Source organism: Thioclava atlantica (assembly GCF_000737065.1).
GTDB lineage: Bacteria > Pseudomonadota > Alphaproteobacteria > Rhodobacterales > Rhodobacteraceae > Thioclava > Thioclava atlantica.
On sequence record NZ_AQRC01000003.1, the window covers coordinates 1 to 54,967 of the forward strand.

Below are 54,967 nucleotides of genomic sequence, written 5' to 3' on the forward strand. Positions count from 1 at the left end.
CTTGTAGAACTCGGCGATGCGGCGCAGCCCCTCGGCGGCGATCTCGGAGCCGTCGCGGTCGAAGACCTCCTTCAGCTTGCGCCGCGCGTGGGCCCAGCAATGCGCCACGCGGACCGGGTCGCCATCCTTGCGGTTGGGACGCGTCAAACGGTTGCAACCCTGGTAGCCATCGATCTGCAGGATGCCGTCGAAGCCGTGCAAAATCTTCTCCGCGTTCTCCCCGGCGCGGCCGGGCGCGTAGAAGAAGACCACGCCCGGTGGATCATCTCCGCCCCATGACCGGTCGTCACGGGCGAGCGCCCAGAGATATCCCGTCTTGGTCCGGCCGCGCCCCGGATACAGCACCGGGGCGGTGGTCTCGTCCATGAACAGCTTCGTCGATGTCTTCAGGTGCTCGGCCAGCCGGTCGACCACCGGGCCGAGATGGAAGGCGGCGGTGCCGACCCAGTCGGCCAGCGTGCTGCGGTGGATCTCGATGCCCGATCGGGCAAGGATCCGGCTCTGCCGATACAAGGGCAAGTGGTCCGCGTATTTGCTGACCAGGACATGCGCGATGGCGCCCTCGGTCGGCAGGCCGCCGTCGATGAGATGCGCCGGGGCGCTCGCCTGGGTCACGCCATCAGTGCAGGCGCGGCAGGCGTATTTGGGGCGAACCGTGACGAGCACGCGCAGCTGGGCGGGCACGATGTCCAGCCGCTCTGTGCGGTCCTCGCCGATCTTGTGCATCTCCCCGCAGCCACAAGGACATTGTAGGCTGTCCGGCTCGATCACGCGCTCGATGCGCGGCAGGTCCTTGGGCAGGTTGCCTCGATTGCGCCGGGCTGCACGCCGGGGGCGGCTCTCGGACGGCGCTTGCGTCTCCTGCTTCTCCTCGGCTTCGGCGACCGCAATCTCGAGATCCTCGAACGCCAGCTGCCGGTCATCTTCGCTGAGCTTCTCGGATCGTTTGCCGTGGACTGCCTGGTTGAGTTCGGCGACCAGATGCTCGAGGCGCTTGATGATCTCCTTGAGGCTGACCCTCTCACCTTTGAGCTCCTCATGCTCGCGCAGCAGCGCGGCGACAGCTTCGCGCTGCGCCTCGGGGATTGCGGAGAGGTCAATGATCGCGGTGGATGGCATGGCCGGAGGCTACCGCGAAGCCGTCTCGAAGGCCCGCCTTTTCTCGTGCCTGATTCACTCTGCCGCAGCCGGGCGGCGGATCTCCAGCGCCTTCACCTTGCGCCAGTCGAGACCGGCGAACAGGGCTTCGAACTGCGCCCGGTTCAAAGTCATCACGCCGTCCCGAACCGCCGGCCAGGTGAAGGAACTCTCCTCGAGCCGCTTGTAGGCCATCACCAGCCCGGTGCCGTCCCAGAAGAGGATCTTCAGCCTGTCTGCACGCTTCGCCCGGAACAAAAACACGGTGCCAGTGAACGGATCCTCCTTTAGGACCGATGCGACCTGCGCGGCGAGACCGTCGTGGCCTTTCCTGAAGTCGACCGGCTGGGTCGCCACGAGGATACGGACGGTGTGGGACGGCATCATCACGAGGACGCCCCGAGCGCATGGACGATCTCGGCAATCCGCACCGCCGGGGTGTCGGCGGCAAGCGCGATCGTCACGTCACCGAAGACGAGGCGCAGGCTGTCGTCCGACTGCCTCGAGGGCTGCGGCGCCTGCGGGGGCTTCGGCTCGCACAGGACAACCGGCGCGAAGGCAGTCGGCTCATCCGACATCTCGGCGGCGGGCAGGACCAGCTTGCCCTCTTTGGCCAGGCATCGCCACGCCGACAACTGGTTCGGCTTCATCCCGTAACGCGCCGCCACGGCGTTGACCGTCGCGCCCGGCTCAAGTGTCTCCGCGACAGCCTGTGCCTTCACCTTCTCCGGCCACCGGCGGTGCCCGCTCTCGAAGATCTCAACTCCCAGCGATCTGAGAAACGCAGTCTGAGCATCCATTGCGAAACGCACTCCCATCTTGAGATGGGTATCACCTCGCAGTCCGCGCCGACGCAGACAACGTGCCGCTCAGACACCGCTTACGCAAAGATGGTGGTCGTAGATGAATTGTTTCTTTCCATCTGCACGCGTTGCGCCAGTTGGGTCGACGAGGTTAAGTGGGAGGTCTGCTCCCATTTTTTGGTAAGCGGGAGTTTGCGCTTGTAGCGGAAGTCCGGAATCCGCCCGTCTCTACCGCGGCAACAACCGAGCTAGTCAACTTTTGCCCTTCATATTGAAGATTATCGGGCTCCCGAGTCACTCGCTCCAATGTGTTGAAAGGAACCGTGAGTCGGTTCCGCTTTATCCGATCGTCGACGAGCGTTAGCTTTCGGACATCTTGATCCTTTGCAGAGTGCCAGATGAGCAACGACAGCAAATTCCTCGCTCGCGTGTTGCGGCACGCGCCAGATGAGATTGGTCTGTCGCTCGGAGAGCAGGGGTGGGTGCGCGTCGACGAGTTGCTGCGCGCTATTAAGAAAGCTGGCAGGCCGCTGACGAGGAGCCAGCTCGAAGAAATCGTCGCGACGAACGATAAGTCTCGCTTTACTTTGAGAGGCGACATGATCCGCGCCGCTCAGGGCCATTCCATCGATGTAGACCTTGGCTTGCCGGCTCTTGAGCCCCCGGAAACTCTTTATCACGGCACCGCGTCTCGAAATCTCGATGCCATAATTTGCGACTGGGCTCGTGTCAGGCCGCCGTCGTCAGGTGCACCTTTCGCCAGATCCCGCAACGGCGTCGCGCGTTGGCGAGCGGCACGGAAAGCCGACAGTTCTAAGAGTGGACGCTGGGCGTATGCACGCAGACGGATATGCTTTTTATCGGGCGGATAACGGGGTCTGGCTGACAGAGGAAGTGCCTGCGAGCTACCTCGGGTTTGGTATGATGTGAGCACTGGATTGATCGTGGGGGTGCCTTGTGCCCCGCAATCAGAACATCAGACGAAAATCAGGTCGGCAGCTCTGACGAGGCAACAGCGCCTCGTGTTCCGGACGCTCTTTGCGCCGACAACCTCGATGCCTCGATCGCTCAGGCCGACAACTCTGGCCAAGTGCTTGGTGGCCGCCAGCCCACCCGCCGGCTGCAAAAGCTGTTAGCTACGCCGCCACTCCTGCCAGAGGAGAAAAGTCTGGCAGGCTACGTGCTTCCAGCTGACGAGATTTCTTACTTCATACGAAGCCCGAATGACGCCTTCAGCTCATGCCGAGCGCTTCCTTGTAGAGTTGCAGCACGGCTTCTTGCTCAGCAATCTCATCACTGTCCTTCTTCCTGAGGCTAATAATCGCACGAAGGGCCTTTTGATCGTATCCGCGCGACTTACTTTCCGCGAACACTTCCTTGATCTGTTCCGCGATGTCTTTCTTATCAGCCTCCAGCCGTTCGATGCGCTCTACGAACTGTCGCAGTTCGCCCGCGGTTACCTTGTAGTTCGACGTCTCGATTTCATCTTCCATGTCTGTCTCCGCCTGCTATTGCCGTCGCCGATTACAATTTCGCGCGACATGTATTACATCTAAGATATTGATATAATGCTTACATCACATTTTTCTGAGGGTAAAAGTAGCCGCGCGCTTTCGCTTCGGACATGATGTCCTTCTGCTGCTCGGTGATGTCCTTCTTCTCGGCCTCGAGGCTTTCGAACTGCTCGATGAACTGACGCAGCTCGTCGGCGGCGACATTGTAGGCGGCATCGTTGGGCATCGGCCTCTCCTGCTCTGGGAATTCGGGTCGGCGCTCTGACTAGCCCGCGGGCGCGCGCGCATCAAGGGCCGCCGTTGCGGATCGGCTGATACGGTGAGTCCCACTCCCTTTTTCTTGCCTTGGCGGTCCCGCTCGGCTAGGGCAGGCGCGCAGTTACGGAGAGAGCGATGGAATTTCTCATCTGGGCAGGCGCGGCGGTATCGGTCGCGGGGCTTGCGGGCATCTTCTGGTGCATCTTCACGGTGGCCAAGGCGAAACGCGCCGGGCTCGAGGATGCAGAGCTGCGCGCGCGGCTGCAACGCATCGTCGCGATCAACCTGGGCGCGCTCTTCGTTTCGGTGATCGGGCTGATGATGGTCGTGGTCGGGATCTTCCTGAGCTGAGCCTCGCCCCGGGACGTCAGCCCAGATCGGCGAAGCGATTGCCGTTTCGGATCAGGACATCCCACAGGGTCGCCGGTTCGCGCGCCCCTTCCTCGCGCAGGGTCCGCAGCAGCTTGCGGGTCGTCAAAAGCCCCTCCCGATCGGCCGCGAACATCAGCCCTCCCAGCGTCTCGGGCAGGCCGAGCGCATGGCGTGCCGCGAAATCGACATCGCAGGCGCGGTGGATCCGCGAATGCTGCAGAAGCCACGCGCCCTCATTGGCGAGCTCGGCCATGACGCGGGCACGGATCTGCGAATTGGACAGCCGCCGCGGGACGATGCCCGCCTCGCGCCGCAGCGCGGTCAGCACCTCGCCCTGTTCGAGCACGGGCCGCGCCTCGCCACCCGACCAGTGGTAGAAGCCCCGACCGTGCCTGCGTCCGAAATTCCCCTCGAGCGCGAGCAGGCTCAGAAGAGGCCCCGGCGCCCGCTTGAGTCGCGCGAACTGCTCCATGACCCTGTCGATCCCGATCTCGTCGGCAAGCCGCAGCGGCGCCTTGATGAACCCCTCGCGGCGCAGCGCCATATCGACCTGCGCGACCGAGGCCCCCGCGAGCACCGAACGCTCGGCCGCCGCGATATAGGCGAGACGCAGATGCTCGACGATGCCGCCTGCGCCCGGGCCTCCGAGGACGACCCGCTCATCGCCCTGCCGCAGGAGAGCGGCCAGACGGCGCAATGCCTCGCGGTCCTGATCCGCGGCCGGGACGATCTCGCAGATCCCTCCCGCGCGGATGAGGATCGGGACCGAGGCCGGGGCGGGCGCGTTGGCGCGCGTCTCGGCCAGCAAGGCCGCCTCGGGCCATTCCTCATTCGCGTCGCCGGGCACGATGAGCGCGTCGCATCCCGAAAACCCTGCCGCCCCGACCGCAACACCGAGCCGGGCCCAGTCGATTTCCTGCCGGTCCGCCTCGAGCGCGCCCTGCCGTACCCGTTCCTCCTGAATCTCCGCGATGCTCGCGAAGATCGGCTCGACCGAATCCAGATCGCTGGCCCCGAGCGCAACCTGGTGTCCGGCCTCTAGGAATGCCGCGGCAAGCGATGCTGGTTGTTCCCAGAGCCCGATGCGCATCGGTGCGGGCGGGTCGAGCGGGCGCAACTCGCCGGGCAGATGCTGCGCGAGGACCTCGCAGGCCGCAGCGTGGCGCAGGGCGTGCGAGAGCGGTTCCGCGGACAGCTCCTCGAAAGCGACCTGCTCGAAGGAAAGCGCCTCGTCGAGCGGCAGCAGAAGCGCGCTTTCGACAACCTCGAGCAAGCGATGCCCGACCTCGGCGAAGGGGGTCTCGGCGAAGGTTTCCCGCAAGGGCGCGAGCGCGGAGAGATAGCCCCCCGGATCGTCGAGCGCCGCGTCGGCGCGGGGCACGCCCTCGCTGATCAGCAGCTTGAGCGCAGCGCTGATCTGCGCCGGGTCGGGATGGGTGAGCGTCAGATCGCACAGCCCGCGCGAAATCCCCGCCGTGGCCTCGATGGGGCCGCCCCCCGTCACGAAGGAAATCGCCCGCGCCCCTCCCACGCGACGTGCCAGCCGCACGAGCGTCCCGGCGCTCGGAAAGGCTCCGAGCGCGAAGGCGTGGGTCACGAACACCGTTCCGGCCTCGGCGATACGCAGATCGGCCACCTGCGACAGGGCCAGCGCGCCACCCGAGATCACGCCGGACAGGCGCGCGAGGACGGGACGGCCAAGCCCTGCGAGCCGGGAGCACAGCGCGCCCAGATCGGGCGCGTCGAAATCGGTGGAGAAATCGTCGATCGGGTCGGAAGCCACGGGCCAGCCATCCGCGTCCCCCTGCACGATCACGCCGCGCAGATGCCGGTCGCCTTCCACGAGGTCGAGCACCTCGGCGATCGCGCTGCGAAGATCGGGTGTGAAACCGAGCGGGACGCCATTTTCGTCATGAGCGCATAACGTGATCCAGGCCAGCCCGTCCTGGGTCCGCAATCTCACCCGTCTCGCCATGTCTTCCTGCCCCCGGCCGCTGCCCCGTGCCGCCATTTTTCAAGCAGTGTAAGGGTTACGCGCCGGGAGACAAAGGAAAATCCGCCCGCCGATGCGGACGGATTGCGTGGCTCAGTGCCGCAGGAGCAGACTATTGCTGACGGACCTTGGCCCCGGGGGCGTGGGTGCTGCAGAACGGCGTCGCCGGCAGCAGGTCGAGCCGCGCCTCGTCGATCCGCTCGCCACAGGTGACGCAGAAACCGTATTCACCCTCCTCGATCCGCGCGAAGGCCGCCTCGATGCTGCGCAACTCGGCCTGAGCGGCTTCGCCGAGATCCTCGAGAACCTCGTCCTGCTCCTGCTCGACCGCGGCGTCGTCCCAGTCCTTTTCGTCGTGGCTGTCGAGCTCGGTATCGACCTGTTTCATCCGTGCGACCAGTTGCGCCCGACGGGTCTCAAGCTCAGATTTGCGCGTTTCGACTGATTTCATCTGCATCTCCCTTTCTCCGCTCCCTTTAAGCGGTTTAAGGGCTTTCCCCGCCTTGATACAAGTCAATCGGCAGGGCGTCGCTCCGGGTCGGTCAAAATCCTTGCGCCACAACCGGAACGGGCACTAGCATCGAGAATGCGCGGGCGAGGGAGACGCTCACGCATCTTGCAATGCGAGCAGAGGGAGAGCTCATGCATCAGGATTGGATCTGGGGGCTCGTCGGCGGTCTGATGATCGGCGCGGCGGCCGGAGTGTACCTGCTGATCAACGGCCGCGTTCTCGGCGCGAGCGGCATCATCGGCGGACTGATCGACGGGACCGGGCGCGACACCGTGTCCGAGCGCGTCGCCTTCATCGGCGGGCTCATCGCGGTACCGCCCCTGCTGGTGCCGCTCTACAAGGTGGTGGACACGCATGTGAGCAATTCGGCGCTGGTGCTGATCGCGGCGGGGCTCATGGTCGGTCTGGGCACCCGTCTCGCCAATGGCTGCACGTCGGGTCATGGCGTGTGCGGCATGTCGCGCCTGTCGCTGCGCGGGATCGTGGCCACGGCGTTCTACCTTCTCGGGGGCGGGCTCTCGCTCGTGGTCTTCCGCCACCTGCTGGGAGTGATCTGAGATGCGAAATCTCATCGCCTTTTTCTCAGGTGGACTCTTCGGCGCGGGATTGCTCGTGGCGGGGATGGTGGACACGACGAAGGTGCAGGGCTGGCTCGACGTCTTCGGCGCGTGGGACCCGACGCTTGCCTTCGTGATGGGCGGCGCGGTCAGCGTGATGTTCTTCGTCTGGATCGTCGCGAAACGGCGCGAGAAGGCGGTTCTGGGCTCGCCGATGCCGGGGCCGTTCCCGCGCCTGGTGGATCGCAACCTCGTGCTCGGCTCGCTGCTCTTCGGCGCGGGCTGGGGGCTTGCGGGGCTGTGCCCGGGGCCGGCCATGGCGTCGCTCAGCTTCAACGGCTGGCAGGGCTGGCTGTTCGCGATCGCGATGGGCGTCGGAATGGCGATCACGCCGCGGATGCGCGCCTGGCTGTCGGTGCTCGATCGCTCGACGCTCGAAGTGCCGCCCTGCGAGACGATCCCGGGCGAGCCCCGCCGCCCCGCCCCACCGCCAGCAGCACGCTGAGCCCGCCGATCAAAGACCCGAGCCGATCTTGAGCGGTGGAAAATCCGGCGCATCGCCCGGCTCGGTTTCGGCGAACCCGCCCATCGGCATCGCGCCGAAGCCCTCGGCATCGTCCCCCATCTCCGGCAGGCCGGGAAGCGGTGGTGCCTCTCCCTCTTCGGTGCCCCCGAACGCCGCATCCCCGTCGGGTAGCCCGTAGGCCGGATTCATCGGGTCCCCGAGCCCGCCCAGAGCAGGCTCCATCGGCTCCACCTCCGGAAAAGGCGAGGCGCCGGCCGAAAACCCGCCGCCACCGAAGCGGTCGTCGGACGCATCGAGATCCGGTGCCTCCTCCTCCCCGGTCAGGCGCAAGGCCCGCATGCCGCGCCTCTGGCCGAGCCGCGCCCCCGAAAGCCGGCGCCGTCCCTGCGCCTCGAGCGTGAGCCGGTCGAGTGCGTCGGCGGGCAGCGGCAGATCGAGACCCGGGTAAAATTCCATCACCGCCGAGAGCGGCAAGGTCACCCGGTGAAGCACCGCCTCGAGTTGCGCGGGAGCACCCATCACCGCGCGTTCGAGCGAGGCCTGCCAGCCCGGCGCATCGGCGTCCGACCCCGCGCCCCCGACCGCTTGCGCCGAGGCCCCGTCTGGCATGCGCCGGAGCCCGGCCCCGCGACCGGTCTGCGGGACGGCCCAGAAAAACGTGCCCTCCCGCTCGCCCGCGCCGAAGCTGAGCGTGGCCTGCCAGACGCGATAGGTGACATCCTCGAGCAGGAGCCCGAGGGGACGCGGATCGTCGAGATGCGAGGCGAAACGGAAGCCTCCGGCCCAGGCGATCGCCTCTTGTTCGATCAGCGCCTCCTCCACCGCTTCGAGCAGCCCGTCGACAAACTCCACCGCCATGGCGGCGTCGATACGGGTCGGCTTGCGCGGTGCGGGCGGCGCGCGCCCGAGGCGGCCAGTCGTCTGCATCTCGATCAGGACGGAAAGAACCTCGGGGGAGAGCGCGACGAGACCGAGCGCCTCCTGCGGCCCCTCGATCACGGCAAGAAGCGACAGATCGGGAAGCATCTCGGGGAGTTCCGCGAGGGAGCGACGCAGGTCGGAGAGCTCGGCCACCCTGAGATCGAGATCCAATTGCTCTTGCGCCACGCGCGCGAGCGCCTGCCCGATCGCGCGTTCAGGCGTCATGGCACGCGTCTCCGGGACGGCCCTGCCCGCCTCGGCCTTCCGGCGCAGCACCGAATTCTCGCGCTCCTGAGTCATTGCCTCCATCCGCCCCGGATCGGGACCTTGCTGGCCCAGACTTGGCAGATCGGGGTTTACAAATGATTGAAAAGGCTTGCCCGGCCGCTCAGGCCCGCGCCTCTTCGAGCGGGGGTGCGGCCGGGTCCTTGCGCCGCAGCGGCAGGCTGACGCGGAAGGCGGCGCCCCCCTGGCCCGGCAGGTAATCGATCGTGCCGCCGAGATTGGCCATGATCTCGCGGCAGATCGCGAGACCAAGCCCCGCGCTGCCCGCGCGGCTCTCATCGGTGAGGCGGGCGAATTTCTCGAAGATCAGCTTCTGCGACTGTTTCGGGATGCCCGATCCGTTGTCGATGAAATCGACCTGAACGCGCTTGCCGCGCTTCTTCACCTCGATCCGCAGCACGGGTTTCTCGGCATCGCAATATTTGCGCGCATTCGAGACGAGGTTGATGAAGACCTGCACAAGCCGGTCGGTATCGGTGAAGATCGGCATGTGCTCGGTCGGGAAATCGCGCTCGATGCGGAACTTGCGCTCGGGCCGCGTCGAGGAGGCGGCCTGCACAGCCCGGCCGATCAGGTCATGCAGGTTCGCGACCGAGATATTGAGTTGCGCCTGTCGGTTCTCGAGCACCGAGAGATCCAGCAAATCGTCCAGCAGGCGGGTGAGGCGGCGCGCCTCCTCATGGATGATCTCGGCATATTGCGCGCGCATGGCGTCGGGCAGGTCCGGCTCCATCAGGATCTCGGAAAAGGCGCGGATCGAGGTCATCGGCGTGCGCAGTTCGTGACTGATCTGGCTGAGGAAGGCATCCTTCTGGACCGAGAGCTCGCGCAGCTTGTCATTGGCCTCGCGCAAGGCGCGGGCGGTCCGGGCGAGCTCCTCGGATTTCGCCTCGAGCCGGGCCGAATATTCCTTCGCCTCCGCGGTTTCCCCCGCCACGGCGATCAGGTCCTGCATCGAGACCGAGCTGCCGCCGGTGAGCTGCGAGATCATCGCATGCGCCGTCGCCGCCCCGACCGATCCCGCCAGCTTGCGCTCGAGCCGGGCGAGGAAATCGGGCGTGGTGTCGGGCAGGAACCCCGCCTTGCCCTGCGCCGCCGCCTGCGCCTGGAAGAAATGCTGGGCCGGTTCGGCACCGAGGATGCGCTGCGCCATCGAGAGCAGATCCTCGGCCTCGGCGCCCCCGCGCACCCAGGAGCGCGCCGCCGGGCTCTGGTCATAGACATTGACGAAGGCGACCCCCTGAAGCCGTTCCATCGGGCCGGGGAAGGACAGCATCGAGAAGACGAGGAAGCCCAGCGTATTGAACAGCAGCGACCAGAACAGCGCATGCAGCAGCGGGTCGATCCCCTCGATCCCGAACAGCGCGTTCGGCCGCAGCCAGGACAGGCCGAGCGGGCCGAAATCGAGCACCGATTGCGGCAGCACCCCGACCTCGCCCACCGAGGGCAGGAAAAGCGTGTAGGCCCAGAGCGCGAAGCCCGTCACCAGCCCGACCGTCGCCCCGACATGGGTCGCCCCGCGCCAGTAGATCCCGCCAAGCAGCGCCGGCAGGACCTGGGCCGCGCCGACAAAGGCGATCAGGCCGATCGCGGCGAGCGCCTCCGACCCGCCCGAGAGCCGGTAATAGAGATAGCCCATCGCGAGGACCGCGATGATCGACACCCGCCGCGAGGCGAGCACCAGCCCGCGCACATCCCCCGAGCCGCGCGCATCCGACCGGCGCAGCGCGAGCCAGAGCGGGGTGACGATATGGTTCGACACCATCGTGGCCAGCGCGATCGCCGCCACGATCACCATCGAGGTGGCCGAGGAGAACCCGCCCAGAAACGCCAGCAGCGCAAGGTTCCCCTGACCCGCCTGAAGCGGCAGGGTGAGGACGAAGAGATCGGGATTGGAGCCCGCGGGCAGCTGTTCGAGCCCCATCACCGCGATCGGCACCACGAAGAGGCTCATCAGCATCAGATAGGCCGGGAAGGCCCAGCTTGCCGTCGCAAGGTGACGTTCCTCGACATTCTCCACGACGAGCACCTGGAACATTCGCGGCAAGGTCAGGATCGCGGCGGCGGAGACGAAGGTGAGCCCGGCGAAACGGCCCGGTACGAGATGCCATTCCGCGATCTTCGAGGCGTCGATCCGGGCGAGCATGTCGATCGGCCCGCCTCCCAGCCCCCAGACCACGAAGATGCCCACCGCGACGAGGGCCACGAGCTTGACCACCGCCTCGAGCGCGATCGCGGTGACGACGCCGTGGTGGCGCTCGTTCGCATCGAGATTGCGGGTGCCGAAGAGGATCGTGAAGATCGCGAGCCCGCCCGCGATCCACAGCGCGGTCGCCCCCTGATCGGGGAGCGCCCAGCCCTCGGGCGTGCCGGCGGCGAAGACCCCGAAGGAGAGCGTCACCGATTGCAGTTGCAGCGCGATATAGGGGGTCGCGGCGGCCACCGACATCAGCGTCACGATCACGCCCAGCGTGTTCGACTTGCCGAAGCGGCTCGAGATCAGGTCGGCGATCGAGGTCACCCGATGGGTCCGGCCGATCCGCACCAGCTTGCGCAGGATCCACCACCAGCCCACGAAGACGAGGGTGGGCCCGAGATAGATCGTCAGGAATTCGAGCCCCGAACGCGCCGCATATCCAACCGCGCCGTAGAAGGTCCAGGCGGTGCAATAGATCGAGAGCGACAGGGTGTAGACCACGGGCGAGCGCAGGAAATGCATCCGTCGGCGCTCGGCGCGGCGTTCGGCCAGGAAAGCGACGGTGAAGAGGATGATGACGTAGCCGAGGCAAACCGCGACGAGAATGTCGAAGGGCATCTCAGCCCTCCACGTCGGGCGCGTGCGATGCGTCCGCCGGGTGGCCGCCCTCGGGCATCTCCTCGGCGTCGAGCACCGGGGCAAGGCCGCGCGAGATCAGGAACGCCGCACCGATCAGCGCGATCCAGACGGCAAAGAGATAAAGCCCGCCGCGCCCGGTATCCGGCGCGGGCGTATCGGCCGGGTGCCAGAGTCCCGGCAACAGGATCAGGATCAGGCCCAGCACCGGCAGCAGCCGCGCCGCGTCCATCAGGCGGCGACGGCGATAGGATCTGCGGGCGAGAAAGAGCGGCTGGCCCGTTTGCGGCATCAGGCGGTCTCCGTATAGGCGGCCCCGCCGCCCGTGATCGCCTCGAGCCGCGCCAGCACATCGGCATTGGCGAAAGGTTTGGCGAGGAAGTCCGTCGCGCCCGCCCGTGCCGCGGCCTCGCGGTCGCGCCCCTGCCCGCGCGCGCTGAGCATCAGAACCGGCAATTCCGACAGAGCGGCATCGGCGCGCAGATCGGCGAGGATCTCGAGGCCCGAGCGTCCCGGCAGCATCAGATCGAGGATCACGGCATCGGGCCCTTCCTCGGCGATCCGCTGCAAGGCCTGCGCGCCATCGCCGAGCACCGAGACGCCCCAGCCCGCGCGCGAGAGGATGAACCGGATCGCCTCGGCGATATGCGGCTCGTCCTCGATCAGCAAAACCTGTTTGTTTGCCATCGCCTCTCTCCCCCTCGCTCAACTATTGCGGGCAGGCCGCGCGCTGTCAAATGCTAGCCGCCGCGAGACCGCCCCGCCTCAGGCCACGCTCACGATCGCGGGTTCGCGTCTGCCCGGGCATTCGGCGCGCGGACAGATCCGGCACGAGGCACCGACCGCCCGGGCCGGCGCCGCCGATGTGCCCCCCGGCGCGGGCAGGATCAGCATCGTCGAGCGCATCAGGACGGGCCCGTCAAAGCCGGTCGGGCGGGGTTCGCAGATCGCGTAGGTCAGGAAGCGCTGCGGCAGGCGGCCCGCCATGTCGACCAGCGCCCGGATCGGCTGCATCGGCCGCGCAAGCGCCTCGTAGAGCGGCCAGAGCGGACAGGCCGCCGCAAAACGCGGCAAGGCGAATCCGGGCGCGGCGCGGCGAAAGGTGAGCGTGCCCGAACCGTCGCAGATCACCAGCCCCGGCTGTCCGAGCCCCGCCGTTCCGGGCGGCAGCGCCGCGAGCCGCCGCATCACCGTCCCGAGCCCGACTCCGAAGCGCGCGGCAAGGGCACCGGGCTCCGGCCCGAGCTCCGCAAGCGCCGCAGAAAAGGGCTCGAGCGGGAGCAGCTGCGCCTCCTCGGCAAGCTCGATCAGGTGCTGCCGGGCCAGCTCGCGCGCGGCGGAAGAGGCAAGTTCGGGCGCCGCCGCGATCAGCGCCGCGGGATCGGCGCCCTCCTCCTCGATTTCGGGAATATGCCAGGCCCGCGCCTCGAGCCAGCTCTCGAGCTGCTCTTGCGGCGAGGAGAGGCCCGTTTCCGCGGTCTCCATCTCATCGAGATAGCCGACCAAGGCCTCGGCGGTGGAGGACAGGCGCAGGCTCTCCTCCTGGATCGTGTTGAGGAAGCGGGTGCGCCATTCCGGCTCGATATCCTCGGTCTCGACGAGGATCGCAGCGGTCGAGCGCAGGCTCGTCACCGCCGAGAGCACTTCATGCAGCGAGGTCAGCAGAAACGGGTCCTGCGCCATCCGCTCGGCATAGGTCTCGACCACGCGTTCAAGCGCCGCGAGCCGGGCCTGCCTACTCGCGAGAAGCGCGGCCCAGGCCGGGAAGCGTCCGACGAATTCCTCGATCCGGTCGAGATCGGGCGCCTGGAACTGTGCGGCGCCTTCGACCTCCGCCGCGGCGGCCGCCTCGCGCAGCCCGTCGAACAGCGCCCCTTCCGCCCCCTCGGACAGCGCGACTGGGTCGACCCCCATGGCCTGCGCGATCCGTTCGATCAGCGCATCGCTCACCCGGCGCCGGTTATGTTCGATGAGATTGAGATAGGCGGCGGAAATCCCCGCCGCCCGGGCCAGATCGGCCTGCTTGACGCCTAGCGCAGTGCGCCGTTCGCGAATGCGGGTGCCGGTAAGCGCGGGACGGGCCATCGAGTTCCTCCTGCGCGGAGTTTACCGCCAAGTACAGGAGGACAAAAGCCTTTTACAGCGCTTTACAAGGCAGCCTCAGCAGGTCCCGGTGCCATGCGGCGCAACGGTCGCCATTCCCGAGATACCTTCGACGCCCGGCTCGCATTCGCCCACATCCTGTTCGAGCTGGGTGCAGGCCGAAAGCCCGAGCAGCGCGAGCGCCGCAATCAACTTGAGCACGCGCGATCCCTGATGGTGTTTCATGATGTTCCCTCCATTCCATCAATGCGGGAGTGATTTCCCTGTAGGGTGACTTTAGGGCAGGCTTCGGCCCGGTTCCGTGATTTCGATCAATGCCCCCCGTGATTTGACAGAGGCGCCGCCCGTGCCATCATCCTTTGCGGCACCGCGGCGAAACCGGGAGGCGGAATGGATCCCAGCCAGATCGAAAGCGATCTCGAGGGCGCGATCGGCGCAGCGACACAGGTCCTGCCCGCCTGGGCAGTGGCGCTCGGCGCTTATCTGACCGCCGCGCTCATGGCGCTCGTCCTCTTCAGGCTCGTATTCACCGCCCTGACCCGGGCGGTGGCCGAGCGTGATCTGTTCTGGCGCTCGCTCGTGGGGCGGGGGGCGCGGCCTGCCCGGCTCATCCTCCTGATCGCCGCTATCGCCTTCGCGAACGGGCTCGCGCCGACAAGCGCGCAGACCGCCGAGACAATCGGGCATATGCTGCTCGTCGCGCTCATCCTCTGCCTCGCCTGGATCGCCTATACCGCGCTTTACATCTGGACGACGATCCACCTGCGCCGCTTCAAGCTCGATGCCGAGGACAATCTGCTTGCGCGCAAACATGTGACGCAGGCGCGGATCCTGATGCGGGTGGCGAAGGTGCTGATCGTCATCCTCGCCGTGGCGACGGCGCTGATGACCTTTCCTCAGGTCCGGCAATACGGGCTATCGCTTCTGGCCGCGGGCGGGGCGGCCGGGATCGTGGTGGGTCTCGCATTCCAGCCGGTTCTCAAGAACCTCATCGCGGGGATCCAGCTCGCGATCACCCAGCCGATCCGGATCGATGACGCGCTGATCGTCGAGGGGGAATGGGGCAATGTCGAGGAGATCACCTCGACCTATGTGGTGATCCGGATCTGGGACTGGCGGCGTCTTGTCGTGCCGCTCTCCTATTTCATCGAGCGCCCGTTCCAGAACTGGACCCGTGAGAGCGCAGACCTGATCGGCACAGTCATGCTCTATCTCGACCATTCCGCCGATATCGAGGCGATCCGCGCCAGGGCCCGCGAGATTGCCGAGGCCTCGAGCCTGTGGGATGGCAAGGTCTTCGCCGTCCAGGTGACCGATTTCCGCGAGCGGGTGATGGAGGTGCGGGTGCTCGTCTCCGCCCGCAATGGCGGGCGCACCTTCGATCTGCGTTGCGAGATGCGCGAAAAGCTGATCGCCTGGATTCAGGCAGAGATGCCCCACGCCCTGCCGCGCACCCGCGCCGAGATCAGCCCCGACGAAGCTGCGCTGCTCGCCGCGCCCGATCCGTCCGGCCCGACAGCGCCGCCCCCACGCGACGGCTAGTCGAATGCCGCGAAATGCGCGCCGTAATTGAGCGCCCGATTCGAGCAGGCATCCATCGCCTCGATCAGCCAAAGCCGCACCGCGCCGCGTTGCGTGCCCAGATGATCGCCCAGAAGCTTCTCTCCGAGCGTCAACGTACCCGCGAGGTCGCCGCCGAAATCGCGCACGCGCTGGAGCCAGAAATCATGCGCCTCGCCCAGATAGCCGCCTCCCGTCGCGCCCGGCGCGACACCGCGCGCCACCGCGAGGCAATAGGCCGCTTCGACCGGCTGACTGGGCGTATCGAAGAGATAGCCGGGCGGAGCCGCGAACTGGCTGCGCCAGGTGAGCCAGAACAGTCCGACGAGCATCACGGCGCCGACCGCAAACGCGAGATAGGCCCGCATCGGCAAGGATGGATCCTCCCCCGCGCCGCCCCCGGGTCGCGCAGCCTTGTTCGGATGATGCCGGACATCGACCATCGCATTCTCCTTTGCCGATCCGCTCAGAGAACCCGATTCCGGTTAACAAACCCTTCAGGAAAAACGCCCCCCGATCCAGGGACCGGGGGGCGCAGACTCTGAATTCGGCAAAGGTTTACTTCAGGCCGGCCTTGTCGGTGACCGCATGGGTCCAGGCGCCTTCGGGTTTCTTGGTGATGACCGGATCCGAGCCGCCCGACATCAGAACGTCGACGGTGCGCTCGTAATCGGCCGGATCGAGCGCGCCATCCGAGCCCGCGGTCAGCTTCGCGACCTCTTCCATCATGCGCTGCTGATGCTCGAGCGTCTGCGCGCCGGTCTCATCATAGTCGAGCACGATCTGCGCGGCCTCGTCGGGATGTTCCTCGGCGTATTTCCACCCTTCCATCGAGGCTTTCACGAATTTCGCCATCTTGTCGACGAAGGCCGGATCCTTGAGCTTGTCCTCCATCGCATAGAGGCCGTCCTCCAGCGTCGCCACGCCCTCGTCCTCGTATTTGAAGGTGACGAGCTGGTCGGGTTTGATGCCCGCCTCGATGACCTGCCAGTATTCGTTATAGGTCATGGTCGAGATACAGGCCGCCTGCTTTTGCAGCAGCGGATCGACGTTGAAGCCCTGCTTGAGGACCGTGACGCCATCGTCGCCCCCCTCGGTCGAGATCCCGAGATGGTTCATCCAGCTCAGGAACGGGTATTCATTGCCGAAGAACCACACGCCCAGCGTATGGCCGGGGAAATCCTTCGGGCTGGTGATGCCGCTTTCCTTGAGACAGGTCAGCATCATGCCCGACTTCTTGAAGGGCTGGGCGATGTTGACCAGCTGCAGGCCCTTTTCGCGCGCAGCCAGAGCGGCCGGCATCCAGTCGACGATCACATCCGCGCCGCCACCCGCGATCACCTGCTCGGGGGCGATATCGGGGCCGCCCGGCTTGATCGTGACATCGAGCCCGGCATCCGAGTAATAGCCCTTGTCGAGCGCCACGTAATAGCCCGCGAACTGGGCCTGCGTGACCCATTTGAGCTGCAGCGTGACATCCTCGTTGGCCCAGGCGGCGCCCGCCATGGTGAGGCTGGCCACCACCCCCGCGATCAGTTTCTTCATTTCACTCTCTCCACTGTTGGCCCCGGATCTTTCGCCCGGGATTTTGGTTGTCTGTCAGGCTCGTGCCCTCAAGAACGGGCCCGCTGCGACGGGTGCCAGAAGGTCACCAGCTTCTCGATCAGGGCCACCAGCCCATAGAAGCCCGAGCCCGCCAATGCCGCAACGGTAATTTCCGACCACACGAGCGGCAGATCAAGCTGCCCCACGGCGGTCGAGATGCGAAAGCCCATTCCCCGCGTCGGGCTGCCGAAAAATTCGGCAACGATCGCGCCGATCAGCGCCAGCGTCGTCGCGATCTTGAGCCCGTTGAAGAGGAACGGCATCGCCGCCGGCAGACGCATCTTCACGAGCCCCTGCCAGTAACTGGCCGAATAGGTCGCCATCAGGTCGCGCTGGAGCGCATCGGTCGCGGCGAGCCCCGCCACCATGTTCACCAGCACCGGGAAGAAGACCATCACCACGACGACCGCCGCCTTCGACTGCCAGTCGAAACCGAACCACATCACGAGGATCGGCGCGATCCCGACGATCGGCAGGGCGGCCACGAAATTGCCGACCGGCAGCAGTCCGCGTTGCAGGAAGGGGGAGCGGTCGATCAGTACCGCGACCACCACGGCCGCCCCGCATCCCATGAGATAGCCCGAGAGCGCGCCCTTGAGGATCGTCTGCACGAAATCCTCGCGCAGGATCTCGGTCGAGGCCGCGAAGCTCGCCGCGATCTGGCTCGGGGCGGGCAGGATGACCGGGCTGATCCCCAGCCCCAGCACCAGCCCTTCCCACAAGATCAGGATCGTGATCCCGAACAGCGCGGGGATCAGCATCCGCGCCCAGCGTTGCGACCCGTGCGCGCGCGCAAGCCAGGTGTTGAGGGCCCAGGCCGCGAGCCAGAAGAGTATCGCGAAGACAAGCCAGCTCATCGCACCATCCCCATCCGCTTGAGCGTGATCCGCTCGATCGCGCCCACGACGATCACGAGAAGCGCCGCGAGCGCGGCGGCCGCGAAAAGCGCCGACCAGATCTGCACCGTCTGCCCGTAATAGCTCCCCGAGAGAAGCCGCGCACCAAGACCGCGCGTGGCCCCGGCGGGCAGCTCGGCGACGATGGTGCCGACCAGGGAAGCCGCGACCCCGACCTTCAGCGAGGCGAAGAGATAGGGCATCGAGGAGGGCAGCCGCAGCTTCCAGAAGGTCTCGCCCTTGCTCGCATTGTAGGTCTTGAGCAGGTCGAGCTGCATGTTGTCGGGGGCGCGCAACCCTTTCACCATGCTCACCAGCACGGGGAAGAAACTCAGGTAAGCCGCGATGATCGCCTTGGGCAGCAGACCGGTGATCCCGAGGCTCGCCAGCACCACGATCACCATCGGCGCGATCGCCAGGATCGGGATCGTCTGGCTCGCGATCGCCCAGGGCATGACGCTCAGATCCATCGCCCGGCTATGGGTGATCCCCACCGCGAGCACGATCCCCAGCCCCGTGCCCAGCGCGAACCCGGCCAGCGTGGCGGACAGCGTGATCCAGCCATGAAAGATGAGGCTGCGCTTGGAGGTGAATTTCTGCCCGAAGACGCCCTGCCACAGCCCCTGCGCCACCTGATGCGGCGCGGGCAGGACCGGGCGCTTCTGGTTCATCGTGTCGGTGACAAGCTCGGAAAACGTCACCGTCTCCCCGGCCCGCGCCGCCTGATCGTAGGTCCATTGCGCGTTCAGTCCGACCGCCGCCCCGTACCAGAGCAGAACGATCGCGGCCAGAACCGCCAGGATAGGCGCCACCATCTTCACAGCAAAGCCCTCCCCTTCCAAATGCCGCAAATATCCTCGGGGGGTGAATGGCGAAGCCAGAGGGGGGCGGACGCCCCCCCTGCCCGGGCCGGGATCAGCACATCACTCATCATAGGCATGCCCCGCCCGCAGCCCCTCGCGCACCTGATGCGCGATCTTCAGGAATTCCTCGCTGTCGCGGATATCGAGCGGGCGCGGCCCCTTCGGCAGGGTGCTCTCGATCACCTCGTGGATCCGTCCCGGCCGCGGCGACATCACCACGATCTTCGTGGACAGGTAGACCGCCTCGGGGATCGAATGGGTGACGAAGCCGATCGTCTTGTTCGTCGCCGACCAGAGCTTCAGCAGCTCCTCGTTGAGCTTGTCGCGCACGATCTCGTCGAGCGCGCCGAAGGGTTCGTCCATCAGCAGGATCTCGGCATCGAAGGCGAGCGCGCGGGCGATGCTCGCACGCTGCTGCATGCCGCCCGAGAGCTGCCAGGGGAATTTCTTGCCGAATCCCTCGAGATCGACGAGCGAGAGCACCTTCTCGACGCGCGCCGCCTGATCTTCCTTCGAATAGCCCATGATCTCGAGCGGCAGGCGCACATTGCCCGCGATCGTTCGCCACGGGTAGAGCCCCGCCGCCTGGAACACATAGCCGTAGGAGCGCGCCTTGCGCGCCTCGTCGGGGCTCATCCCGTTCACCGTGAGCCTGCCCGCCGTCGGCGTCTCGAGCGCGGCGATGCAGCGCAGGAAGGTCGTCTTGCCGCAGCCCGAAGGGCCGATGAAGCTGACGAACTCGCCCTTGCCGATCTCGAGATCGACATCCTTGAGCGCATGGACCGGCCCGTCACCCGTCTGGAAGGTCAGCGAGAGATTGCTCGCCTCGATCACCGGTTTCTCGGTCATCCGCGCCTCCACAGGGTTCGATCCGCGATCTCGACGCTGTTGCCGGCCGGATCGCGCAGATAGATCGAGCGCGCCCCGTTGGGCCATTTGAAATCGGCTTCGATATCCACACCGCTGTTCTTCAAGTGTCTTTCCCATTCATCCAGATCGTTTCCATCCGCGGCAAGGCAGACATGCCCCGGCCCGACCGCCCCGTGCGGCGGCACCGGAAGGGCCGCATCCTGCGCCGGGGGCCGCCGCGTCGCCGCGGCGATGAAGGCCAGTATCACGCTCTCGCCGCATCGAAAGAAGACATGCCGCCCCTCGACACGGGTGATCCGCTCCAGCCCGAGCACCCCGGAATAGAAGCGCTCGGTCGCGTCGAGATCCTCGACATAGACGGCGGCTTCCAGAACCCCGGCGCTCGGGGGGGCGGGCATCGCCCTCACACCCCGGTCGCCGGAATGCCCGAGCGCTGCACCGGCCGCGGCGCGGTCAGCTCCTTCCAGGTGCTCAGAGCCTTCGTCACCGGCATCCCCGGATCGCGCGCGACGAACTCGCCATGGCCCTCGGGCGCCGCGATCTTGCCCTCGTCCCAGGCGACGACCCCGCGGCTCAGCGTGTAGCGCGGCAGGCCCTTCACCTCCTTGCCCTCGAAGACGTTGTAATCGATCGCCGATTGCTGCGTGCCCGACGAGATCACCTTGCTCGCCTCGGGGTCCCACACCACCAGATCGGCCTCCGCGCCCACCAGAACCGCACCCTTCTTCGGATAGCAGTTGAGGATCTTGGCGATATTGGTCGAGGTCACGGCGACGAATTCGTTCATCGTGATGCGGCCGGTATTCACTCCCGCCGTCCACAGCATCGGCAACCGGTCCTCGAGCCCGCCCGTGCCGTTCGGGATCTTGGTGAAATCGCCCACGCCGTAGCGTTTCTGCTCGGTCGTGAAGGCGCAATGGTCGGTCGCCACGCAAGACAGCGTCCCGCTCGCGAGCCCCGCCCAGAGGCTGTCCTGATGCTTCTTGTCGCGGAAGGGCGGCGACATCACGCGCCGCGCGGCGTGATCCCAGTCCTGGTTGAAATATTCGCTCTCGTCGAGAACCAGATGCTGGATCAGCGGCTCACCCCAGACCCGCTTGCCGGTCATCTTGGCACGCCGGATCGCCTCATGGGCTTCCTCGCAGGAGGTGTGCACGACGTAAAGCGGCACGCCCGCCATATCGGCGATCATGATCGCGCGGTTGGTGGCCTCGCCCTCGACCTGGGAGGGACGCGAATAGGCATGGGCCTCGGGGCCGGTATTGCCCTCGGCGAGCAGCTTGGCCGACAGCTCGGCCACGACATCGCCATTCTCGGCATGGACCAGCGGGATCGCGCCCAGCTCGGCGCAGCGCTTGAAGCTGGCGAACAGCTCGTCATCATTGACCATCAGCGCGCCCTTGTAGGCGAGGAAATGCTTGAAGGTGTTGATGCCGCGCTCGGTCACCGTCTTCATCTCGTTGAAGACCTGTTCATCCCACCAGGTGATCGCCATGTGGAAGGAATAGTCGCAATGCGCGCGGGTCGACTTGTTGTCCCATTTCTTCAGCGCATCGAGCAGCCCCTCACCCGGCGCGGGCAGCGCGAAATCGACGACCATCGTGGTCCCGCCCGCCAGCGCCGCCCGGGTGCCGCTCTCGAAATCATCGGCCGAATAGGTGCCCATGAAGGGCATCTCGAGATGGGTATGCGGATCGATCCCGCCCGGCATCACATAGCAGCCGGTCGCGTCGATCACCTCGTCGCCTTTCAGATCCGCGCCGATCTCGATGATCTTGCCGCCATCGATCAGCACATCGGCCTTGTAGGTCAGATCCGCGGTGACGATGGTTCCGTTCTTGATGACTTTGGTCATTGAGGTCCTCCTCGGACGGGCCTCCGCCCTTCCTCTTGATAGAAATATCCCGGGGGTCCGGGGGCAGCGCCCCCGGCCGGTCCCTCAGCTCACGATCTGCGCCGTCTCGAGCGCCGCGTGGAACAGCACATCCGTGCCCGCCGCGGCCCAGTCCTTCGAGATCTCCTCGGCCTCGTTGTGGCTCAGCCCGTCCACGCAGGGACACATGATCATCGCCGTGGGCGCCACCTTGTTGATCCAGCACGCGTCATGGCCCGCGCCCGAGATGATGTTCATGTGGGAATAGCCGAGCCGCTCGGCCGCGGCGCGCACGGCGCTCACGCAGTCCGCATCGAACTCGACCGGATCGAAGCCGCCGACCTTCTCGAACTCCACCCCGAGCCCCATCTCGTCGCAGATCTTCTTGGCCCCCTCGCGCAGGCGCGCTTCCATATCCTGGATCACAGCGAGATCGGGCGAGCGGAAATCGACGGTGAAGACCACCTTGCCGGGGATCACGTTGCGCGAATTCGGATAGACGTCGATATGGCCCGCCGCGCCGACCGCGTGGGGCTTGTGCGACCAGGCGAGCTCGTCGACCAGTTCGAGCACCCGCGCCATCCCCAGCCCGGCATTGCGGCGCATCGGCATCGGGGTCGAGCCGGTATGGCTGTCCTTGCCGGTGATCGTGACCTGGGTCCAGCTCAGGCCCTGGCCGTGGGTGACGACGCCGATATCCTTGCCTTCTGCCTCGAGGATCGGTCCCTGTTCGATATGCAGCTCGAACATCGCATGCATCTTGCGTGCGCCGACTTCCTCGTCGCCGACCCAGCCGATCCGCTTCAGCTCGTCGCCGAAGCTCTTGCCCTCCGCATCGACCCGGTCATAGGCCCAGTCCTGCGTGTGCACGCCCGCGAAGACGCCCGAGGCCAGCATCGCGGGGGCAAAGCGGGTGCCTTCTTCGTTGGTCCAGTTCGCGACGACGATCGGGTGCTTGGTCCTGATCCCGAGATCGTTCATCGTGCGCACCGCCTCGAGCCCGCCGAGCACTCCGAGAACCCCGTCATATTTCCCGCCCGTGGGCTGGGTGTCGAGATGGCTGCCCATATAGACTGGCAAGGCTTCGGGATCCTCGCCCGGGCGGGTGGCGAACATGTTGCCCATCGAGTCGACGCCCATCGTCATCCCGGCCTCCTCGCACCATTTCTGGAACAGCGCGCGGCCCTCGGCATCGGCATCGGTCAGCGTCTGGCGGTTGTTTCCGCCCGCGACGCCGGGGCCGATCCTGGCCATCTCCATCAGGCTGTCCCATAGGCGATCGGGATTGATACGGAGGTTTTCTCCGGGTGCTGGCATTTTTCGATCTCCCTGTCGGCTGCGGGGCCTTTGCCCTCTTGCGACGAATCTTTTTCTGACCGTATGGTCAGGTTGGGTGGGCCACGATCTGACCATCCGGTCAACGAAAAACAGGGCGGACCGCGCATGAAAGATGCAGATCGCGCCAAGCGCATAAAAAATGGGCGAGGCACCGCGGGCAGCCGGGCCGCGGCGCGGCGCGCGACGGAAGAGGCGATCCTGAAGGCGGCGGAAACCGTCTTCGCCGAGGCCGGGTTCGGCGGCGCCACGATGCAGCTGATCGCGGACATGGCGGGGCTGCCGAAAGCCAATCTGCATTACTATTTCGAGACCAAGGAGGCGCTCTATCGCCGGGTCGTCGAACGCATCTTCAACATATGGCTCCAGGCGGCAGACGTGTTCGACGAGGCTGCGGGTCCGGCCGAGGGGATCGGCGCCTATATCGACGCCAAGATGGAGATTTCGCGCCGCCATCCGAACGGCTCGAAGGTCTGGGCCTCCGAGGTGATGCATGGCGCTCCGGTGATCCAGGACTATCTGGAAACCACGCTGCGCGCCTGGACCGAGGGCCGCGCCAAGGTCATCCGCCGCTGGATCGCGGAGGGCAAGATGACCGATGTCGACCCGCATCACCTGCTCTACATGCTCTGGGCCACGACCCAGCACTACGCCGATTTCGGCCACCAGATCGAGACGCTCAACGGCGGCAAACCCCTGACCGATGCGCAATGGGAGGCCGCGAAAGCCAGCGTGAAGGGGATCGTCCTGCGCGGGATCGGGGTCGCTTGAGGCGGGTTATTCCGTGTCGGGGGCCTTTGGCTCGGGCGCGGGAAGCGGGCTGACCTCGACCGGCGCGGTGGAAATCCCCGAGACCTCCGGCGAGGGCGCCTGTCCGGGCAGCTTCGCGCCGAGGAGGTCCGCCCCCTCGTCGATTTCCGCGCCGTCTTTCAGTTCCGGCGCCGGGGCCGCCTCGGCCCCCGCCCCCTTCGCGCCCTTCTCCGAGCAGACATAGGCCGTCCCGCCCACGATCACCGCGCTGGCAACGATCGCCTCGGGCGAGGCCGCCGCCAGCACGCCCATCCCCGCCTTGAGCAACTTGTCCCGCAACCGCCCGGACTGGCTATTGACGACCTTCGCCCCGAACTTGTCGCCGATCACCGAACCGGCCGCGTCCTTCGCCTGATCCTGCACGTCCGAGCCGAAATCCGAGACCGCCTTCGCGGTCCCGACGATCCGTTCGCAGAAACTCTTCGAGGGCTCGCGGCAATTGCCATAGGCGTCGCGCTCGCCCGCATCATAGCCGAGATAGGTCTTCTTCCTGGGATCCCATTGCAGGCAGAAGGGCGCGCGCTCGGCATCGTTCAACTCGGGCGTCAGGGCGCGCAGCGTGACGAGCGCGGGGCACGTGACGTCGCCCGGCTCGCCGAAGACCTTCGCGCGCAGGGTCCGGCTTTCCTTCAGCGCGGCATTGTCCGGATCGTAGCGGAAATCATATCCCGTGCCGCGCACCGAAGTGTGGCACGAGACCAGCCCGGCCATCGCTGGCACCGGCATCAGGAATGCGAGGAGAAGGACGAGACGCAGCATGGAAGACTCATGATCGAAGCTCGCGCGCAGCATAGGGTCGCGCTTTGCCGCCGCAAGGGGCGTCTGCGTCCGCTGCGGCGATCCGCGTGCAATCGCCTACCCTCTCCCGTCATATGCGCTACCTTGGTCGGGGCAGAACGGAGGGACAGATGCGCAAGCTGCAGACACAGGGGGTTCACCACATCACGCTCACCGGAGCGGACCGGCAAAGCACGATCGATTTCTGGGAAGGGGTGTTGGGGATGCCCTTCGTCTTCGACCAGCCCAATCTCGACAATGCCGATGAGGGCCATCTCTATTTCGATCCCGGTGACGGGCGGCTGATCACCATCTTCACCAAGGAATCGCGCAAGCCCGTGCATGAGCGCACGCCGACCGATCCGGGCTGCGTGCATCACATCGCCTTTGCGGTCAGCCTTGCGACCTTCCGCCAGGCGGTGACGCGGCTCGACGAGCGCGGGATCCCCCATTCGGGCGTGAAGGATCGCGGCTTCATGGATTCGATCTATTTCACCGATCCGCTAGGGTTGCTGATCGAACTCGCCGCCTACAAGTTCGAGCCCCCGCGCGGCCACGCCCATGCCGATGTGATGATCGAGGCGCACCGGATCCGCGTCGCGCGCGGCGACCGGGCGATCGGCGAGGAACATCTGGCCGATGCGATCGAATTGCTGGTGAAGCGGTCGCAGCAATCCCTGTCGGAGGATCGCGGGGCGAAGAACCCTTACTGAACCGCTGCGCAGGGAAACGGGAGCAGAGCGAACGAAAAACGCCCGGGTCCATGCCCGGGCGTCGATACATTCGGCTGTGACAGAGACTTACTCGATCTCTTCGAGCACGTCCTTCAGTGTTCCGACCAGCTCGTCGATCTGCTCTTTCGAGATGATCAGCGGCGGGCTCATCGCGATGATGTCGCCGGTGGTGCGGATCAGGATGCCCTTCTCGTAAGCCTTGAGGAAGGCCGAGAAGGCGCGCTTGGTCGGCTCGCCCGCGATCGGTTCGAGCTCGACCGCGCCGATCAGGCCCTCGTTGCGGATATCGATGACGTGGCGCACTCCCTTGAGCGAATGGAGTGCATCCTCCCAGTACGGCGCAAGCTCCGCGGCCCGCTCGAAGAGACCTTCTTCCTTGTAGGTCTCGAGCGTCGCGATCCCGGCCGCCGAGGCGATCGGGTTGCCCGAATAGGTGTAGCCGTGGAACAGCTCGATCATGTGCTCGGGGCCATTCATGAAGGCATCATGCACCTCGGCCGAGGTCAGCACCGCGCCCATCGGGATGACGCCGTTGGTCAGGCCCTTCGCGGTGGTGATCATGTCCGGCATGACGCCGTATTTCTCGGCGGCGAAGGCCGCGCCGGTGCGGCCGAACCCGGTGATCACCTCGTCGAAGATCAGCAGGATGCCGTGTTTCTTGGTGATCGCGCGCAGCTTCTGCAGGTAGCCCTTGGGCGGCAGCAGGACGCCGGTCGAACCCGCCACCGGCTCGACGATGACCGCGGCGATGGTCTCGGCCCCGTGGAGCGCCACGATCCGCTCCAGTTCGTCGGCAAGATGGGCCCCATGCTCGGGCAGGCCGCGCGAATAGCGGTTCTCCTCGGGCAGATGCGTGTGCGGCAGGTGGTCGACGCCCGGCACCAGCGGCCCGAAGACCTTGCGGTTGGTCACGATCCCGCCCACCGAGATCCCGCCGAAATTCACGCCGTGATAGCCGCGTTCGCGCCCGATCAGACGGGTGCGCGCCCCGTCGCCGCGGGCGCGGTGATAGGCGATGGCGAGCTTGAGCGCGGTCTCGACCGATTCAGACCCGGAATTGGTGTAGAACACATGCGCCATGCTCTCGGGCGCGATGTCGAGGATGCGGTTCGCCAGTTCGAAGGCGATCGGGTGCCCCATCTGGAAGGCGGGCGCGTAATCGAGTTCGGCCGCCTGCTTCTGGATCGCCTCGGTGATCTTCGGACGGCAATGGCCCGCGTTGCAGCACCACAGCCCCGCGGTCCCGTCGAGAACCTGGCGCCCGTCGGCGGTCGTGTAATGCATATCCTTCGCCCCCACGAACATGCGCGGGTTCTGCTTGAACTGCCGGTTCGCCGTGAAGGGCATCCAGAAGGCGTTCAGGTCATTGGGGGTCTTGCGGTCGAGTGCCATGGAAAACTCCGGTCGGGCGGCCGGGTCTCGCCACGGCCGGGAACAACAATCTGACCGATTGGTCAGGGTCACGCTAGCACAGCCGGGAAGCCAGTCAAGCACGCGACTTTATCGCATCATTTCCCCGGCGTCACCCCCGCGTGAGATTGATCGCAGATCGAGCCTTCGGCTAAGCTCCGGATCGCACCAGGAGATGAGACTTGACCGACGATCCGAAGTCCGGCGGAGCCACGGACCTTACACACGAAAACGACAAACCGCGGACCCGGATTCAGAAGGTCAATCGCAAGAAGATCCTCGATGCCGCGCTCGAGGTGTTTTCCGCACAGGGGTTTCGGGGCGCGACGCTCGACCAGATCGCCGCCGAGGCGGGGCTGAGCAAGCCCAACGTGCTCTATTACTTCCCGTCGAAAGAGGCGATCCACGCGGCACTGCTGGCCGGGCTGCTCGATATCTGGCTCGCCCCGCTGCGCGCGATGGACCCGCAAGGCGAGCCGCGCGACGAGATCATGTCCTACATGCGCCGCAAGCTCGAGATGAGCCGCGAGATGCCGCGCGAAAGCCGTCTCTTCGCCAATGAGGTCCTGCAGGGCGCGCCCCGGATCGGGGATGGCCTGAGCACCGATCTCAAGGCTCTGGTGGACGACAAGGCCGCGGTGATCCGCGATTGGATCGCACAAGGCAAGCTCGCCCCGGTCGACCCGCATCACCTGATCTTCTCGATCTGGGCGCTTACCCAGCATTACGCGGATTTCGACGTTCAGGTGCGCGCCGTGCTCGGTCCCGACACCGATCCGTTCGACGGGGCGGGCAAGTTTCTCGACATGCTCTTCACCCGGCTTCTGACACCCTGAGCGCGCCACGCCGTTAACCCTCATTGAAAAAACCGGGGGCCGTTCACCATTGGTAAACCCCGCGGGCGCAGAATCGCCGGGGTGGGAATGTTTGGAACGGGAGTTGGGGATGGACCGGATTTCGGGGCTGATGCCCCAGATCGGATGGTCGCCGCTCATGGTAGCCGCGACGCCGAAGAAGGCGCCCGCAACGACGGTGGAACCGGCGGAGAAGCCGGCCGATGCCGGCGGTGGCAGGGGCGCGAATGTCGATACGCAGACACCGGGCGATCACGCGCGGCAGGTGCGCACGCTCGAGGCTCTCGTGGCCCTGCGAAAGACGGACGCGGAGGAGAAAGGCGCAGGAGAGCCGCCGGATGGCGCGGCCGGTGCCTCGCCGGAGGCGCCTCCCGATCCGGACGCGCCGACGGGGCCGCCTCCGACCTTCGATGTCACGCCTCTCGAGGCGCAAGCCGCCGCGCTGCGGGAAGCCCCTGACCTGATCGCGTCTCCGGAGCCGGTCGAAGCCCGCGAGGAAAGCGGGCGCTCGGAGCCGGAGACAGACGCCCCCGAGCCCGCCCCTGAAAACGCGGACGCGCCGCCCGAGAACCGGAACGGCGCGTCGCGGGAGGATTGGCCCCGGGTCGCGGCCTATGTCACGCCCAAGGTGGACGTGACGCGCTAGGCCGCCCCCGCCCTATTCGGCCGCATTGGCCGAAGGGTTGTTGGGATGGGTCGTCCAGTTGGCGTAATCGCCCACCGTCCGCCCCGTGCGCGGATCCACCTCGCCCTTGTCGAGCTTGCGCATCGTGATGCAATCGACCGGGCAGACATCGATGCACAGATTGCACGCGACGCATTCCTCGTCCTTCACGGTGAAGACGCGGTCCTCGCTCATCGCGATCGCCTGATGCGAGGTATCCTCGCAAGCCGCATAGCAGCGCCCGCACTTGATGCAATCGTCCTGATTGATCTCGGCCTTGGTGACGTAGTTGAGGTTGAGATACTGCCAATCGGTGACATTGGGCACCGCGCGCCCCACCAGATCGGAGGTCGAGGCGAAGCCCTTGCGGTCCATGTAATCCGAGAGCCCCGAGATCATCTCCTGCACGACCTTGAACCCGTAGGTCATCGCCGCGGTGCAGACCTGCACGTTGCCCGCGCCGAGTGCCATGAACTCCGCCGCGTCGCGCCAGGTGGTGACCCCGCCGATCCCCGAGATCGGCAGCCCCGCCGTCTCGGACGAGCGCGCGATCTCGGCCACCATGTTGAGCGCGATCGGCTTCACCGCCGGGCCGCAATAGCCGCCATGTGTGCCCTTGCCGTCGATGGTGGGCTCGGGCGCGAAATCATCGAGATCGACCGAGGTGATCGAGTTGATCGTGTTGATCAGCGAGACCGCATCGGCCCCGCCACGCTTGGCGGCCTCGGCCGGGCGGCGGATATCGGTGATGTTGGGCGTCAGTTTCACGATCACCGGCATGCGGGTGTATTGCTTGCACCAGCGCGTGACCATCTCGATATATTCGGGCACCTGCCCCACCGCCGAGCCCATGCCGCGCTCGGCCATCCCATGCGGGCAGCCGAAGTTCAGCTCGACCCCGTCGGCGCCGGTTTCCTCGACCAGCGGCAGGATCGCCTTCCAGCTCTCCTCGTCGCAAGGCACCATCAGCGACACGATCAGCGCCCGGTCCGGATAGTCGCGCTTGACCGCCTTGATCTCGCGCAGATTGGTCTGCAGCGGACGGTCGGTGATCAGCTCGATATTGTTGAGCCCCAGCAGCCGCCGGTCCGCGCCATAGATCGCGCCGTAGCGCGGGCCATTGACGTTGACGACAGGCGGGCCCTCGGAGCCCAGCGTCTTCCACACCACACCGCCCCAACCGGCCTCGAAGGCGCGGCGGACATTGTATTCCTTGTCGGTCGGCGGCGCGGAGGCGAGCCAGAACGGGTTCGGGGACTTGATACCGATGAATTCGGAACGCAGATCGGCCATTTCTCAGCCCTCCATCAGGAAATTGTGGATGTCTTCGGCCGCATCGCGCCCCTGCGCCACCGCCGTCACGGTCAGGTCTTCGCCGGCATGGGTGCAATCGCCCCCCGCCCAGACCCGTTCCGCGGAGGTTCGGCCCGCACCGTCCACCTTGATCTTGCCGCCTGCGACCTCGACCTGCGGCGGCGTGTCGCCCAGCGTCTGGCCGATCGCCTTGAAGACCTGATCGGCCTTGAGGCGGAAACCGGTATCGGTCATCTCGAGCCCCTCCGCCCCCTTGCGGGTATAGGCGAACTCGATCTCGCGCACCGCGCCATTGCCGTGAATGGCGATCGGCGCCGCGTTTTCGATGATGGTGACGCCGTGGGTCAGCGCATGCTCCTGCTCGACCGTGCTTGCGGGCATCTCGGCGCGCGAGCGGCGGTAGACGAGACTCACGTTCAGTGCACCCAGCAATTTCGCCTGGACGGCCGCGTCCACCGCAGTCATGCCGCCACCGATCACCACGACGTCGCGCCCGATCGGCAGCTTGGCCAGATCGGAGGCCTGGCGCAGCTCGGCGATGAACTCGGTCGCGGGGCGGATGCCCTCCTTGTCCTCGCCATCGAGCCGCAGCGCGTTCACGCCAGACAGACCGACCCCGAGGAAGACCGCATCGTGATCGGCCATCAGATCGGAGAGCGCGCCGTCCCCGGCCCGGCCAAGCTGCCAGTTCTCGACGAATGTGATCCCGCCGATCTGCGCGAGCCAGGCCACTTCGGCCTGCGCGAAGCCACCCGGAGCCTTGTAGCTGGCGATCCCGTATTCGTTGAGCCCGCCCGGCTTGGCGCGCGCGTCGTAGATCGTGACCTCGTGCCCCTTCATCGCCAGGCGATGGGCGCAGGCCAGACCCGCAGGCCCTGCGCCGATCACCGCCACCGACTTGCCGGTACGGGAGGCGCGGGCGAAGGGATGGTTCTGCCTGGCCATGAGCGTGTCGGTCGCATAGCGCTGAAGCGCGCCGATCTCGACCGGCTCTCCCTCTGCATCCATACGCACGCAGGCCCCTTCGCAAAGGGTCTCGGTCGGACAGACGCGGGCGCACATGCCGCCAAGGATGTTCTGCTCGAAGATCGTCCGGGCAGCCGCCTCGGGCGTGCCGGTCGAGATCTGCCGGATGAAGAGCGGCACGTCGATCGAGGTCGGGCAGGCCTCCATGCACGGCGCGTCGTGACAGAAATAGCACCGGTCGGCGGCGATCCGGGCTTCCTGCGCGCCCAGCGGCGGCGCGTGATCGGCGAAGTTCGTGCAATAGCTTTCCGGGTCGAGCCGGCCGGGCACGATCCCTTCGGTGAGCTGGCTGTTGGACACTTGCGGGCTCCCTGTCATGTTTTTTTATGGAACCACGCTGACACAGGTTGAATTTTTATCAAGTGGTAAAATATGCCGCATCGCAGCAGCGGACGTTTGTCCAATGCTTTGCCCGCGCATTGAGCGCCCCGAGCCGACGAACGATCAAAATCGAGGCAGTCACGACATCGCGAGGCCCTGACGCTGCGAAAGCCGATCCGGCTTTTCACCGCGCCTCGCCTCGCGTATAACGCCCTGCAATATCCGAAGGGCCCCGCAGAATGGGCCAGAAATGAAAAGCACCCCTCGAGGACCGCATGACCAAGAACACCCGTGATAACGACGTGGCCTTCATCCAGGCCCTGGCAGAGCTTCTGAACGCCAATGACCTGACCGAAATCGCCGTGACGCGCGATTACGCTCCCGATGACAGCCTGAAAGTGCGGGTGTCGAAACAGACCAACATCGTTCACACCGCGGCCCCCGCCGCCCCTGTGGCCGCCGCGGCACCGGCCGCCGCTCCCGCCCCGGCAGCAGCCGCACCCGCCGCAGCCCCGGCCGCAGCTTCCGAGGATCCCGCCGATCATCCCGGCGCCGTACCCTCGCCGATGGTGGGCACCGCCTATCTCGCGGCCGAGCCCGGCGCCTCCGCCTTCGTGAAGATCGGCGATCAGGTGAAAGAGGGGCAGACCCTGATGATCGTCGAGGCGATGAAGACCATGAACCACATCCCCGCGCCGAAATCGGGCACGGTCAAGCGCATCCTGGTCGATGACGGCCAGCCGGTGGAATACGGCACGACGCTGATGATCGTCGAGTAAGGGAGCTTTCGAATGTTCGACAAGATCCTGATCGCCAATCGCGGCGAGATCGCGCTGCGCGTGATCCGCGCCTGCCGCGAGATGGGGATCGCGAGCGTCGCGGTCCATTCGACGGCTGATTCGGACGCGATGCATGTGCGCATGGCCGACGAGTCGGTCTGCATCGGGCCCAACAGCTCCGCCCAGTCCTACCTCTCCGTCCCCGCGATCGTCGCCGCCTGCGAGATCACCGGAGCCCAGGCGATCCACCCCGGCTACGGCTTCCTTTCCGAGAACGCCGCCTTCGTGCAGGTGCTCGAGGATCACGGGATCACCTTCATCGGCCCCAAGGCCGAGCATATCCGGATCATGGGCGACAAGATCACCGCCAAGGAAACCGCGAAGAAGCTGGGCATCCCGGTCGTTCCCGGCTCCGAGGGCGGCGTGCCCGATCTCGAGACGGCCGAGACGGTCGCGGGCGAGATGGGCTATCCGGTCATCATCAAGGCCACCGCCGGCGGCGGCGGTCGCGGCATGAAGGTCGCGAAATCCGAAGAGGATCTCGAGGTCGCCTTCCGCACCTCGCGCTCCGAGGCGAAAGCCGCCTTCGGCAATGCGGAAGTCTATATCGAGAAATACCTTCAGCGCCCGCGCCATATCGAGATCCAGGTCTTCGGCGACGGCAAGGGCCGCGGCGTCCATCTGGGCGAGCGCGACTGCTCGCTCCAGCGCCGGCACCAGAAGGTTTTCGAGGAAGCGCCGGGCCCCGCGATCACCCCCGAAGAGCGCGCCCGCATCGGCGACATCTGCGCCAAGGCGATCGGCGAGCTGGGCTATGCCGGCGCGGGCACGATTGAGTTCCTCTACGAGGACGGCGAGTTCTACTTCATCGAGATGAACACCCGCCTGCAGGTGGAGCACCCGGTGACCGAGGCGATCTTCGGCGTCGATCTCGTGCGCCAGCAGATCAGGGTCGCCGCCGGCGAGGAGATGGAGTTCGAGCAGGACAAGCTCTCGATCCGCGGCCATGCGATCGAGGTCCGGATCAATGCCGAGAAACTGCCGAATTTCGCGCCCTGCCCCGGCAAGATCACGCATTACCACGCGCCGGGCGGGCTCGGGGTACGGATGGATAGCGCGCTCTATGACGGCTACACCATCCCGCCCTATTACGACAGCCTGATCGGCAAGCTGATCGTTCATGGCCGGGATCGCCACGAGGCGCTGCAGCGGCTCAAACGGGCGCTTGGCGAGCTGATCGTGGACGGGGTGGACACGACCGTACCGCTCTTCAATGCGCTGCTCGAGGAACCCGACATCCAGAAGGGCGACTACTCGATCCACTGGCTGGAAAAGTGGCTCGAGCGAAACCTCTGAGCGAACGGTTTCCCGGCACTATCGAAACGCCCCCGCCACGGGGGCGTTTTTCTTTGCCGCATCGAGAGGGGCGCTGCCCCTCGGCCTGCGGCCTCACCCCGGGATATTTACGTCAAGAGGAAGCCGCATCCTTGCCCGCTCAGCGCGGGGTGAGCAGACAGGTCCCGCGTCGCTTGGGCTGGTCGGAGGCGCGGTAGTAATCGCCGATATGGCGGCGTTTGCCCGCCCCGATTTCGCTCCAGTCGAGCCAATGGCAGTCATAATCGAGCACGTCGGCCATCGCCTCCATCGCGGTAAAGGAGGGGATTCCGATCAGCGCCTTTTCCTGCCCCTCGATCTGGGGGATCGCATTGAGTTCGTTATCGGTGCGCTCGCGCACCAGCATGATCACCTGGCCCGGGCGTTGGGCGAATTCGCTGTCGACGATGACCAGTTCCGGGCCGAGTTTGCGCACGAGCTGGAACAGGCGGAAATGATCCATCACATGGTAGAGGATGCCGAGGACGCCCACGACGTCGAACCGCTCGCCGCGGTCGATGAGCTTTTGCATGCCGTCGAAGATGTCGTCGCAGATCAGCGAGACCTTCTCGCGCAGATGCCCACGCGGAAATTCTGAGAAGCGGTCGATCAGTTCCTGCCGCCCCTCGATCCCCACGACCTCGCGCGCGCCGGCGGCGGCGAAAGCGTAGGCCCAGCGGCCGTCATGGGCGGCGAGATCGAGCACCCGCTTGCCCGCGATCTCCGCCTCGAGCGGCTTGATGATCATCTTGTGCCGCAGGTTCATCCGCTCGACCGTGCCGGGATCGTCGGAATAGCGGTCGATCTCGGGCAGGAAATCATAGAAACCCATGTTTGCGCTCGGCCTCGCTCTGGTTCATCTTGGATCGAGCCTAGGCCTAGGGGAAAATGCGGGCAAGAAAATGACGGACCGGTTGAGCGCGCGACTTCTGCTGGCAGGTTATGCCCAAGGCATCTTTCCGATGGCCGAAAGCCGCGAAAACCCGGAGCTGCACTGGTTCGACCCGGCGCGGCGCGGAATCGTTCCCTTGGAGAATTTCCACATTTCGCGCTCTTTGGCGAAGAATATCCGGCGCGGGAATTACAGTATCTCGATCGACCGCGATTTTCGGGGCGTGGTCGAGGGTTGCGCGGATCGCGACGAGACCTGGATCAACGGACCGCTCTTCGACCTCTATGACGAGCTGCATGCTGCGGGTTTCGCCCATAGTCTCGAGGTCTGGCAGGACGGTGCATTGGCGGGCGGCATCTTCGGCATCACTCTGGGCGGCGCCTTCTTCGGGGAGAGCATGTTCTCGAGGCGAACCGATGCTTCGAAGACCGCGCTCGCCTACCTAGTGGACCGGCTGCGGCAGGGCGGGTTCTCGCTCTTCGACACGCAATATATCACGCCGCATCTGGCACGGATGGGCGCGATCGAGATCCCGCGGCTCGAATATCGCGCACGGCTCGCGCAAGCCCTGCATGAGCGCGGCGATTTCGCGGCGCCCGAGACGCCCGACCCTCAGTCGCTCTTGCAGCGAATGGCCCAGACGTCATAGCGCGGGTGATCGAGCGCCGAGAGCGCAGGGCTCGATGCGATCATCCAGCCCGAGAAATCCGGCTTGGGCTTGCCCTTCTCGGTGACCGTGACGAAGGCATAGGCATCCGAGGACGGGTCGTCCGCCGGGTAGCGGCATTCGCGCAGCGTGATCGTGATGAAGCCGTAATCGACGCTCTGGCCGACCGCGAGGGTGATGTCGGATGCGGTGCCCGAGACCTTGTCGAGCCCGCGCAGCGTCGCCCCGGTCCCGTCCGCGAGGCCCTGTGTCGGCTCATCGGGGGGGATCTGGTCGTCAGGCGTGATGTTGGACTGCAGGTCCTGCGCCGCCAGAGCGGTCGGCAGAAGCGCCAGCATGAGTGCGAGCGCGCGGATCATTGGCTTCCCCCTTCGCCGTTTCCTCCGGCGAATTTGAGCATCAGGTTGAGCACCGAGACGGCGCTTTGCGTGTCGAGTATCTCGTCGCCGGGCTTGAGATCATCGAGCGCGCCGCCGGGAATGAGCTCGATGAAATTGGAGCCGAGGAGCCCGTCCTGGGTCACCGCGATCACCGTATCCTCGGGCAGCGTCACCCCCTCGCGCACGGAGATCGTGGTATCGGCGAAGAAGGTCTTCGGGTTGAGCTTCACGTCGGTGACGGTGCCGACCTTGACACCGGCGAGCCGCACATCCGTGCCCGGAACCACGCCGCCGATCGAGCGGAAGGAGGCGTGAAGCGGATAGGAGCCACCTTCCGGGCCGATCCCGAGCCCACGCCCGGCCCAGACCAGGAAACCGAGCGCCACCAGAAGCACCATCGCCCCGGTCAGGACCTCGACGCGATTCTCGTTCATCTCGCGATTCCGCCGGAGCGGATCATTCCGGCTGCCAGGCTTCGTAATCGCGACGCGCCACCGGATGGGCGAGTCGGATCGAGCCCGGCGGCACATAGGCGGCCTCGGTGCCGGTGAAGTTCGGGTGATGCGGTTTTTCCCACGGTTTGTGGAGCAGCGGCATCTCGGTCGGCGGCTCGTCATAGGTGAAGTGGATCCAGCCATGCCAGTCCGGCGGGATCCGGCTCGCTTCGCTCTCGCCGTTATAGATCACCCAGCGTTTCTTGCCGTCGCGGGTGCGGTAGTAGATGTTGCCCTGATCGTCCTCGCCGACCTTCACGCCCTTTCGCGCGGTGAAGAGCTGGGTTCCGAGCGTCTGACCGTTCCACCAGGTGAGAAGCCGAAGAAGGAATTTCATGGGGACAACCTCCGCAATGCGTCAGGCCAGTTATATCCGTTGACGCGTGAAGGTCCAGTGGCGGCGGAGGCAAAAATCGAAAGGGCGAGCCTGCGCCCGCCCTTCGCATTCCGGTCTGTCGCGCGGGGTCAGCCCGCCGACTTGCCCTCTTTCTTCGCCTCGGCATAGATCAGAAGCGGTTTCGCCTCCGACTGGGTCACGGCTTCCTCGTTCACCACGACCTCTTCGACATCGTCCATGCCCGGCAGTTCGAACATCGTGTCGAGCAGGATGTCCTCCATGATCGAGCGGAGCCCGCGCGCGCCGGTCTTGCGCTCGATCGCTTTCTTGGCGATCGCCCGCAGGGCCTCCTCGGTGAAGCTGAGCTGCACGCCCTCGATCTCGAACAGGCGCTGATACTGCTTGACCAGGGCGTTCTTCGGCTCGGTCAGGATAGTCACGAGCGCATCCGCGTCGAGATCGGTCAGCGTCGCGATCACCGGCAGACGCCCGACGAATTCCGGGATCAGGCCGAATTTCAGCAGATCCTCGGGCTCGAGCTCCTTGAAGATCTCGCCCACGCCGCGATCGTCGTCATCCTTCACATCGGCGCCGAAGCCCATCGCGGAGCCCTTGTTGCGCTGCGCGATGATGCGGTCGAGGCCGGCGAAGGCGCCGCCGCAGATGAAGAGGATATTGGTCGTGTCGACCTGCAGGAATTCCTGTTGCGGATGCTTGCGCCCGCCCTGCGGCGGCACGGAGGCCACGGTGCCCTCCATGATCTTCAGGAGCGCCTGCTGCACCCCCTCGCCCGAGACGTCGCGGGTGATCGAGGGATTGTCGGACTTGCGGGTGATCTTGTCGACCTCGTCGATATAGACGATGCCGCGCTGCGCCCGCTCGACATTGTATTCGGATGCCTGCAGGAGCTTGAGGATGATGTTCTCGACATCCTCGCCCACATAACCGGCCTCGGTCAGCGTCGTGGCGTCCGCCATCGTGAAGGGCACGTCGAGGATGCGCGCCAGCGTCTGCGCCAGAAGCGTCTTGCCGCAGCCCGTCGGGCCGATCAGCAGGATGTTCGACTTCGCCAGTTCGATATCCGTCTTCGTGCCGTGGTTCAGACGCTTGTAGTGGTTGTGCACCGCGACCGAGAGCACGCGCTTGGCATGTTCCTGCCCGATCACGTAATCGTCGAGCACCTTGCAGATATCGCGCGGGGTCGGCACGCCATCGGTGGATTTGAGGCCGGCCGATTTCGTTTCCTCGCGGATGATATCCATGCACAGCTCGACGCATTCGTCGCAGATGAACACGGTCGGGCCCGCGATCAGCTTGCGGACCTCATGCTGGCTTTTGCCGCAGAACGAGCAGTAGAGCGTGTTCTTGCTGTCGGAGCCGTTCGAGTTCGCCATCTAATACCTCTGCTGCCGGGCTCTGCCCCGGCTGTGAATTGGCCTGTCCCCTTGAGACTAGGACAGGCCAATCGTCACCTCAATGTCAAAATCACCCCGGCCATGGGCCGGAGGATCACTTTTCGCCCTCGCCGGGGGCGCGGCTCTCGAGGATCTCGTCGATCAGCCCCCACTCCTTCGCATCCTCGGCCGACATGAAGTTGTCGCGCTCGAGCGCGGCCTCGACCGTCTCGTAATCGTTGCCGGTATGCTTGACGTAGATCTCGTTCAGGCGCCGCTTGAGCTTCTCGGTCTCGCGGGCATGGATCATGATGTCGGTCGCCTGCCCCTGATAGCCGCCGGAGGGCTGGTGGACCATCACGCGGCTGTTCGGGAGCGAGAAACGCATCCCCTTCTCGCCCGCGGTCAGCAGCAGCGAGCCCATCGAGGCGGCCTGCCCGATCACCAGCGTCGAGACCTTCGGCTTGATGTATTGCATCGTGTCGTAGATCGACAGACCGGACGTCACCACGCCGCCCGGCGAGTTGATATACATCGCGATCTCTTTCTTCGGGTTCTCCGCCTCGAGGAACAGCAGCTGCGCGCAGATCAGCGTCGACATGCCGTCATGCACCGGCCCCGAGAGGAAGATGATGCGTTCCTTGAGCAGGCGCGAATAGATGTCGTAGGCGCGTTCGCCGCGCGAGGTCTGCTCGACAACCATCGGCACCAGCGTGTTCATGTAAAGGTCGTGGGGATCTTTCATCTCGGTGCCCTTCTTGCGCTTATGGGAATTCCATATCCTCGGTTCTTTACAGAAGTCTTAGTGACGCCGCTCGGGAGCTTCAAGGGCGTCCGGTCAATCGCTGCAACACAGGGGAGCTGGGCGTGGCGTCAATTGCGCGGCGCGGATCAACCCGACGCCCCGTCGCCCGCGCTCTCCGCCGCGGCCTGCATCCGCTCGCCCGCCTCGCCTGCACGGAACCACGCCCGGATCGCCGCGCGCTCCTGCGGCTCCATGTAGCTCAGGTTCGCGGGCGGCATCGCGTCGGTGAGCCCCGCTTGCACATAGATCTGGCGCGCGGCCGCCGCGATCTCGCGCGGGGTTTCGAGATGGATGCCCTTCGGCGCCTGGCCGATCCCGTCGAAACCGGGCTCGCTGGCGTGACACATCGAGCAGCGTCCCATCACGATATCCTGGACGTCATCGAAACCGGGCGCCTGTGCGAAGCGCTGCTCGAAGGGCGTCAGCATCGCGGTGCCGTCCTCATCGCCGCCCAAATCGGCTTTCGGGATCGAGGAGAGCCAGATGATCGCGAGAAACAGCGCCGCCGTCGCGCCCCACGTCCACCACGGCTTTCCCTTGTGGGCGTGATGCGTGTTGAAGAAATGCCGAATCGTCACCCCCATCAGGAAGACGAGCGATGCGATCAGCCAGTTATATGCGCTCGCGAAGGCCAGCGGATAGTGGTTCGACAGCATCAGGAAGATCACGGGCAGCGTCAGGTAGTTGTTATGGGTCGAGCGCTGCTTGGCGATCTTTCCGTATTTCGGATCGGGCGTGCGGCCCGCGACCAGGTCGGCCACCACGATCTTCTGGTTCGGGATGATGATGAGGAACACGTTCGCGGTCATGATCGTCGCGGTGAAGGCGCCCAGATGCAGAAGCGCCGCGCGCCCCGAGAACACCTGCGTGTAGCCCCAGGCCATCGCGACGAGGATCACGTAGAGCCCCAGCATCAGCCGCGTGTTGTCCTCGCCGAAGCGCGACTTGCAGATCAGGTCGTAGAGGATCCAACCCACGGCCAGCGAGCCCACCGAAATCAGGATCGCGCCCCAGACCGGCAGGTTCATCACCCGCGGGTCGATCAGGTAGAATTGCGCCTGGCTCCAGTAGAGCACGACGAGCATCGCGAAGCCCGAGAGCCAGGTGACATAGCTTTCCCATTTGAACCAGGTGAGCTGGTCGGGCATCCGCTCGGGTGCGACGAGGTATTTCTGGATGTGATAGAATCCGCCGCCATGGACCTGCCAGGCCGCCCCGTGCACGCCCTTCGGCGCGCCGGGCTCCGGCACCAGCCCCAGATCGAGCGCGATGAAGTAGAAGGACGAACCGATCCAGGCGATCGCCGCGATCACGTGCAGCCAGCGCACCGCGAATTGCGCCCATTCCAGCCAGAACGTGTAGTCCATCCGTCATCCCCCGCTCGTTTCGGCTCAGCCTTCCCCAAGCCTCGTCCGAGCGCAAGCGACCGCGCGCATGGAGAGGATGATTTTTGTCCAGACGCTCAAATTCCGCGCAGTCCCGCTGCGCGGCCGGAGCGGCGCGACCTCAGCTTCCGCGATAGGTCGAGTAGCCGTAGGGCGAGAGCAGGAGCGGCACATGGTAATGCGCCTGGGGATCGCTCATCCCGAAGCGGATCGGGATCTCGTCGAGAAAGAGCGGCTCCTCCGCCTCGAGGCCGCTGGCCCGCAGGTAATCTCCCGCGGCGAAGACCAGCTCGAAGCGGCCCGGATGGAACTCGGAAGCGGGCAGAATCGGCCCGTCGGCGCGGCCATCGGCATTTGTGACAGCCTGAGCGATCTGCCGCCGCGCTCCCCCCTCGATCGCGAAGAGCGTGATCCGCAGCCCCTCCGCCGGGCAACCGCGCGCCGTGTCGAGCACATGGGTCGTCAGATATCCTGTCATCGGTTGCCGCCTTTTCATCCAGATCCTGTGGCATCACTATGCAAACCGTGTACGGGCACCGCAAGATCGAGTACACTCACCACAAATTGCTTTTCCTTCGGGCGCGTTTCGGTTGATCCCGGTGGCCAATGATCTAGCTGACACAACAGTTTCATGGAGGCGTCACGCAGGCGTCACCTCACAGGCCCATCGCAACGGGGAACGAACAGGTGAAGAGCAGCCATGGCACATATTCTCAGCTTCGGCGAGCGTTGCAGCCCGGCCCTTCCCGCAATGCCCGCCCGCGCCCATTGCGGCTTGCGAAACTCGAGATGACCGGAGCCGCGCCATGACCCGAGACGCCCCCCCTCCCCGCTCCCCGGCACGCCAACGCTTCCGCAGCCTGTTCCTGTCCGATTTCCATCTCGGTTCGCGCGGCTGCAACCCCGCGCCAATTCTCGAATTTCTGCGCGGCATCGAGGCCGAGACGATCTATCTCGTGGGCGACATCTTCGATCTCTGGCACGGCGGCACCGTGCAATGGGACGACCGCCACAGCGAGATCATCGAAACCCTCGAGGCGCATGCCGAGACCGGGACGCGCGTCGTCTACCTGCCGGGCAACCATGACGCACCAATGCGCGCGCCGGGAATGAACTTCCTCAATTTCGAACTGGCCGAGATCGTGACCCATGTCGGCGCGGACGGCCAACGCTACCTGGTGCTGCATGGCGATCAATGCGACGCGCGCATCCTGCGCTGGCACGCGATGACCCGCTTCGGCAGCCGGATGGACGCGCTGTTTCGCGGTCTCGATGCCTGGCTGCGCCGCCGGCTCAACCGCACGGAAACCGAGCGCAGCCTGATCCAGCTCGCGATCGCGGGCATCAACCACATCATCGCGCGCGGGAGCGGCTACGAGCGCCGCTTGATCGCGATGGCCGAGGCCGCACAGGTGGACGGCATCGTCTGCGGCCATTCCCACAAGCCCGCCCTGCGCGAGAGCGACGGGCTGACCTATGCCAATTGCGGCGACTGGGTGGACAGTCTGACCGCCTTGGCCGAAGATCACTCCGGGGCGCTGCAACTGCTTCAATGGAGCGCCGCGCCCGCGTCGGCGCCCGTCGGGGCCACCTCCGCTGCGCCTGCGGTGGCAAAGGTACGTGCATGACGATTTTGACGAGCTTTCTGTTCGGTATCCTCGGTTTCACACTGGCGGCGCATTTGATCAGCTCCGCCCTGACCGCGTGGCGGCAGTCCCTCCCCGCACGCCGCGCGCCGGCCGATCGGCCCTTCGTGGCGGTGCTGCGACCGGTCTGCGGCCTGGATCCGTTCGACGAGGAGACGCTCGGCTCGACCTTCGACCTCGACTATCCCGATTACGAGATCCTCTTCTGCGCGCCCTCCGAGGACGACCCGGCCTGCGCCCTCGTGCGCCGCCTGATCGAGACCCGCCCCGATGTGCGCGCGCGCCTGCTGACCGGGCTCGATGCGGTGTCTGCCAATCCGAAGCTCAACAACCTGCACAAGGGGCTTGCCGCAACGCAGGCTGAGTGGCTTGCCATGGCGGACAGCAACCTGATGCTGCCGCGCGACTACCTGCAACGGCTCCTGGCCGAATGGCGCCCCGGCACCGGTCTCGTCTCGGCCCCGCCGGTCGGCGAGACCCCCGCGAATTTCTGGGGCGCGGTCGAAGCGGCCTTCCTCAACTCCAACCAGGCGCGCTGGCAGGTGACGGCCGATATGCTCGGCTTCGGGTTCGCGCAGGGCAAGTCGCTGTTCTGGCGTCGCGACATTCTCGAAGCGGGCGGCGGTTTCGCCGCGCTCGGGCGCAACATGGCCGAGGACGTCGCCTCGACGAAGCTCGTGCGCGCCCAGGGCCTCAAGGTCCGGATCACGCGCCATCTCTTTGCCCAGCCGATCGGCAAGCGCTCGGCCCGTGCAGTCTGGGACCGCCAGTTGCGCTGGTCGAAGGTGCGCCGGGACGGTTTCCCGCTGATCTTCATCGCCGAAGCCGCGCAAGGCCCGCTCTTCCCCTTCGTCGCGGCGGTCCTTCTCGCGGCGCTCGGGGCCCTGCCCTGGCTCGCCCTTCCGGCCCTCGTCCTCGTCTGGTACGGGGTCGAACTGATGCTCGCGCGCCGCGCGCACTGGCCCGCCTCTTTGCGCGACCTTCTGGCCTTCATCCTCCGCGACGCCCTCCTGCCCGCGCTTTGGGTGGCGACCTGGTTCGGGCGCGATTTCACCTGGCGCGGCAACGACATGTCCCACCGCGAGGTAAGCCGCGACCTGCCGGCCGCCGAGTGATCCCGCGATGATCGGACTGGAAACCGTCACCGCCCTCATGGCGAAGCACGGGCTCGCGGTCGTCGCCCCGATCGCGGTCCTCGAAGGGCCGATCGTCACCGTGATCGCGGCCTGGCTCGCGAGCCAGAACCTGTTCAGCCTGTGGTCGGTCGTGGTCACCGTGATCGTCGCGGATCTTGTCGGGGACATGGGGCTCTACGCCTTGGGTCGCTGGGGACTGCACCGGCTGCCCAAGCGCTGGCGCGACAAGTTCGGACTCAACCGGGCGCGGCTCGTCAGCACGGGGCGGCATTTCCAGAACAAGGGCGTGCGCACGCTTCTGTTCGGAAAATGGACCCATTCGGCCGGCGGCCCGGTTCTCGTGGCCGCAGGGGTCGCGCGAATGAACATTTGGGTGTTCATGTTCACCAATCTGCTCGCGACCGTGCCGAAATCGCTCATCTTCGCGGGGCTCGGCTATGAGCTGGGCTCCTATTACGGGCGCATCGACAGCTGGATTACGCGGATTTCGCTGATCCTGCTGGGCGCAATTCTCGTCGCGCTCGCGATCTGGTATTTTCGCCGCAGGAGTCGCAAAGGATGACCAAGGTCAGCTGCATCATTCCCGCCTATAACGAGGCGCCGCGCATCGGGGCGGTGCTCGACCGGGTGATCGACCATCCCCAGATCTCGGAGGTGGTGGTGATCGATGACGGCTCGAGCGACGGGACCGCCGAGATCGCCGAGATGTATCTCGACCGGAACGACCATCTGCGCGTGCTCCGCCAGAGCCGCAACGGCGGCAAGACCCGCGCCGTCGCCAGCGGCATCGCGGAGGCCCGCGGAAGCCATCTCCTGCTGCTCGACAGCGACCTGCTCGGGCTGACGCATCGCGATCTGGGGGCCCTGATCGCGCCGGTCGCGGCAGGCCATTCGGATGTCTCGATCAGCCTGCGCCGCAATGCGCCACGCACCTGGCGGGCGATCGGGCTCGATTACATCTCGGGCGAGCGGGTTCTGCCGCGTGACATGCTGGCCGCACGTCTCGACGAATTGCACGCGCTGCCGCGGTTCGGGCTCGAGGTTTTCATGAACCGGCTCTGGATCGAACATGCCGCGCGCATCGCCGTGGTCGCATGGCCCGGGGTGGACAGCCCGATGAAATCGGCCAAGCTCGGCAACTGGCGCAAGGGGGTGGCGGCCGATGCGAAGATGATGCGCGACATCTTCCGCACCATCGCGCCGCACCACGCCCTCGCCCAGATCCTGGCGATGCGAAACCTGCGCGTCCTTCCGCCCGCGCCCGACATGACCGGCGGGACGGAACACGCCCCGCGCTAGAACGTTGCTCGTAAAATCTCCGGAGGCTCCATGGCTCAGCACACCCGCGTCATCATCATCGGCTCCGGATCGGCAGGAATTTCCGCGCTGCGCGAAGTGCGCCGGGGAATCGAGGATTTCCGCATCATCAATGCAGGCGACTGGGGCACGACCTGTGCCGCGCGCGGCTGCATGCCCTCCAAGGTGATGATCGAGGCCGCCAACGCCTTTCATCGCCGTCACGATTTCGCGCAGTTCGGGATCACCGGGGCCGAGGGGCTGGCGATCGACATCCCCTCGGTGATGGCCCGCATACGCCGGATGCGCGACAATTTCGTCCGTTCGCCGCGCTCGATCCCCGAGGAGCTTGGCGAGAAGGCGATCTCCGCGCGCGCCCGTCTGCTCGGGCCGAACCGGGTCGAGATCGAAGGCATGGGCGAGATGACCGCCGATGCGATCATCCTTGCCACCGGCTCCTCGCCCGTCGTCCCGAAACCGTGGGATCGTTTCGGCAACCGGATCCTGACCACCGACAGCCTGTTCGAACTGCCCGACCTGCCCCGCCGCATCGCCGTGATCGGCATGGGGGCGATCGGGGTGGAGCTTGCCCAGGCGATGGCAAGGCTCGGGATCGAGGTCGAGGGCTTCGACGCGCTCGAGACCGTGGCCGGGGTGAGCGACCCGGAGGTCGCCAAGGTGATGCGTGCGCGGGTCGAGGCCGATCTGCCGCTGCATCTGGGCGCGAATGCCGAGATCACCGAGACGGAGACCGGCCTGCGGGTGACGGGGGGCGACGGCGCCGCCTTCGAGGCCGATGCGGTTCTGGCCGCGATGGGGCGCCGGCAGAATATCGCCGGGCTCGGGCTCGAGACACTCGGGGTTGAACTCGATGAACGCGGCATGCCCCCGGTCGATCCCGCGACAACCCAGATCGGCGATCTCCCGGTTTTCATGGCGGGCGACGCGAACGGCATCCGGCCGATCCTGCACGAGGCCGCCGACGAGGGCCATATCGCGGGCCGCAATGCGCTGGCCGAGACCCCGCGCGCCTATTGCCGCCGGACCTCGCTCGGCATCGTCTTCTCCTCGCCCAATGCGGCGCGGATCGGACAGGGTTTCAAGGACCTCGAGGGGCAGGAAATCCTGATCGGTTCTTTCGATTTCTCGCACCAGCCCCGCGCGCGGATGGCCGAGAAAGCACATGGTCTGGTCCGGATCTATGCCGAGCGGCGCGGCGGCAAGCTGCTCGGGGCCGAGCTGGCTTTGCCCGAGGGCGAGCATTTCGCGCATCTTCTCGGGCTGGCGATCCAGTCAGGACTGACCGCGCACCAGATGCTCGCGATGCCCTTCTACCATCCGGTGACGGAGGAAGGGGTGCGCGGTGCGCTGCGCGAGATCGCCCGTCAGCTGCCCGATGCCAACCGCTCGGATCTGGCCGACTGTCCCGAAACCGGGCATCCCGCGCTCGACTGAAGCGCGGCGATCGCGGCGACGCGTTCCGCATTGTCGCGTGCGGGCCGTCCGTCTTCCATCACCAGCGAGTTCTCGAAACCGACGCGAACCTTGCCGCCGGCCTCGAGCGCGGCGCGCAGACAGGCGGTCTCGCCCTGACCGAAGGCGCAGATCGCCCAGTCGGGCGTGATCGCCTCGTCGCGCATCCAGTCGCGGAAGGGCGACAACATCGCGGGCGTCGAGACCTGCCCCTCGATATAGCGCCCCATCACGAAGATCAGCTGCAGCGTGGGGCTGCGAAAGAGCCGCGCGGGCAGAACCTGCGCCAGCGCCTCGGCATCCTCGCGAGTATAGAGGATATGCTGGACCGCGATGCCCCGCTCCTCCGCCTCTTCATAGAAACGGGTGGCGAGCCGCGCCTCGTCGCGCAGCATCTCGCGGGTGGAAACGGACACCATATCCGCACCCGACTGCAGCGCCACATAGCGCTGGTGCCCGGGCGCGTAGCGGCCCGAAGCCTCGGTCGTGACCTGCACCGCCATGTCGCCCAGGCGCGGGCGCAGATGGGCCAGCGCCTCGCGATAGGCACCGCTGTCGAGAAGATGCCCGCCCGCGTCGTCGCGCAGGTGCAGATGCAGCGCCCCGGCCCCCGCCGCGCGGCAGGCCCGCGCGGTTTCGGTGATCTCGTCAAGCGTGATAGGCAGCGCGGGATGGTCGGCCTTGGTCTTCGTGGCTCCGTTCGGAGCCACCATGATGCGCGGCAGGTTCATCCCAGGACAGTCCGCACCGCGGTGCCCAGCTTGTCGACGAGTTCGCCGATCTGATCGTCGCTGATGATGAAGGGCGGCGCGAGCAGGATGTGATCGCCCGTCTGGCCGTCGATCGTGCCGCCCATCGGGTAGCAGATCAGCCCCGCCTCGAAACTGGCGGCCTTGAGCTTCTTGTGGATCGCGCGGGCCGGATCGAAGGGCGCCTTGGTCGCGCGGTCCTCGACGATCTCGAGCCCGCGGAACATGCCGCGCCCGCGGATATCGCCGATATGGGGGTGCGCGCCGAAGGCTTCGCGCAGCGCCGCGTCGAGCTTCTCGCCCTGTTGCGCGGCGCGCGCCACCATACCGCCCTCGGTCAGTTTCTTCACCACCGCATCGCCGGCGGCGGTCGCGGTCGGGTGGCCGATATAGGTGTGGCCGTGCTGGAAGAAGCCCGAACCCTGAACGAAGGCGTCGTAGATCTCTGCGGTGCAGAGCGCCGCGCCGATCGGCTGATACCCGGCGCCCAGACCTTTCGCGATGGTCACGATGTCGGGCGCGATGCCGTCCTGTTCGCAGGCAAAGAGCGTGCCGGTCCGGCCCATGCCGCACATCACCTCGTCGAGGATCAGCAGGATGCCGTATTTGTCGCAGATCTCGCGGATGCGCTTGAAATAGCCCGGAACGGGCGGCACCGCACCCATCGTCGCGCCGACGACCGGTTCGGCCACGAAGCCGATCACGGTTTCCGGGCCGAGGCGCAGGATCTCCTCTTCAAGCTCGTTCGCGACCCGCAGGCCGTAATCCTCGGAGGTTTCCCCCTCTTCGCGCCAGCGATATTCGTGGCAGGGCGCGATATGGCTGGTCTCGACCATCAGCGGCTCGAACTGCGCGCGCCGCCAGGCGTTGCCGCCGGTCCCGAGCGCGCCCAGCGTGTTGCCGTGATAGCTCTGGCGCCGGGCGATGAAACGGGCGCGTTTCGGCTCGCCTTTCTCGAGGAAATACTGCCGCGCCATCTTCAGCGCCGACTCGACGGCCTCCGATCCCCCGGACGTGAAATAGACCCGGTCGAGGCTCCCCGGAGCGTGAGCGATGAGCCGGTCGGCCAGTCGCTCGGCCGGCTCGGAGGTGAAGAAACTCGTATGCGCGAAGGCGATCCGGTCGAGCTGTTCCTTGATCGCCGCGATCACGTCCGCGTCAGAATGGCCAAGGCACGAGACCGCCGCGCCGCCCGATCCATCCAGGTAACGCTTGCCGTTCGCGTCGAGGATATAGGCGCCATCCCCCTTTGCCGCCAAGGGCAGATTGGACTTCGTGTGGCGGGGGAATACGTGGCTCATGTCGGCCCCTCCTTCGGGACAAGAAAGCGTGAGGATCGCTGAACAACCATGAAACATATGTTTTATTGATTGACAACATATGAAACAGATGAAACGCTCACCTCGACGCGATGAGTGGTGATTGTACCTGGGGAGGGGAATTGACCGATAGCTTCGAACAGCGGTTGGCCGCGCAATATGGCAGCCTCAGCACGCGCCTGCGCGAGGCTGGCGACTATATTGCCGACAATCCCATGAGCATTGCCACGCGGTCGCTCAGGACGCTCGCAAGCGAAGCCAAACTCGCGCCCGCAACCTTCACCCGTCTCGCACACGCGCTCGGCTACGACAATTTCGAGGAATTGCGCGAAGTGATGCGCGGCCAGATCGGACGCCGCATGCTGCCCTTCGCCGACCGCGCCGACCGGCTCCAGAACGACACGCTCGACACCCATGAGAGCTTCCTCTCCCGCTATGCCGGGGCATGCCAGGAGAATATCGCGGCGCTTGCGGGCTCGATCGAACCGGGTCAGCTCGAGGCGGTCGCCGACCGGCTGGCCAAGGCCCGGCGGGTCGTTCTGCTCGGAGCGCTCGGCTCGACCGGCATCGCCGAATACACGGCCTATATCGCCAATTTCTTCGGCGACAACTGGGAGATCGGCGCGCGGGCCGGTTCGTCGCTCGGGGCGACGCTTGCGGGGCTCGACGAGCGCGACGCGGTTCTGGTCATCACCAAGCCGCCTTTCGCCCGCTCCTCGATCCGCGGCGCGATCCACGCCCATGAGCAAGGCGCCTATGTTGCGCTGATCACCGACAGCCGGAGCTGTCCGGCGCTGCACGCGGCGGATGCGAGCTTCATCGTCCCGACCGACAGTCCGCATTTCTACACGAGTTACGTCGCCACGCTGTTTCTGCTTGAAGCGATCCTGGCGTTGGTGGCGAAACGCGCGGGTCCCCGCGCCACCGAACGGATCGCCGAGGTCGAAAGGCGCAACAGGCTTCTCGAGGAAGTCTTCGCGCGCTGACCGAGGCGTCACCGTAAACCAAGACCCAAACGACCAACGGGAGTCAAACATGAAAAAACTCTTCAAACTCGGCCTTGCCGCCGCAGTGGTGGGCGCTCTTGCAGCCCCGGCCGCGCAGGCGAAGGACGAAACCTTCATCACCATCGGCACCGGCGGCGTCACGGGCGTCTACTACCCGACCGGCGGCGCGATCTGCCGTCTGATGAACAAGAACCGCAAGGAATTCGGCGTGCGCTGCTCGGTCGAATCGACGGGCGGCTCGGTCTACAACATCAACACCATCCGCGACGGCGAGCTGGATTTCGGCATCGCGCAGTCGGACTGGCAGTACCACGCCTACAAGGGCGACTCGAAGTTCTCCGACAAGGGGCCGTTCGAGAAACTGCGCGCGGTGTTCTCGATCCACCCGGAGCCCTTCACGGTCGTCGCCCGCGCCGATAGCGGTATCAAGAACTTCTCCGACCTCAAGGGCAAGCGCGTCAACATCGGCAACCCCGGCTCGGGCCAGCGCGGCACGATGGAAGTGCTGATGGACGCGATGGGCTGGAAAAGCAGCGACTTCGCGCTCGCGACCGAGCTGAAGGCCGCAGAGCAGTCCAAGGCGCTGTGCGACAACCAGATCGACGCGATGGTCTACACCGTGGGTCACCCCTCGGGCTCGATCCAGGAAGCCACGACGTCGTGTGACGCCACGCTGGTCAACGTGACTGGTGACGCCGTCGACAAGCTCGTCGCCGACAACCCCTATTACGCCAAGGCCGTGATCCCGGGCGGCATGTATCGCGGCAACCCCGATGACGTGAACACCTTCGGTGTGCGCGCGACGCTGGTGACCTCGGCCGACGTGCCCGACAACGTGGTCTATGCGCTCGTCAAGTCGGTCTTCGACAACTTCGACGAGTTCAAGAAGCTTCACCCGGCCTTCGCGCATCTGACGCCGGAAGAGATGGTCACCAAGGGCCTCTCCGCCCCGATCCACCCGGGCGCGCTGAAGTACTACAAAGAACGCGGCTGGATCAAATAAGCCGCGCATAACTGGGGCGGGCGCGTGGATTCGTGCCCGCCCATTTTGTTTTTCCAACTATACTAAACCGCAACAAGCGGACGGCCCGCGGGCCGCAAGGGGGAACAATGGCGGAAAATCGCGCCTTGAACGAACAGGAATTGCAGGAGCTCGTCCAGGCTTCTGACAGCGGGGCGCGCAGCCCCAGAGGCATGGTCGGCCTGATGGTCGCGATCATCGCGTTGAGCTGGTCGGTCTTCCAGGTCCTGCTGGCCTCGCCCATCGGGCCCTATGTGCTGCCCGGCGATCTCATCAACAACGCCCGCCAGATCCACCTGGCCTACGCGATCTTCCTATCGGCGATGGCCTATCCGCTCTTCAAGGGCTCGCCCAAGGATTACGTTCCCTGGTATGACTGGATCCTAGCCATCGGCGGCGCGCTGATCGCCATGTACGGCTATTTCTTCTACCAGAAGATCGTCGACAATGGCGGGCTCGCCGACACCACGGATGCCTATGTCTCGCTCGTGGGCCTCATTTTCCTCTTCATCGCCGCCTATCGCACGCTCGGCCCGGTGATGGTCGCGCTCGCGATCTTCTTCCTGGCCTATGTCTTCTTCGGCTCCTCGGACTTCTTCCCCGAGCAGATCCGCTGGGCCGGCGCCTCGCTGCGTAAGGCGATGAGCCATATGTGGATCACCTCGGAAGGGGTGTTCGGGATCGCGCTCGGCGTCTCGACCAAGTTCGTGTTCCTCTTCGTGCTCTTCGGCGCCCTGCTCGAGAAAGCAGGCGCGGGCAACTACTTCATCCAGATGGCCTTCGGCGCGCTCGGTCACCTGCGCGGCGGTCCGGCGAAAGCCGCCGTCGTCGGCTCGGCCGCGACCGGCCTGATCTCGGGCTCGTCGATCGCCAACGTGGTCACCACCGGCACCTTCACCATTCCGCTGATGAAGCGCGTGGGCTTCAGCGCGGAAAAGGCGGGCTCGGTCGAGGTGGCCTCCTCGGTCAACGGCCAGATCATGCCGCCCGTGATGGGTGCGGCCGCCTTCCTGATGGTCGAATATGTGGGCATCTCCTATCTCGAGGTGATCAAGCACGCCTTCATCCCGGCGATCATCTCCTACATCGCGCTGTTCTACATCGTGCATCTCGAGGCGGTGAAAAGCCGGATGCCGACGATCGGAGACCGCGTGGTATCGGTCTGGCGCACGGCCTTCGGCATGTTCGCCTTCTTCGCGGGCTTCGCGGCGCTGTGCTACGCGGCGCAATACCCGGTCCGGCTCGTCACCTCGCTGGTGCCCGAAGGCGCCGCCTGGGTTCTCGCGCTGATGGTGATCCTCGCCTATGTCGCGCTCGTCTGGGTGGCGGCGAAGGCACCCGATCTCGAACCCGACGACCCGACCTCGGAGATCGTGAAACTCCCCGAGATCGGCGAGATCTACAAGGCGGGCCTCTACTTCCTGCTGCCGATCGTGGTGCTCGTCTACTTCCTGATGATCGAGCGCAAATCGCCGGGCCTCTCGGCCTTCTGGGCGTCGTTCCTGCTCTTCGGCATCCTTCTGACCCAGAAGCCCCTCAAGGCCTTCTTCCGCGGTCAGACGAACCCGATGGGCTTCTTCCGCGAGGGCCTGTTCGACCTTCTCGGCGGGATGATCGACGGGGCGCGCAACATGATCGGGATCGGCCTCGCCACCGCGACCGCCGGCATCATCGTGGGCACCGTCTCGCTGACCGGGATCGGTCAGGTGATGGCCGATTTCGTCGAGTTCCTCTCGGGCGGCAACCTGATCCTGATGCTGGTCTTCGTCGCGATCCTGTCGCTGATCCTCGGGATGGGCCTGCCGACCACCGCGAACTACATCGTGGTCTCCTCGCTCATGGTGGGCGTGGTCGTCCATCTCGGCGCGCAGTCCGGGCTCGTCGTGCCGCTGATCGCGGTGCATCTCTTCGTGTTCTACTTCGGCATCATGGCGGATGTGACACCACCCGTGGGGCTGGCGAGTTTTGCGGCCGCGGCCGTCTCGGGGGGCGATGCGATCAAGACCGGCTTCACGGCCTTCTTCTACTCGCTTCGCACCGTGGCCCTGCCCTTCGTGTTCATCTTCAACACCGACCTGCTCTTGATCGACGTGACCTGGTATCAGGCGATCTTCGTCTTCATCATCGCGACGATCGGCATCCTCGTCTTCACCGCGGGCACGATGAACTGGTTCATCACCCGCTCGCGGATCTGGGAGACGGTGGCGCTGCTTCTCGTGGCCTTCACCCTGTTCCGCCCCGGCTTCTTCATGGACATGGTGGAGCCGCCCTATACCGACATCCCGCCGGCCAATATCGTGCAGCGTCTCGACAAGGCGCCGGTGGGACGCGAGTTGCGTCTGGTCTTCTCGGGTCCCGATTACGACACCGAGAAACCCAAGGACCTGACCGTGCTCGTGAAGGTCCCCGAGGGCGCTGACGGTCAGGCGCGTCTCGACGCGCTCGGCCTGAGCGTGACCGATCAGGACGGCAAGATGGTCGCGGACGAGCCGATGTTCGGCTCGGAACTGCAGCAGAAGCTGCAAGGCTTCGACTTCTACGGCGACATGCCCGTGACGCTGTCGAACGTGAAGGTGCCCAATGACCAGCTTCCGAAGGAACTGATGTTCATTCCCGCCTTCCTGCTTCTCGGCCTCATCGCTTTCCTGCAATATCGCCGCAAGGAAGACGATGACGCGGCCTTTGCCCAAGGAGAACCGGCATGACCAAGACCATTCTCTGCGCGATCGACATCAACCGCCCCCAACCCGAGCGCAAGGTCCTCGAATGGGCGGCCAAGCTGGCGGATATGGAAAACGCCCAGCTCGACGTCGTCACCGTGGTGCCCGATTACGGTTCCGCGGTGGTGGGCGCCTTCTTCTCGGCGGACCACACGGCGAAAGCGAAGAAGCATGCGCATGACCTGCTTGAGAAATATGTCGGCGAAGTCGTGGGCTCGGAACGCAACGTCAAGGTACGCCATATCGTCGGTGTCGGGACCGCCTACCACGAGATCCTGAGCCTCGCCGAGAAGGACGGGGCGGATCTGATCGTGCTGGGCGCGCACCGGCCGGACCTGAAGGATTACCTGCTCGGCCCCAATGCCGCACGGGTGGTGCGCCACTCGACCTCGTCGGTCTTCGTCGTCCGCTGAGATCCGACAAAATGATGCGAGAGGGGCGCTCCGGGAAACCGGGGCGCCTCTCTTCTTTGGGAGAAACGCCTCGGCTCAGGCCGCCGGCTGGTAGGCCATCACACTGGACTGTTCCGCCAGCAGGCAGGCCTCGGCAAGTTCGGCCTGTCGGAGCGTCGAATAGTCCGCCGGCATGCGAAGCGCGGCATATTGGCGGCCATCCTCGTCGTTGCGATAGATCGGCCCCATCCTTGTGACCTCGTATCCGAGCTGGCGCAGCGCCCGCATCAGCGCAAGCGAAGACAGGCAGATCAGCTCCTGCGCGCCGCGTTCGAGCGCACGCTCGACAAGCCCGTCGACGATCATCCGCAGGCAGGTCGCCCGCTCGGCCTGCGTCGTCAGCTCGCTTGAGATCACGAGCCGGGTGCATTCCCACACATTGGGGCTCGCGATCTCGTCGGGCAGGATTTCCGGGGGGATATGGGGCAGCTTGCCCAGATGCGCATCTCGCAGCATGTAGGTGCTGCCGCCCCAGATCGCGGCGGTGGACATCGCGCGTGCTCCGCCCACGACCTTGCCATCCTTGAGAACCAGCGAATAATGGGCCAGCGGCGTGTCGTACTGGTCCATCTCGACCTCGTCATTATGGGGAACGTCCCAGCCCAGCTCGTCGACGAACACCTCCTTGCGAAGCCGCAAGAAGTCGTAGAACGCGGTGCCAAAGCGATGAAGTTGGGAAAATTCGAAAATGCAGTTCTGCATTGGAGCCTCCTTCTGGATGACTCCATCGTGCCCACGAAATAGTGAACGACTCACCATTTATGGTTGATCTGCGTTAAATCAGTCGCCTTGAGGTCGCGATCGTAAGCATTTCGATCGCGTTCTTTGCCCCGAGCTTGCGGGAGGCGGAGGCGAGCCTCGCCTTCACCCCGCTCTCGCTGATATCGAGTTCGGCCGCGATCTGCTTGATGAGCAGGCCGTCGGCGCGGAATCGGATCGCCTCGAGCTCCGCGGGGGTCAGCGACCGGCGCGAGGCATCCAGATGCAGGCTGCGCACGAGCTCGAACACTTCGTCGAGCTCCTTATCGGTGAAATCGCGATCGCTGCGAAAGAGAACCGCGTGGCTGCGCCGCCCGATATCGTCCGCCGAATTGAAGGAAATCGTCGCCCCGTAATGCAACCCCATCCGCCGCGCCATCGCGCCGACATTCATGGGATCGGGGAGCGTCATTTCGTCCCACCGGATCCAGCCCACATTGCCATAGACCCAACGCATGGAAGGATCCTGAACCACCAGTCCCTCTTGCGTGTAAATCTCCACCCAGTCGGCATTGAGGCGATTGAGCTCTGCTTCCGGGAACGAGTAGCCGACCCGCAACGCCACGTAATAGCCAGCAGGAGCGATCTCATCCAACCGGGTGTCGCAGTCCTTGAGTTCCATCAAATGGTCAAATCGCTTGCGCTCCTCCTGGCCAAGGCCTACCGTTCCCCCGGTCGCGATCCGGCCTGACATTGACAACCTAAAGACGAATGCCGGAGATGGAAACAGCAAACCGTCACGAAATCGCTAAGGCTCTCGATGAGCTGGCAACTATTTGCGATACGGGTTTTGCTTTCGCGCTACATATTCGCTTCACCCGTCCCAACATCTTGTACCGGACCTATCCGCAGGCCTGGATCGACCGCTACAGCGAGAAGGGGATGATGATCGAGGACCCGGTCGTGCTCTGGGGTCTCCGGGAGCGCGGCATCGTGCGGTGGGCCGATCTCGACGACCCGAACGGCATCCTTGCCGAGGCCGCGCAATACGGTCTCAAGAACGGTCTGACCTGTTCGGTCGGTCCGAACAGCTCGCGCTCGATTTCCGGCTTTACGCGCAGCTCGGCCCCTTTCACGGAGACGGAGGCCCAGTACCTTCTGGGCGTCACGCAACACCTGCACGACCTCACGGAAAACCTCTCTGCGCTTTGAGGGTACCTGGCCGTTCGGTCTCCCCTGACCTGCCTTTTACCCGGATGACGAGGGGAGGCGGCCATTCGGTTCATCGGCCGAATCGAGAGCGGCGCTCGCGAATTGCGAAGGCTATTTCGGAGCCAGCCAATTCAACCATAGCGTGCATTCCTCATTGAATCGAAGGGAGGAATTTTCGCGGCGAGCGAATTGTCCCTCCTCGGGCGCTGCTTTTCCTTGATCTGGTTCAACGCAGCTCTGAAAATTTTCGTTAGTATTTTTAAAGGGTTCCCGTTCCGCGCAGGCGTCAGCCTGACGTCGTTCTGAATTCCGGAGCGCGGAAGCCGGGACCCGTTCTTCTTGTGGGGGGAAGAACCATGACGGAAATGCCGCGTTATCGCGCATATGCGCGCTTGAGAGACATGCGTCAGCGACGCCGGCGCAACTTGCGTTGCCTCGTCACTGGAGGAGCCGGGTTCTTGGGATCTCATCTTTGCGATCGGCTGATCGAGCAAGGTCACCAGGTGATCTGCCTCGACAACCTCCAGACCGGCAGGCGGCGCAATATCGCACATCTGGAGAGGCATCCGCGCTTCAGTTTCGTCGAACACGACGTGATCGTTCCGTTTTCCCATTCCGGGCCGCTCGATCGCATCTACAACCTCGCCTGCCCGGCCTCGCCGCCGAAATATCAGCGCGATCCGATCAACACCTTCCAGATCTGCATTCTCGGGGCGTTCAACATGCTCGCGCTGGCGGATCGCAAGGGGGCGCGAATCCTTCAGGCCTCGACGTCGGAGGTCTATGGCGACCCGGACATCAGCCCGCAGCCCGAGGAATATCGCGGCGTGGTCAATACGGTCGGGCCGCGCTCCTGCTATGACGAAGGCAAGCGGGCGGCCGAGACGCTGTTTCACGATTATCACCTTACGCATGGCACAGACATCCGGATCGCCCGGATCTTCAACACTTACGGTCCGCGCATGGCACCAGATGACGGGCGGGTGGTCTCGAATTTTGTCACGC

The 54,967-nt window shown here is 65.5% G+C and carries 59 protein-coding genes and 2 pseudogenes (1 of these 61 cut by a window edge); 24 read left to right on the top strand and 37 right to left on the bottom strand.

The genetic code is table 11. The features are described from left to right. The 3 genes from tnpC to tnpA form a co-directional block, all read right to left on the bottom strand. Positions 1-1,119 (bottom strand): IS66 family transposase (tnpC, locus tag DW2_RS04245; RefSeq protein ID WP_051855391.1); only part of this gene is annotated, 1,119 nt, incomplete at its 3' end. A gap of 54 nt (positions 1,120-1,173) precedes the next feature. Next, positions 1,174-1,524 (bottom strand): IS66 family insertion sequence element accessory protein TnpB, encoded by a 351-nt coding sequence (gene tnpB, locus DW2_RS04250; protein WP_081874848.1) that lies wholly within the window; start codon positions 1,522-1,524, stop codon positions 1,174-1,176. After that, positions 1,524-1,937 carry an IS66-like element accessory protein TnpA gene (gene tnpA, locus DW2_RS20275; RefSeq protein ID WP_038144069.1) on the bottom strand — a complete coding sequence of 138 codons (414 nt, stop codon included), beginning with the start codon at positions 1,935-1,937 and terminating at the stop codon, positions 1,524-1,526. The genes tnpB and tnpA overlap by 1 nt, the downstream gene beginning before the upstream one ends. A gap of 401 nt (positions 1,938-2,338) precedes the next feature. Here tnpA and DW2_RS20280 point away from each other — a divergent pair. After that, positions 2,339-2,593, top strand: a pseudogene (locus tag DW2_RS20280) (RNA 2'-phosphotransferase); the annotation flags it as partial. Between the two features lie 94 nt (positions 2,594-2,687). After that, complete coding sequence (locus DW2_RS20285; RefSeq protein ID WP_272944420.1) at positions 2,688-2,870, top strand: RNA 2'-phosphotransferase; 183 nt, start codon at positions 2,688-2,690, stop codon at positions 2,868-2,870. Between the two features lie 302 nt (positions 2,871-3,172). On the opposite strand, the gene DW2_RS04260 is transcribed toward DW2_RS20285, so the two are convergent. Continuing rightward, positions 3,173-3,433, bottom strand: coding sequence for a DUF2312 domain-containing protein (locus DW2_RS04260; RefSeq protein ID WP_038144070.1), 261 nt, complete (start codon positions 3,431-3,433; stop codon positions 3,173-3,175). A 106-nt stretch (positions 3,434-3,539) separates the two neighbouring features. Next, positions 3,540-3,680: pseudogene (locus tag DW2_RS19325) on the bottom strand (DUF2312 domain-containing protein); the annotation flags it as partial. 167 nt (positions 3,681-3,847) lie between these two features. Here DW2_RS19325 and DW2_RS04265 point away from each other — a divergent pair. Then, entirely contained in the window at positions 3,848-4,063 is a 216-nt protein-coding gene (locus tag DW2_RS04265) for a hypothetical protein (protein ID WP_038144071.1), read from the top strand. 16 nt (positions 4,064-4,079) lie between these two features. Here DW2_RS04265 and DW2_RS04270 read toward each other — a convergent pair whose 3' ends face one another. Both DW2_RS04270 and DW2_RS04275 read right to left on the bottom strand, forming a co-directional pair. Next, positions 4,080-6,059 carry an enoyl-CoA hydratase/isomerase family protein gene (locus DW2_RS04270; protein WP_162178883.1) on the bottom strand — a complete coding sequence of 660 codons (1,980 nt, stop codon included), beginning with the start codon at positions 6,057-6,059 and terminating at the stop codon, positions 4,080-4,082. Between the two features lie 130 nt (positions 6,060-6,189). Next, on the bottom strand, positions 6,190-6,528 hold the full coding sequence (locus DW2_RS04275; RefSeq protein WP_038144451.1) for a TraR/DksA family transcriptional regulator: 339 nt from the start codon (positions 6,526-6,528) through the stop codon (positions 6,190-6,192). Between the two features lie 191 nt (positions 6,529-6,719). On the opposite strand from DW2_RS04275, the gene DW2_RS04280 reads away from it, so the two are divergent. Both DW2_RS04280 and DW2_RS04285 read left to right on the top strand, forming a co-directional pair. Beyond that, complete coding sequence (locus DW2_RS04280) at positions 6,720-7,145, top strand: YeeE/YedE family protein (RefSeq protein WP_038144074.1); 426 nt, start codon at positions 6,720-6,722, stop codon at positions 7,143-7,145. 1 nt (position 7,146) lies between these two features. Continuing rightward, a complete protein-coding gene (locus DW2_RS04285; RefSeq protein ID WP_238321261.1) occupies positions 7,147-7,650 on the top strand; it encodes a DUF6691 family protein in 504 nt (167 codons plus the stop codon). A gap of 9 nt (positions 7,651-7,659) precedes the next feature. Here DW2_RS04285 and DW2_RS04290 read toward each other — a convergent pair whose 3' ends face one another. The 6 genes from DW2_RS04290 to DW2_RS19665 form a co-directional block, all read right to left on the bottom strand. Further along, positions 7,660-8,892 (bottom strand): FliM/FliN family flagellar motor switch protein, encoded by a 1,233-nt coding sequence (locus DW2_RS04290; RefSeq protein ID WP_051855394.1) that lies wholly within the window; start codon positions 8,890-8,892, stop codon positions 7,660-7,662. Between the two features lie 88 nt (positions 8,893-8,980). Continuing rightward, the gene (locus DW2_RS04295) at positions 8,981-11,692 is read right to left on the bottom strand and encodes an ATP-binding protein (protein ID WP_038144076.1); all 2,712 of its coding nucleotides are present in this window, start codon (positions 11,690-11,692) and stop codon (positions 8,981-8,983) included. Between the two features lies 1 nt (position 11,693). Next, entirely contained in the window at positions 11,694-12,002 is a 309-nt protein-coding gene (locus DW2_RS04300; RefSeq protein WP_038144078.1) for a hypothetical protein, read from the bottom strand. Further along, a complete protein-coding gene (locus DW2_RS04305) occupies positions 12,002-12,397 on the bottom strand; it encodes a response regulator transcription factor (protein ID WP_038144080.1) in 396 nt (131 codons plus the stop codon). Before DW2_RS04305 ends, DW2_RS04300 begins: the two co-directional genes overlap by 1 nt. 78 nt (positions 12,398-12,475) lie before the next feature. Further along, positions 12,476-13,795 carry a helix-turn-helix transcriptional regulator gene (locus DW2_RS04310; protein ID WP_038144082.1) on the bottom strand — a complete coding sequence of 440 codons (1,320 nt, stop codon included), beginning with the start codon at positions 13,793-13,795 and terminating at the stop codon, positions 12,476-12,478. Between the two features lie 75 nt (positions 13,796-13,870). After that, on the bottom strand, positions 13,871-14,038 hold the full coding sequence (locus DW2_RS19665; protein ID WP_156102881.1) for a hypothetical protein: 168 nt from the start codon (positions 14,036-14,038) through the stop codon (positions 13,871-13,873). 165 nt (positions 14,039-14,203) lie between these two features. On the opposite strand from DW2_RS19665, the gene DW2_RS04315 reads away from it, so the two are divergent. Beyond that, entirely contained in the window at positions 14,204-15,355 is a 1,152-nt protein-coding gene (locus tag DW2_RS04315) for a mechanosensitive ion channel family protein (protein WP_051855398.1), read from the top strand. Here DW2_RS04315 and DW2_RS04320 read toward each other — a convergent pair. From DW2_RS04320 to DW2_RS04355, 8 genes are all read right to left on the bottom strand, one after another. Further along, positions 15,352-15,816 carry a hypothetical protein gene (locus DW2_RS04320; protein ID WP_038144084.1) on the bottom strand — a complete coding sequence of 155 codons (465 nt, stop codon included), beginning with the start codon at positions 15,814-15,816 and terminating at the stop codon, positions 15,352-15,354. The genes DW2_RS04315 and DW2_RS04320 overlap by 4 nt on opposite strands. A 115-nt stretch (positions 15,817-15,931) precedes the next feature. Then, positions 15,932-16,918 (bottom strand): ABC transporter substrate-binding protein, encoded by a 987-nt coding sequence (locus DW2_RS04325; protein WP_038144087.1) that lies wholly within the window; start codon positions 16,916-16,918, stop codon positions 15,932-15,934. A 68-nt stretch (positions 16,919-16,986) separates the two neighbouring features. Next, positions 16,987-17,835 (bottom strand): ABC transporter permease, encoded by an 849-nt coding sequence (locus tag DW2_RS04330; protein WP_038144088.1) that lies wholly within the window; start codon positions 17,833-17,835, stop codon positions 16,987-16,989. Next, the gene (locus DW2_RS04335; RefSeq protein ID WP_420340828.1) at positions 17,832-18,689 is read right to left on the bottom strand and encodes an ABC transporter permease; all 858 of its coding nucleotides are present in this window, start codon (positions 18,687-18,689) and stop codon (positions 17,832-17,834) included. The genes DW2_RS04330 and DW2_RS04335 overlap by 4 nt, the downstream gene beginning before the upstream one ends. A gap of 108 nt (positions 18,690-18,797) precedes the next feature. Continuing rightward, positions 18,798-19,586, bottom strand: a complete 789-nt coding sequence (locus DW2_RS04340; protein WP_038144092.1) for an ABC transporter ATP-binding protein — start codon at positions 19,584-19,586, stop codon at positions 18,798-18,800. After that, positions 19,583-20,005, bottom strand: coding sequence for a VOC family protein (locus tag DW2_RS04345; protein ID WP_038144093.1), 423 nt, complete (start codon positions 20,003-20,005; stop codon positions 19,583-19,585). Before DW2_RS04345 ends, DW2_RS04340 begins: the two co-directional genes overlap by 4 nt. 5 nt (positions 20,006-20,010) lie before the next feature. Then, complete coding sequence (gene hydA / locus DW2_RS04350) at positions 20,011-21,462, bottom strand: dihydropyrimidinase (RefSeq protein WP_038144095.1); 1,452 nt, start codon at positions 21,460-21,462, stop codon at positions 20,011-20,013. 84 nt (positions 21,463-21,546) lie between these two features. Beyond that, positions 21,547-22,797, bottom strand: coding sequence for a Zn-dependent hydrolase (locus DW2_RS04355; RefSeq protein WP_038144098.1), 1,251 nt, complete (start codon positions 22,795-22,797; stop codon positions 21,547-21,549). A 126-nt stretch (positions 22,798-22,923) separates the two neighbouring features. Between DW2_RS04355 and DW2_RS04360 the strand changes: the two genes are divergently transcribed. Continuing rightward, complete coding sequence (locus tag DW2_RS04360) at positions 22,924-23,586, top strand: TetR/AcrR family transcriptional regulator (RefSeq protein ID WP_038144100.1); 663 nt, start codon at positions 22,924-22,926, stop codon at positions 23,584-23,586. A gap of 6 nt (positions 23,587-23,592) precedes the next feature. Here the strand turns inward: DW2_RS04360 and DW2_RS04365 are convergent, their stop codons facing one another. Next, positions 23,593-24,384 carry a hypothetical protein gene (locus DW2_RS04365; RefSeq protein WP_156102882.1) on the bottom strand — a complete coding sequence of 264 codons (792 nt, stop codon included), beginning with the start codon at positions 24,382-24,384 and terminating at the stop codon, positions 23,593-23,595. A gap of 149 nt (positions 24,385-24,533) precedes the next feature. Between DW2_RS04365 and DW2_RS04370 the strand changes: the two genes are divergently transcribed. Beyond that, entirely contained in the window at positions 24,534-25,115 is a 582-nt protein-coding gene (locus DW2_RS04370; RefSeq protein WP_038144104.1) for a VOC family protein, read from the top strand. 87 nt (positions 25,116-25,202) lie between these two features. On the opposite strand, the gene aptA is transcribed toward DW2_RS04370, so the two are convergent. Next, the gene (aptA, locus tag DW2_RS04375; RefSeq protein ID WP_038144106.1) at positions 25,203-26,528 is read right to left on the bottom strand and encodes an omega-aminotransferase AptA; all 1,326 of its coding nucleotides are present in this window, start codon (positions 26,526-26,528) and stop codon (positions 25,203-25,205) included. A gap of 200 nt (positions 26,529-26,728) precedes the next feature. On the opposite strand from aptA, the gene DW2_RS04380 reads away from it, so the two are divergent. Continuing rightward, a complete protein-coding gene (locus tag DW2_RS04380) occupies positions 26,729-27,382 on the top strand; it encodes a TetR family transcriptional regulator C-terminal domain-containing protein (protein ID WP_051855401.1) in 654 nt (217 codons plus the stop codon). A 109-nt stretch (positions 27,383-27,491) separates the two neighbouring features. Further along, positions 27,492-28,046, top strand: coding sequence for a hypothetical protein (locus tag DW2_RS04385; protein ID WP_038144107.1), 555 nt, complete (start codon positions 27,492-27,494; stop codon positions 28,044-28,046). A gap of 12 nt (positions 28,047-28,058) precedes the next feature. On the opposite strand, the gene preA is transcribed toward DW2_RS04385, so the two are convergent. Both preA and DW2_RS04395 read right to left on the bottom strand, forming a co-directional pair. Further along, positions 28,059-29,357 (bottom strand): NAD-dependent dihydropyrimidine dehydrogenase subunit PreA, encoded by a 1,299-nt coding sequence (gene preA, locus DW2_RS04390; protein WP_038144109.1) that lies wholly within the window; start codon positions 29,355-29,357, stop codon positions 28,059-28,061. 3 nt (positions 29,358-29,360) lie between these two features. Further along, positions 29,361-30,704, bottom strand: a complete 1,344-nt coding sequence (locus DW2_RS04395) for an NAD(P)-dependent oxidoreductase (RefSeq protein ID WP_156102883.1) — start codon at positions 30,702-30,704, stop codon at positions 29,361-29,363. A 296-nt stretch (positions 30,705-31,000) separates the two neighbouring features. Between DW2_RS04395 and accB the strand changes: the two genes are divergently transcribed. Beyond that, complete coding sequence (gene accB, locus DW2_RS04400; RefSeq protein ID WP_038144113.1) at positions 31,001-31,504, top strand: acetyl-CoA carboxylase biotin carboxyl carrier protein; 504 nt, start codon at positions 31,001-31,003, stop codon at positions 31,502-31,504. 12 nt (positions 31,505-31,516) lie between these two features. Beyond that, on the top strand, positions 31,517-32,860 hold the full coding sequence (gene accC / locus DW2_RS04405) for an acetyl-CoA carboxylase biotin carboxylase subunit (RefSeq protein ID WP_038144116.1): 1,344 nt from the start codon (positions 31,517-31,519) through the stop codon (positions 32,858-32,860). A gap of 139 nt (positions 32,861-32,999) precedes the next feature. Here the strand turns inward: accC and DW2_RS04410 are convergent, their stop codons facing one another. Next, positions 33,000-33,710 (bottom strand): DUF1698 domain-containing protein, encoded by a 711-nt coding sequence (locus tag DW2_RS04410; protein WP_038144117.1) that lies wholly within the window; start codon positions 33,708-33,710, stop codon positions 33,000-33,002. Between the two features lie 70 nt (positions 33,711-33,780). On the opposite strand from DW2_RS04410, the gene aat reads away from it, so the two are divergent. Further along, positions 33,781-34,419: a leucyl/phenylalanyl-tRNA--protein transferase gene (gene aat, locus DW2_RS04415; RefSeq protein WP_038144457.1), complete on the top strand. Its 639-nt coding sequence runs from the start codon at positions 33,781-33,783 to the stop codon at positions 34,417-34,419. Here aat and DW2_RS04420 read toward each other — a convergent pair. The 7 genes from DW2_RS04420 to uraH form a co-directional block, all read right to left on the bottom strand. Continuing rightward, complete coding sequence (locus tag DW2_RS04420; protein WP_051855404.1) at positions 34,383-34,796, bottom strand: DUF2155 domain-containing protein; 414 nt, start codon at positions 34,794-34,796, stop codon at positions 34,383-34,385. The genes aat and DW2_RS04420 overlap by 37 nt on opposite strands. Then, positions 34,793-35,251, bottom strand: coding sequence for an outer membrane lipid asymmetry maintenance protein MlaD (gene mlaD / locus DW2_RS04425; RefSeq protein WP_038144119.1), 459 nt, complete (start codon positions 35,249-35,251; stop codon positions 34,793-34,795). The genes DW2_RS04420 and mlaD overlap by 4 nt, the downstream gene beginning before the upstream one ends. A gap of 22 nt (positions 35,252-35,273) precedes the next feature. Continuing rightward, positions 35,274-35,648, bottom strand: coding sequence for an NADH:ubiquinone oxidoreductase subunit NDUFA12 (locus DW2_RS04430; protein ID WP_038144121.1), 375 nt, complete (start codon positions 35,646-35,648; stop codon positions 35,274-35,276). A gap of 128 nt (positions 35,649-35,776) precedes the next feature. Continuing rightward, positions 35,777-37,042: an ATP-dependent Clp protease ATP-binding subunit ClpX gene (gene clpX, locus DW2_RS04435; RefSeq protein WP_038144123.1), complete on the bottom strand. Its 1,266-nt coding sequence runs from the start codon at positions 37,040-37,042 to the stop codon at positions 35,777-35,779. Between the two features lie 115 nt (positions 37,043-37,157). Then, on the bottom strand, positions 37,158-37,787 hold the full coding sequence (locus tag DW2_RS04440) for an ATP-dependent Clp protease proteolytic subunit (protein ID WP_038144125.1): 630 nt from the start codon (positions 37,785-37,787) through the stop codon (positions 37,158-37,160). A 146-nt stretch (positions 37,788-37,933) separates the two neighbouring features. Beyond that, on the bottom strand, positions 37,934-39,214 hold the full coding sequence (locus DW2_RS04445; protein WP_051855406.1) for a urate hydroxylase PuuD: 1,281 nt from the start codon (positions 39,212-39,214) through the stop codon (positions 37,934-37,936). 139 nt (positions 39,215-39,353) lie between these two features. After that, positions 39,354-39,710: a hydroxyisourate hydrolase gene (gene uraH, locus DW2_RS04450; protein ID WP_038144127.1), complete on the bottom strand. Its 357-nt coding sequence runs from the start codon at positions 39,708-39,710 to the stop codon at positions 39,354-39,356. A 328-nt stretch (positions 39,711-40,038) separates the two neighbouring features. Here uraH and DW2_RS04455 point away from each other — a divergent pair, with 328 nt between their 5' ends. Genes DW2_RS04455 through DW2_RS04475 form a run of 5 tightly spaced genes read left to right on the top strand, consistent with a single transcriptional unit; the run spans position 40,039 to position 44,765 of the window. Beyond that, positions 40,039-40,860, top strand: a complete 822-nt coding sequence (locus DW2_RS04455) for a UDP-2,3-diacylglucosamine diphosphatase (protein WP_038144129.1) — start codon at positions 40,039-40,041, stop codon at positions 40,858-40,860. Then, a complete protein-coding gene (locus DW2_RS04460; RefSeq protein ID WP_038144131.1) occupies positions 40,857-41,993 on the top strand; it encodes a ceramide glucosyltransferase in 1,137 nt (378 codons plus the stop codon). Before DW2_RS04455 ends, DW2_RS04460 begins: the two co-directional genes overlap by 4 nt. 7 nt (positions 41,994-42,000) lie before the next feature. Next, positions 42,001-42,576 carry a DedA family protein gene (locus DW2_RS04465; protein WP_038144132.1) on the top strand — a complete coding sequence of 192 codons (576 nt, stop codon included), beginning with the start codon at positions 42,001-42,003 and terminating at the stop codon, positions 42,574-42,576. Next, the gene (locus tag DW2_RS04470) at positions 42,573-43,313 is read left to right on the top strand and encodes a glycosyltransferase family 2 protein (protein ID WP_051855409.1); all 741 of its coding nucleotides are present in this window, start codon (positions 42,573-42,575) and stop codon (positions 43,311-43,313) included. Before DW2_RS04465 ends, DW2_RS04470 begins: the two co-directional genes overlap by 4 nt. A gap of 30 nt (positions 43,314-43,343) precedes the next feature. After that, positions 43,344-44,765 carry a dihydrolipoyl dehydrogenase gene (locus DW2_RS04475; protein WP_038144133.1) on the top strand — a complete coding sequence of 474 codons (1,422 nt, stop codon included), beginning with the start codon at positions 43,344-43,346 and terminating at the stop codon, positions 44,763-44,765. Here the strand turns inward: DW2_RS04475 and DW2_RS04480 are convergent. Both DW2_RS04480 and DW2_RS04485 read right to left on the bottom strand, forming a co-directional pair. Beyond that, entirely contained in the window at positions 44,696-45,514 is an 819-nt protein-coding gene (locus DW2_RS04480; protein WP_081874851.1) for a 3-keto-5-aminohexanoate cleavage protein, read from the bottom strand. The genes DW2_RS04475 and DW2_RS04480 overlap by 70 nt on opposite strands. Beyond that, positions 45,511-46,833 (bottom strand): aspartate aminotransferase family protein, encoded by a 1,323-nt coding sequence (locus DW2_RS04485; RefSeq protein ID WP_038144134.1) that lies wholly within the window; start codon positions 46,831-46,833, stop codon positions 45,511-45,513. Before DW2_RS04485 ends, DW2_RS04480 begins: the two co-directional genes overlap by 4 nt. Before the next feature lie 140 nt (positions 46,834-46,973). Here DW2_RS04485 and DW2_RS04490 point away from each other — a divergent pair, with 140 nt between their 5' ends. The 4 genes from DW2_RS04490 to DW2_RS04505 all read left to right on the top strand — a co-directional run bounded on the left by DW2_RS04490 (position 46,974) and on the right by DW2_RS04505 (position 52,012). Next, positions 46,974-47,837, top strand: coding sequence for a MurR/RpiR family transcriptional regulator (locus tag DW2_RS04490; RefSeq protein ID WP_238321262.1), 864 nt, complete (start codon positions 46,974-46,976; stop codon positions 47,835-47,837). Positions 47,838-47,886: 49 nt separating this feature from the next. Then, complete coding sequence (locus tag DW2_RS04495) at positions 47,887-48,861, top strand: TAXI family TRAP transporter solute-binding subunit (protein ID WP_038144135.1); 975 nt, start codon at positions 47,887-47,889, stop codon at positions 48,859-48,861. A 107-nt stretch (positions 48,862-48,968) separates the two neighbouring features. Then, positions 48,969-51,584, top strand: coding sequence for a TRAP transporter permease (locus DW2_RS04500; RefSeq protein ID WP_038144137.1), 2,616 nt, complete (start codon positions 48,969-48,971; stop codon positions 51,582-51,584). Continuing rightward, positions 51,581-52,012: a universal stress protein gene (locus DW2_RS04505; RefSeq protein WP_038144139.1), complete on the top strand. Its 432-nt coding sequence runs from the start codon at positions 51,581-51,583 to the stop codon at positions 52,010-52,012. The genes DW2_RS04500 and DW2_RS04505 overlap by 4 nt, the downstream gene beginning before the upstream one ends. Positions 52,013-52,087: 75 nt before the next feature. Here DW2_RS04505 and DW2_RS04510 read toward each other — a convergent pair whose 3' ends face one another. Beyond that, positions 52,088-52,753, bottom strand: a complete 666-nt coding sequence (locus DW2_RS04510) for an acyl-homoserine-lactone synthase (protein WP_038144140.1) — start codon at positions 52,751-52,753, stop codon at positions 52,088-52,090. A 73-nt stretch (positions 52,754-52,826) separates the two neighbouring features. Next, a complete protein-coding gene (locus tag DW2_RS04515; RefSeq protein ID WP_038144142.1) occupies positions 52,827-53,432 on the bottom strand; it encodes a helix-turn-helix transcriptional regulator in 606 nt (201 codons plus the stop codon). Positions 53,433-53,530: 98 nt separating this feature from the next. Here DW2_RS04515 and DW2_RS04520 point away from each other — a divergent pair, with 98 nt between their 5' ends. Next, the gene (locus DW2_RS04520) at positions 53,531-53,962 is read left to right on the top strand and encodes an autoinducer binding domain-containing protein (RefSeq protein ID WP_162178884.1); all 432 of its coding nucleotides are present in this window, start codon (positions 53,531-53,533) and stop codon (positions 53,960-53,962) included. Between the two features lie 401 nt (positions 53,963-54,363). Then, positions 54,364-54,967 carry the 5' portion of a UDP-glucuronic acid decarboxylase family protein gene (locus DW2_RS04525; RefSeq protein WP_038144471.1) on the top strand. The gene runs 383 nt beyond the window's last position, so 604 of the gene's 987 nt are visible here — the first part of the coding sequence; it begins with the start codon at positions 54,364-54,366; the stop codon falls past the right edge of the window.

Coding starts and splice junctions, on each gene's coding strand:
- tnpB (WP_081874848.1), bottom strand. CDS start 1,524: ATGATGCCGTCCCACACCGTCCGTATCCTCGTGGCGACCCAGCCGGTC.
- tnpA (WP_038144069.1), bottom strand. CDS start 1,937: ATGGATGCTCAGACTGCGTTTCTCAGATCGCTGGGAGTTGAGATCTTC.
- DW2_RS04260 (WP_038144070.1), bottom strand. CDS start 3,433: ATGGAAGATGAAATCGAGACGTCGAACTACAAGGTAACCGCGGGCGAA.
- DW2_RS04265 (WP_038144071.1), top strand. CDS start 3,848: ATGGAATTTCTCATCTGGGCAGGCGCGGCGGTATCGGTCGCGGGGCTT.
- DW2_RS04270 (WP_162178883.1), bottom strand. CDS start 6,059: ATGGCGAGACGGGTGAGATTGCGGACCCAGGACGGGCTGGCCTGGATC.
- DW2_RS04275 (WP_038144451.1), bottom strand. CDS start 6,528: ATGAAATCAGTCGAAACGCGCAAATCTGAGCTTGAGACCCGTCGGGCG.
- DW2_RS04280 (WP_038144074.1), top strand. CDS start 6,720: ATGCATCAGGATTGGATCTGGGGGCTCGTCGGCGGTCTGATGATCGGC.
- DW2_RS04285 (WP_238321261.1), top strand. CDS start 7,147: ATGCGAAATCTCATCGCCTTTTTCTCAGGTGGACTCTTCGGCGCGGGA.
- DW2_RS04290 (WP_051855394.1), bottom strand. CDS start 8,892: ATGACTCAGGAGCGCGAGAATTCGGTGCTGCGCCGGAAGGCCGAGGCG.
- DW2_RS04295 (WP_038144076.1), bottom strand. CDS start 11,692: ATGCCCTTCGACATTCTCGTCGCGGTTTGCCTCGGCTACGTCATCATC.
- DW2_RS04300 (WP_038144078.1), bottom strand. CDS start 12,002: ATGCCGCAAACGGGCCAGCCGCTCTTTCTCGCCCGCAGATCCTATCGC.
- DW2_RS04305 (WP_038144080.1), bottom strand. CDS start 12,397: ATGGCAAACAAACAGGTTTTGCTGATCGAGGACGAGCCGCATATCGCC.
- DW2_RS04310 (WP_038144082.1), bottom strand. CDS start 13,795: ATGGCCCGTCCCGCGCTTACCGGCACCCGCATTCGCGAACGGCGCACT.
- DW2_RS19665 (WP_156102881.1), bottom strand. CDS start 14,038: ATGAAACACCATCAGGGATCGCGCGTGCTCAAGTTGATTGCGGCGCTC.
- DW2_RS04315 (WP_051855398.1), top strand. CDS start 14,204: ATGGATCCCAGCCAGATCGAAAGCGATCTCGAGGGCGCGATCGGCGCA.
- DW2_RS04320 (WP_038144084.1), bottom strand. CDS start 15,816: ATGGTCGATGTCCGGCATCATCCGAACAAGGCTGCGCGACCCGGGGGC.
- DW2_RS04325 (WP_038144087.1), bottom strand. CDS start 16,918: ATGAAGAAACTGATCGCGGGGGTGGTGGCCAGCCTCACCATGGCGGGC.
- DW2_RS04330 (WP_038144088.1), bottom strand. CDS start 17,835: ATGAGCTGGCTTGTCTTCGCGATACTCTTCTGGCTCGCGGCCTGGGCC.
- DW2_RS04335 (WP_420340828.1), bottom strand. CDS start 18,689: ATGGTGGCGCCTATCCTGGCGGTTCTGGCCGCGATCGTTCTGCTCTGG.
- DW2_RS04340 (WP_038144092.1), bottom strand. CDS start 19,586: ATGACCGAGAAACCGGTGATCGAGGCGAGCAATCTCTCGCTGACCTTC.
- DW2_RS04345 (WP_038144093.1), bottom strand. CDS start 20,005: ATGCCCGCCCCCCCGAGCGCCGGGGTTCTGGAAGCCGCCGTCTATGTC.
- hydA (WP_038144095.1), bottom strand. CDS start 21,462: ATGACCAAAGTCATCAAGAACGGAACCATCGTCACCGCGGATCTGACC.
- DW2_RS04355 (WP_038144098.1), bottom strand. CDS start 22,797: ATGCCAGCACCCGGAGAAAACCTCCGTATCAATCCCGATCGCCTATGG.
- DW2_RS04360 (WP_038144100.1), top strand. CDS start 22,924: ATGAAAGATGCAGATCGCGCCAAGCGCATAAAAAATGGGCGAGGCACC.
- DW2_RS04365 (WP_156102882.1), bottom strand. CDS start 24,384: ATGCTGCGTCTCGTCCTTCTCCTCGCATTCCTGATGCCGGTGCCAGCG.
- DW2_RS04370 (WP_038144104.1), top strand. CDS start 24,534: ATGCGCAAGCTGCAGACACAGGGGGTTCACCACATCACGCTCACCGGA.
- aptA (WP_038144106.1), bottom strand. CDS start 26,528: ATGGCACTCGACCGCAAGACCCCCAATGACCTGAACGCCTTCTGGATG.
- DW2_RS04385 (WP_038144107.1), top strand. CDS start 27,492: ATGGACCGGATTTCGGGGCTGATGCCCCAGATCGGATGGTCGCCGCTC.
- preA (WP_038144109.1), bottom strand. CDS start 29,357: ATGGCCGATCTGCGTTCCGAATTCATCGGTATCAAGTCCCCGAACCCG.
- accB (WP_038144113.1), top strand. CDS start 31,001: ATGACCAAGAACACCCGTGATAACGACGTGGCCTTCATCCAGGCCCTG.
- accC (WP_038144116.1), top strand. CDS start 31,517: ATGTTCGACAAGATCCTGATCGCCAATCGCGGCGAGATCGCGCTGCGC.
- DW2_RS04410 (WP_038144117.1), bottom strand. CDS start 33,710: ATGGGTTTCTATGATTTCCTGCCCGAGATCGACCGCTATTCCGACGAT.
- aat (WP_038144457.1), top strand. CDS start 33,781: ATGACGGACCGGTTGAGCGCGCGACTTCTGCTGGCAGGTTATGCCCAA.
- DW2_RS04420 (WP_051855404.1), bottom strand. CDS start 34,796: ATGATCCGCGCGCTCGCACTCATGCTGGCGCTTCTGCCGACCGCTCTG.
- mlaD (WP_038144119.1), bottom strand. CDS start 35,251: ATGAACGAGAATCGCGTCGAGGTCCTGACCGGGGCGATGGTGCTTCTG.
- DW2_RS04430 (WP_038144121.1), bottom strand. CDS start 35,648: ATGAAATTCCTTCTTCGGCTTCTCACCTGGTGGAACGGTCAGACGCTC.
- clpX (WP_038144123.1), bottom strand. CDS start 37,042: ATGGCGAACTCGAACGGCTCCGACAGCAAGAACACGCTCTACTGCTCG.
- DW2_RS04440 (WP_038144125.1), bottom strand. CDS start 37,787: ATGAAAGATCCCCACGACCTTTACATGAACACGCTGGTGCCGATGGTT.
- DW2_RS04445 (WP_051855406.1), bottom strand. CDS start 39,214: ATGGACTACACGTTCTGGCTGGAATGGGCGCAATTCGCGGTGCGCTGG.
- uraH (WP_038144127.1), bottom strand. CDS start 39,710: ATGACAGGATATCTGACGACCCATGTGCTCGACACGGCGCGCGGTTGC.
- DW2_RS04455 (WP_038144129.1), top strand. CDS start 40,039: ATGACCCGAGACGCCCCCCCTCCCCGCTCCCCGGCACGCCAACGCTTC.
- DW2_RS04460 (WP_038144131.1), top strand. CDS start 40,857: ATGACGATTTTGACGAGCTTTCTGTTCGGTATCCTCGGTTTCACACTG.
- DW2_RS04465 (WP_038144132.1), top strand. CDS start 42,001: ATGATCGGACTGGAAACCGTCACCGCCCTCATGGCGAAGCACGGGCTC.
- DW2_RS04470 (WP_051855409.1), top strand. CDS start 42,573: ATGACCAAGGTCAGCTGCATCATTCCCGCCTATAACGAGGCGCCGCGC.
- DW2_RS04475 (WP_038144133.1), top strand. CDS start 43,344: ATGGCTCAGCACACCCGCGTCATCATCATCGGCTCCGGATCGGCAGGA.
- DW2_RS04480 (WP_081874851.1), bottom strand. CDS start 45,514: ATGAACCTGCCGCGCATCATGGTGGCTCCGAACGGAGCCACGAAGACC.
- DW2_RS04485 (WP_038144134.1), bottom strand. CDS start 46,833: ATGAGCCACGTATTCCCCCGCCACACGAAGTCCAATCTGCCCTTGGCG.
- DW2_RS04495 (WP_038144135.1), top strand. CDS start 47,887: ATGAAAAAACTCTTCAAACTCGGCCTTGCCGCCGCAGTGGTGGGCGCT.
- DW2_RS04500 (WP_038144137.1), top strand. CDS start 48,969: ATGGCGGAAAATCGCGCCTTGAACGAACAGGAATTGCAGGAGCTCGTC.
- DW2_RS04505 (WP_038144139.1), top strand. CDS start 51,581: ATGACCAAGACCATTCTCTGCGCGATCGACATCAACCGCCCCCAACCC.
- DW2_RS04510 (WP_038144140.1), bottom strand. CDS start 52,753: ATGCAGAACTGCATTTTCGAATTTTCCCAACTTCATCGCTTTGGCACC.
- DW2_RS04515 (WP_038144142.1), bottom strand. CDS start 53,432: ATGGAACTCAAGGACTGCGACACCCGGTTGGATGAGATCGCTCCTGCT.
- DW2_RS04520 (WP_162178884.1), top strand. CDS start 53,531: ATGGAAACAGCAAACCGTCACGAAATCGCTAAGGCTCTCGATGAGCTG.